This window comes from Dehalobacter sp. MCB1 (assembly GCF_003590275.1).
Lineage (GTDB): Bacteria > Bacillota > Desulfitobacteriia > Desulfitobacteriales > Syntrophobotulaceae > Dehalobacter.
In genome coordinates this window covers 1-57,671 of the sequence record NZ_LXPC01000019.1, presented here as the reverse complement: position 1 = coordinate 57,671, position 57,671 = coordinate 1, and the positions used below count along the sequence as shown (strand labels likewise).

Below are 57,671 nucleotides of genomic sequence, written 5' to 3'. Positions count from 1 at the left end.
TAATCACTTCCTCCAATATTTCTGGTTACAGTATTATTCTTAAACTTTAATTCGATCGTCTGTGCTTTAGGCCCGTTATAACCATACACCACAATCAACCTGTCATAACTCTTATCTGTGGCCGGCCCGAAGTCGTATACACCAAATTTGGTATTTATATCTGCTCTTCCTGTTATGTTACTCCCGCCTAGGAATACATATCGACTAGCAAGCAAAGTATGAGGCTCATAATATATCATTCCTAATTGACCAGAGGATTTGTTTTTAAAAAGAATGAACTGATCATTTCTATTTTCAATTATCTGAAGTATTTCAACGCCTGAACCTGCTTCTTTCTCAATGTTTTTAACAATATTCTCTTTATTTAAGTCAACTGTATTCAAATAGATGTATGTATAGACGATAAGTAAGCTAATAGCTAGCAAGGTAAATATTATAATTAATCTCCTTAGAATATTATTCACTTTGCCCCTCTTTTTCTATTTATTTCTTCTGACAAATCCGCGCATGAGTTATTACCTAAAATGTGATACTTCAAAATCTATTCTATCCTTGACGTTATCTTAAGCCATATTTCTTTGGTTAAAAAACTCTCTTCAACTTGCTCTTCTAACTCTAAGAAGCGTTTATATGGAATGCTGAATGAAAGAATGTCTTTGTCAATATAATTTCGTGCGGAAGGATCCGTTAATCCGATAATACACTTTGGATCCTCCTTCTCTGCTTGCTCTAGAGCATATAGTACAGACTGCTGACAGCCAGAACCAAAGTCTATTTTAACGTTGTCTTGAGTTGATTTATCGTAATTGGCGAACCACATCAGTGCTGAAAGTTGATCTGCATTGGCTAGGAAGATAATTATTTCTGGTGTTTCATCTTCAGCCAATCCCGATAACGGTTTAAAAATTATATACTTTGCGGGTACAACTTCAGGTAACCCAGCTGCGAATTTCGCTGCTAACTCCGGGTTCTTCTTATAAAATTCTCCTTCTCTACCACCGGGAACACCAGTTGATAAGAAATGTTCAATAAAACCTAATTGAAACCGATTGAAACCAAGTCCAACTTTACCACCCGGACAATTCGTAGTCTTATCTTCAAATACCGCCACTCGTCCTTTAGCTGCAGCATTTAACATAGAAATAACACAACCCCGTTTCCCTTCTTGGAACTGCATTGCATCCTCGGGTTTAACATTTGAACGGAATACTGCAACTGGCTGACTTTTTAACTTTATTGAATCAGCAATTTTACTTTTCATCATAACACTCCTACATTTTATTATTTTTTCCCGAAGCATCATATTAATTTCACATATTCAAAGTTTTGGGAACTGCCTGTTACACGATGTGGCAGCACAGCGGGAATGTGGTAAATGCTTTATCTTAAATAATTCCATTCTTCTAAGACAATACCAAGTATTATTCACAAATGTGACACTTGTTACTAAAATATTTATTCTTCATTATATTTACAAATTCCTTCCCATTATTTTACTTTAATTGGAATTGGCTTTAGCGGAATTGGCCAAATGTCCTGAGCCTAAGCGGCCAAGCCTTCACCACCCGAAGCCCATCTGCATATGCTGCAATTAGACTCATAATGAAAGGGCGGGCGGCATGGATAATCCGACCACCGAACGCACACCGCTTGTCATAGCGGCTGAAATAAATATGATAACCTGCCAAACCAAAAAAATAGTACTTGCCAGCGCCATTGAAATCGGCCGTCGTTTGCTGGAAGCCAAAGATCTGGTCAAACACGGGGAATGGGGTAAATGGTTGGCAGAGTCTGTGAGCTATTCCCAGAAAACTGCCGAAAGACTGATCAAGCTCTACAAAGAATACGGGCCTAAATTTCCTGACGGATCCGACAGGTCAAAATCGACACCAGTGTCGATTTTGACTTACACCCAGGCCCTCCTCCTGCTGGGTTTACCGGAAGAGGAGCGGGAGGAATTTATCGCGCACAATAACGTCGGCAGTATGACAAAACAGGAGCTGCAGCAGGCTCTTAAGGACAGAGATCAGGCCAATCAGGCGAAGGAACAGGCGCTTCAGGAGAATCAAGCACTTAAAAAAGGGCTGGAGACGATCGACAGCACCATCTCCGAATTAAGGAATGAGCACACTAAGGCTGCGTCAATGCCAACGAATCCGGAAAATGTCAATGCAGAAGTTCAATCTGCCAACAATGCCTCCCTTGCCGGTAACGACCCCTCTGCAACAACAGCCCCTTTTACCCACAACCTTAAAACCGAACATGACCCCGACGCTCACATCAAGTATGTAGAAAAATGCGACACTTGCTGCAAAACAATCGCCGATACCTTCTTTGATCTGACGACAGCGCTCACCAATCTGGCGCATCTCGATCCGAACCTGAAAGAAGAAAAAAGAAAAGAGGCCAACCGGCTGATTGAATACATGGCAGAGACGATTAAAGAGTGGCCGCCCCCCAAGAAACCGCTTAGATTTAATTCCTGATTTTTTTTGGGAACCTTTGGACAAGCCAAGCATAGTATGTACAAGACAGCCGTAAGCTGTCCAATAAAAGGGAAAGGAGATGATTGGAATGGCCGTTGTTTCAGCGCCATCCGGCGCCGCTCTGGTATTGGTTTATCAGACCGGAGTCAGCACCTCCGGTGCTCCGATAACCAAACAGCGAACCCTTAACAATATTGTTTACAATGCTTCGAATCAAGCTGTCTATGAGGCGGCTCACGCCATCTTCGGTCTGTCGGAATATACGCTGCTTGACGTTTACTTCAGAAGAACGGATGAATTGACAAACGAAGCGTAAAGCGGAGGGCAATTTCAGGCGTCAAGGAGGTGATTCAATTGGCTGTGACCACCAACCGAACAGCAAGATTAACTTTCGCTACCACCGGAGGGAACACGTTTTCCCTAACGGTTCCCCAACCGCGAGAGGATATCCTGCTAACTGAAGCCATGGACGTTATGAACTCGCTTATCGCAGGCGGGATATTCCTTACGACAAACGGTGCCCTTACAGGGGTAAAGGATATAAAGGTCATTGAAACCACGACCAATGACCTTTATGATCCTCCGCAAGCGTAAGCGAGCAGTACCGGCATAAAAGATGAAGAGCGGGGGCGGGCCGACGGCAATCAGGATTTGCCGGTGGTCTCGCCTCCTCTTCTTTTGCCTGATCACTGTTCATATTATTATATGAACCTTAGCTAAGTTTGAACTATAAAAGATAAGCGTATTTCAAAAGACGCATTCTTAAGTATATCGGACCGACCGATGATCTCATTTAAGCGGTCCGGTCATATATTATTGATATTTTAATAAAATAGTGATATATTTATGATAAAATAATGCAAAAGAGGTGACAAGGCGTGATCCATATCAGACCTGTTTCAGATTTAAGAAATAAATTTCCGGAAATTGAAAATTTAGTTGTTAAAGAAGGGGAGCCTGTTTATTTAACGAAAAACGGTTATGGCTCTATGGTGGTGCTAAGTCTTGAAAAATATGCGGAATTGACAGATAATACAGAACTGAAACTTGATGAAGCAGATAAGGAGGCGGATTCAACAGACATCCGCTACACTCATGAAGAGGTTTTCTCAAAGGTGAAAGCGAGAATTAATGATGGAAGGTAAGTATTCTTTAAGATATATTCCCAGATTCGGAGCCGACCTTAATGAAATTGTTGATTACCTTGTATTTAAGCTTCATAACCCCGATGCCGCAGTAAGGCTTATCAATAAAATCGAAAATTCAATTACTGAAAGATTAAATTGGCCATTATCTTTCGAACCTTTTCAATCAAATCGAAAAAGGAAAAATCCGTATTATCGGATTTATGTAGATAATTTTACTATCTTCTATGTAGTTATTGACAATGTGATGGAAGTCAGAAGAATACTATATAAAGGTAGGGACACACTAATCTGATAAATTAAGTGACTGACCCAGGCCTGTCCGCAAAAACGAAATCGCTTTCGTTTTTGCGGACAGGCCTTTTTATATGCGGTCATCACGCTTGTCATCACGGCCAAAATCAATACAATCAAATACCAAACTGAGAAAAATGGGGAATTGATTGAATGGACATGAAGGGTATTATAGAATTTGTTGGAGCACACTTTAAATAAAAAAATTGAAGCTGATTATGTAAAGAAAAGTGAAGCTTATGATTACGCCTTCTTGGTCAGAACTTTGTCTAATATAGCATCAATACGCTCCTGAGTACCTGGCTTACATAATACTTGTAAAGGTTGTACCTGCATAAATTGATCATGATCATCGGCAGATGTCACAAACACGATGCTGCATGTTGACATGGAAGCAGATTGCCGTATTTGTTTGGCGGTCTCGAGACCGGTCAGCTTTTTCATACTATTATCAAGAAAAAGAAGGTCAAAAATCATCCCAAGCTTATTAAGTTCTTCAAGAAGCTCTTCACCACTGCCAAATTGGTAAATATCAAATGAAACCCCCTTTTCTTTTTCATATAAATGAATGAATGCCTCCAATAACTGGCGACACAGCGGCCTGTCATCGCAAATGCCGATAGTAAGCAATACTTATCTCCTCCACATATTCCTCCACAATCACATAAGTGGCTTTCGTTGAATAATTTTAGGACAAATAGTCCAATATGTCAATAGGACTTATCGTCCTAAGATATACTTGCTTTGGTGATGATAATGCGCTTAAAAATACGTGATGTTCGTGAAGATCATGATCTAACCCAACAACAAATTGCAGAATACCTGATGTGTGATCAATCTTTATACTCCAAATATGAGCGAGGGGAACGTGATGTTCCACTGAACATCATGATTAAACTCGCACAGTTTTATAAAACCAGCGTTGACTATCTGGTCGGGCTTACAGAAAATAAACAACCTTATCGCTGAGCTGATAAAGTTAAACAGGGTGATAAGATTTGAAGATTGATTACAAAGAATTAGGTGAACGAATTGCAAAAAGGCGCAAGGTGTTGAACCTGACCCAGGATGACATCGCAGAAGCCACGGGACTAAGCAACAACCATATTTCCAATATAGAAAACAATCATTCTATTCCCAGCATTGAAACATTAATTAAAATATGTGAGGCCCTGGACATAACGCCGGATTACTTCCTGCTGGGTATTGTCAGGCACACAAATGACAGCCTGCTTTCTCAAATTAATCAAAAAATCAAGCTATGCGATGAGAAAAAGCTGGAACTGGTTGACCATTTCATAACGTGGGTAGTTGATGAAAAACTATAGTTTAAAAAAAGTGCGAACAGCACTTTTTTTAAACTATCAGAAGTATAAATCCTTTCCGATATATAAGTAGCCTTTTCCAGCAAAGGGCTGCTTTGTTATTTTTAGAATTAATTTCCACATATTTTAATTTTTTAGAAGGATAGCAGTGAAATTTCACGAATATCAAATTAAAAAGTAACCGGATTGATTCTTTACCAGATCCGTCAGGTTATAGCTGCGGAAGCCCCGATCAGTAAAAAGCTGTTACCAAATTAAGTGCATTCTGACGAACCAGATCAGTTTATCGAAGGAAGACTTGATGAAAGAAGTTTATAAGCTGCTTGGATTTATTGGTGGGCCGAAATGGAAGAACTAATTTTAATGTTCATAAAGATCCTGCAAAACAGGCTGCCAATTATTCTTATTTAATAAATCAATTAAGTTCAAGGGGAACAGTTTAAGGGCCTCCCATCCATGGTCGGCTCTGAAGCTGGGGGCATGGTCCATCGTCTAACAGCGAAGTTCCGTAACTTAGAATATATGAATGTGGTAAGACGCTACGGAACTTCGCGAAACGTTAAATGAAATTGGTCGTAAAGGCCGCGCCGTCCTGGCGCGGATTAAGTAAGTCAGTTTTTTGAGTCTTTTGAAAATAGATTAAGCTTTAGAAATTGAGGGATGTCCAAATGAGTTTAAATAAGCCTTATTTTAGAATTGTTAGACCTGGAAGCGAAGGATATTATGAAGACCCTAGATATGCGAATGATCGAATATCTTTATGTAGGGGTTATTATCTTATCATAAATGATTTGAAAAAAATATTTGAATATGTAGAACCAAGCGAAGAAAATTTAAATGTATATTCACATAGAATTTATGAATTATTCCTGAGAACTTCAACTGAATTTGAAGCTAACTGTAAAGGGATTTTGTTATCAAATGGCTATAACCAAAGAAATTTAAATATTATTGATTATTTTAATATAGAAAAGTGTTCAAAGCTTTCAGAATACAGTGTCAAGCTAGATATATGGAGGTCAGGTAAAAAGATTTTTGAACCATTTAAAGAATGGAAAAACGGATATTCATTAAAATGGTATCAGAAATACAACAATGTTAAACATGATCGACATAATAATTTCAAAGACGCTACTCTAGGAAATCTATTAGAATCTATGGCTGGTCTCCTGTGTATACTCTATTCTCAGTTTTCGTATAATGCATTTTTCACCTATAACGAGTGCATGATGTACCATTCAGATGATGAGGGTTATTCATTTGTAGATGACTCGCTATTTAGTATAAAAGAAGCTAATTCATGGGTGGATGATGAAAAGTACGATTTTAATTGGGTAGAGTTATCCAAGGAAGAAAACCCTTTTAACAAGTTCAATTTTAAATAAATTACCCATTGTTGAAATTGGGTCAATTTTTTGAATAATTGGTCGCAAGGGCCGCGCCGTCCGCGGACAGTTAAGGTTTATAGTAGCGTTTTAATCATTTTAGATAAGCTAGAATCATTAAAGAGGGTAGGATAGATGAGAGATAAAAAAATGTTAAAATCCCCTTGGACTATTAGTATAGGGACTTCTATTTTCAGTTTACTTCTTACAATCGGATATGACTATTTTAAAAACAGACCTATCTTTAGTACAATTTATCAAATTATTAAGGCAATTTGGAACTTCGTGCTTCATGTTTTGAATTTAGAGCTTAAAGTATGGTGGGTAATTCTAGGCATATTTTTTATATTTTTAGTTATCTACTTAATTGCTAAGTTTAGGCAGGAAGAATCTATTAAACCAGACTTTTGTAGCTATAGAGAAGGAAAATTTAAGAAATGGAAATGGACTTGGGACTGGAAGTGGCATTCTTATAAAAACGCTTGGGTTATATCAGAATTAACTGCTCTTTGTCCAAACTGTGATACACCAATGATACAATATTCAAATGTTTACGAGCTAGGCTTCGTGTGCCCAAGATGTGATTACAGAGCAAGGGACAGTGAGTGTGATGAACCAGTCAAGATTGAAAGAATAATACTTGACAATATTGATCGGGAAAGAAGAAATAAAAGCACGCAAAACAAAGTATGATTTTGGATGATTGTTAATAAAGGATTTGAGGGGCGGTCGTCCATGACCACTCTGAACAGAAAGGCGACCAACTTCATTTTAACAGAGTATTGCCAAAACTTTGCCAAAATGAAAGTAGTTGGGACGCTTCGGCAATACTCGGAACGTAGTTAATGAAATTGGTCACAAAGGCCGGGCCGTCCAGGCACGGGGTAAGAATTTAATTCTGAATTATAGAAATAAAAGTGAGGAATAGATTTGTGGATTCGAAAATTAGTGGTGATCTAATAAAGGAATTTTATCGGCTTACTAATATAGTTGTACGTGATGGAATTAATAAAGCATTAGAATATAAATTATCAAAGAAATATATAAGTACTTATTATAAATTTCCTAAGAAAAATACAGATTTCCCCAATGGTATGCCTCACTTTTCTAGCGCGATTTTTACAGAAGGCCCAGCAGACTATAAGTCGATCTTTACTTCATCCACTGACGATATAAATAAAATACAATATAACACATTATCAAATTACGAAGAACTAAAAATGTTTTTACTTAATAATACTGACATCGCTTTTAAAATAGATTTAACAATTAAAGATAAAGAAGAAAATGTTTTTCAGTTAAAAGATTATTTGTTTAATTCGTTTTTAGGAAGCTTAATAGATAGATATTTACATATGTATAATAATGAAATTTTTGATGAGAAAGAATTTGAAGAAATGTTCGTAGAAAAATGTATAAGATATTTCGAAGAAAAGCTAAGTGTAGATATAGCTGTTCCAATTCTAATGTTGAATTTTGAGATTGATAATTATCAAATAAACAAAAATGTTTCAATTGTTAAAATGAATGATGAATTTCAGTTAGCAAGAATAGATGTTAATTCCTATGGTTCTGGAGTACATGATACTGTTCTAGGTTGTGCAACTCATATGGTAGTATTTAAGAATTATGAAATTAAAAATGAGTCTTTTGAATCATTTTATAATACAATACACGAAGAAAGTGCTTATCCAAATGATTTAATTAATCACTTTTTTGCTTCGTTAAGGTTAGCAACGGGTTTTGATACAGGATATGCCCAATTACTTTGCATCCCCAAAAACTGGGCTGATAGATATACTGCATTTCTGCCTCCTGTTTATGGTACCTCTGTAAGGGCTTATCCTCAATATTTTGATAAATATGGTTGGCTGAAACAAACACATTGTTTAACAGCTGAACAATTAAAATTAATTGCTAATGCGTTTAATAAAATTTTAAGCAATGATAAAAATAAGCTTCAAATTGCAATCAATCGGTTTAATAGATGTTATTTGCGGGATAATCAAGAAGATTCAATTTTGGACGCAATAATTGCATTAGAAATATTATTATCAGATGATGATAAGGGCGAATTAACATATAAAATTACATCCCGTATGGCTGCAATAGTATCAATAGGTAATTATGGTGAATACACTCCATTGGACATACATAAATCTATGTCCAAAATATATAAATATCGATCCGATATTGTTCATGGTAGAGTACCGAAAAAGGCTAATGAATTAATTGCATTAGAAAAATCATCTATTCCAGTTATTGAACTAGCTATTGATTATCTAAGAATAGTGATTAAAACATTATTAGAACACACTGAGTATTTTGATATAAAACAAATTGATTATTACATAGTTCAGTCTTTAGGACAAAAATAAGAATAACTTGTGGGGATTTAGGAGTCGCCGTCCGTGGCGACTCCTGAATATGGGGGCGACCAACTTCACTTAAACAGAGTATTGCCAACACTTTGTAAAGATTCATGTGAATGGGACGCGTCGGCAATACTCAGGACGTTATATAAAATCGCGCGCACGACCGCCGCGTCCTGCGGCGAAAGAATTCTTTTTATAGGACTTATGAAAGGGAAAATACAGTGGGTTGTTTAGAATTAAAATGCATTAAAGACTATAAGATGAAATGCTTCGCAGTTTGTACTATACTATAAAGAAGATTACCAATAAGGCTCGTTCCAACTGAAAAGTATATGACTTTTATACTTGGGGGGTATATCCGCTGGATATCTACATGACCACACTTCTGGAAAAATTAAATGCATTTAATCCAAAACTCTATAAATCCGCCAATGGGCTATCTGCGATCCGGACCTTGAAACTCATAGAGACTGGAAAGCAGACCTTTGAACCCGATGTTCTGTATATGAGTACTAACGCTAACCTTGAAACTTTTGCCAACCATGGCGGAACTCATCTTATTTTGATAACGGATGAGGCTTTACCAGATTACTTCGAAAAGAATCCACCCTTTAACCTATTGAAAATTGAGGGAGAAATTAATTTTAATGCAGTGTTTAATACGATACAGGATATCTTCAACAATAAAACCAAACACTCCCTTGATTCCGAAATTTTACTAGATTCTCTCGCTCAGGGGCAGGGAATACAACATATCATCGATATGGCATTTCCATTAATAGGAAACCCGATGATGGTATTAGATAAAAGTTTTAAGCTGCTTGCTTATACAAAAAATATTACGGTTAATGATCCTATGTGGACTGAACTGACGACAAAAGGTTTTTTTTCTTACGAAACGGTTTCTTTGATGAGACACAAAAGAGCTTTGGAAAAAGTGAACAACAGCAAACTTCCGGTGTTGTTCTTATCTAAAGAAAAAATTAAGGATGACCATTCCAATGGTAATTATTCAGTATTTCCTTTACTATCGGAACCCTCTGTTTCCCAAGTACTGTCAAGTATCAATATTAAAGGAAAAACTGTCGGCAGAGTTGTAATCATGGAAGTATTACAACCGATTAAGGATGAAGATATCGATCTTCTTACACTTTTATGCAAAGTCATTTCCTCTGAAATGCAGAAAAACAAATTTCTGATTAACTCAAAAGGGATTATGTACGAATATTTTTTAGCTGACTTGCTAAGTAAAAAGATAAAGGACTCAAAAGTAATCAATGAAAGATTAATGTATCTAGATTGTAATTTCAAAAAAAACTTATGTATTCTTACGATAAGGCCCTCTCAATTTGACCTTGCAAATATTCCCCTTTCCTACATTAGAGATATGGTGGGAAGTCTGATTAGTTTCAGCAAACCGATCATTTATGAGGATAACGTCGTGATCCTGATTAGCAGGAGTATCGATACTCCCTTTCACGAAATTGATTTTGAGTATATGTTTGGGTTCCTTAATGAAAATAACCTGCATGCCGGGTTAAGTCGCACTTTTCAAGACCTCACTGAAACCTATAAGTTTTACCAACAATCCCTTACAGCAATGGATATCGGCGTAAAATCTTCTCAAGAAAAGGTTTTCTTTGAATATGAAAAATATTTAATAAATTATGTGATTGAGTTATGCTCATCTTACACCGACTTAAAAGATTTATGTCATCCATCCCTCCTAACCCTTATAGATTACGACCAGAAAAATAAAACTAATTTCACCCAAACACTCTATACTTTTATTGAAAATTCAAAGAAACTAATTGAAACCGCAAACATTTTACATATTCACCGTAACACAATGAGCCTTCGTATTGAAAAAATACAAGAAATCATGGAAGTGGATCTAGATGACATTAATTTTTTACTTCACCTGCAGTTTTCTTTTAAAGTTTTAGACTACATAAACAAATTGAATCTAAATAACGACTAAAATAAACAAAAGCGCTAGACAATATTGCTTGTCTAGCGCTTTGACGTACATAATTAATCTCCATTATCATTAATTCTTAGGGCTACATCCAGTAATGCCATACCCCCCAGAGGCTTAAACAACCAACTGCAGATCCTACAAAGAGAAGCATTGCCCCTCTTGCCCTTGCAACCTTGTGCTTTCCCACAGCATTAATGTAAACGAAGGACGTTCCCATTATGATGCAGGCATAAATCAAATAAACCAGCACCCAGCCGTACCAAGTCATAACCTTTCCGCTGGCAGAAGTGAGACTATTAACTCCGATTTCAATTAAAACTGATAAGGCCCCGACAAAAAAAGAGTAAATCATTCCGACCATACGCTCAGCTCCTTTGCTTTGTAATCTAGCGATCTAAACATTAAAATAGTTCCGGCCATTCTAGCCACCACTTATTTTCTTCTATGACTTCGGTACCGTAACCAAAGAAATCATCCATATTTTTTAATAGCCTTGCAGCTAATTGCGACTTCGAAGCAGCGGCTACTCCAACCGAGTGGAACCAGCTTTCTTCCTTATTGTTCCACGGACAAACTTTCATACAACGCCCGCACATCGCACCATTCTTATTACTAACCCGGAATGTCGTGCATTTTTGGACATTGGTATTCCATTTTTCATAGCCATTATGAATGATAGGTTGATCATCATGACTAATAGCTCCCGAAGGGCATTCATCTGCACATTTTTTACACGTGACACAGAATTCCCGGGCACCAAAAGATATGGGCTTATCGGGTTCCATAGGCATATCCGTCGTTACAGCGGCCGACTTGAAACGGAAACCCAGGCGCGGATGAGCAACACATTCACCGGTACGCGTCATTTCAGCCAGACCGCACGCTACCATTACCGGCGGTATTATCAGCTCATAATTTCCACAATGATGCGCTCTTGCTGAATATCCAAGATTACGAATATAAGCTGCAATACAACAAGCAATCATACCCGAATTCAAATATGCCATATAGCTTTGGGTTGAACTAATTCCGTCAAAGCCCGTTGAACTCGTTATGGTAGGCAAGCTCTGGTCTACGATGATGCCTATGGCGTATTTATGCGTATTTGTTATCGGAGTCGTTTTCGAAGCATCATAGGGTCCTTGGCCTACTTGAGGACCTTTCTCCGAATAGAAAGCGTGAGGCGGCATCAGCCCAACACCAACTTCTGACGCGCCAAGAAACATCCCGAGATCTTTAATATGGGTCGCCAGCAAATCCTTCGGCGGCAAAGGAAGTTTCTCCGCTCTTACCGGCCCGTCTACAAAATTGGGCGCACCGATGGCATGCGACATGGTGAATAGGGCAGCCATTAACGGATGCTTGCCACCAAGTTTAACTATAGCCTTTATTACCTGCTCACCATAAATACCGCGGGCAGCTTTATGAAACCCTTGATCCGTTTCACTGATCCTTTCAATGGGCCCAACAATTTTTGTTGAACTTAACTGTGTCGCATTTTCAGGGTTATACGCATGCCGTTTGACAAAGACAGCACCGTGGTCTGAGGCCTTGAGAACTGTTTTTTTATTGGATTTCTGAAGGGCGGCTTTGCTATACCTTACGTTCGTGACCGACGGCTTTAAGGTTTTATCTGCCGTATTGGGTGCAGTTTTGCTTTTCTGAATCTCCTGTTGATCTTGTCTTTTTTGGTTTTCTTCATTCATTTCTTTTCACCTCGTATATAATTTGATTATTAATGATTTTGAATTGTAATTGATGAAATTTGTTTTAAATTAATAAATGACCACCCCCAACTAAGAATTACAGTTTTTGTACAATTGATTGAATATGATTGGGGACAAAATACAACTACAAATAGCTAATAAAATAATTGTTCCGCTTAAACTGGCGTCAATCAGTCCATAGTTTAAACCAACTGCACTAATGGCAATGACTAAACTTAATCTTGAAGAGAGGAGAGCTTCTGCTGCTAGGGCTTTTCTCCATGAGAAAACTTTTTGTAAAATTACGGCTGGAATAAAACGTACTAAATAGACCGACAATAATAAAATGGGCAGAAGGTATATATTTTCAGGTTTACGGATAATGTCAGTAATATTTAAGTTAATACCAACAACGACGAAAAAAAATGGTGTAAAAATTCCATACCCTATAGAATCTAATTTGGAATATATCGGTGAAGTTTCCCGGTCATTAAGAAGAGAAACTATCAAGCCGGCCATAAAAGCAGCTAGGATGATTTCTGTTTTTAAGGTCTGCGCTAGCAAAATGAATAAAATTAAAAGGGCAAAGGCTCCTCTGATTTTAATTTGAGCGTTTTTTCCGGCAAGCTTTTCAACAGCAGGAAAATTCATCGCTTTTTGTCCCAACTTCCAGAGGACAAAGAAGGCGGGGACTAACAGGATAATTAAAAATATTTCTGAAACCGAGTCTGAGGTTATCGATGTTATATATAACGACAATAGAACCATGGTTATAATATCAGCAAACATTGCCCCTAGAAGTATGACCTGTCCGTAAGCTGAAGATAATAGATCGCGTTCTTTTAATATTGGAACGACAACTCCTACTGATGTGGTGGAAAGGACGAGACCGATAATGATATAATTGGATATTAAACCTGCTTGTTTGAGCACAAAAGCCAATCCAAATGATAGGACCATTGTGCTAAGAGCCACAGTTAAAGCTAAAATTGCAGGTCTCTCATAAGTTCTTGAACTTTGATGCCGAGTAGATGATATTAAGTTAAGGTTTATTTCCACACCTGCCAGGAACATAAGAAACACAAAACCCAGATTATAAAGAAAATTAATATTGTCCGTAGTATCAAATAAGTTAAATCCGCTTTTTCCAAGAATCATGCCTGCAATAATTTCTCCGACAACGATCGGAATGGTGATTATTTTTACTTTGTTTAAAATCAGAGGAACGATGACCGCGGTAATAGCGATAATTAACAGCGGTAAATAACTGATTTCATTTGACATATCTTACTAAGCATTCCCTCCTTGTTCTAAATTTTGATTATTCTAAGGGCTAACGAATGAATACTACTAATTAAATTCAAGGGCGGTTTTGATACTATTTTCCTGGTTCTTCACAGATCATAGCCTTCATTTATCAGGGTTTCCGGCGTAATACAGGCAGGTGCAAGTATATTTGCAGTAACCCCTCAATGATAATGGCATAAATTGATTTTCTCAGATACGGCAGATAAAAGAGACGCTAGACTTACATAAATCGCCTAGTGTACTAAACCATCGATATTCTTCAATAATTTTGCTGAAGCTTACGCAGGCATAAATAAAATGCAGCACCAGCTGAACCAGGCTACGATCTTTCCGCTTATATAAACTTTTTCATTGATAATTTAATCATAAAATATCAAGTTAAGATATATGCGCGATGCTATTAATCCTCATTTATTTTAGTGCATCAAGCACTATATATATTTTTTTAATCGATAGAAATTTTAGTATTTTAAACAAAAAAAGACACCAACTACAATTAAATAATCGGTGTCAGAGATTTTTGTTTTTTAAAGGTTTATATTATTTACAAACCTTCACCGTAAATTTCTATGAAACGCACACAATTTTTCTTGTCGAAATTCACTGCCATCATAGATTTTGGGGTTTTTACCGTTAAATGATAACACTCATCATACATTCTAAATTCCAATTTCGCATAGGACATTTCCATATGATCCCCGCCATAGATATTTTGATAAGCCCATTTACGCAACGTTTTATCATTTCCAGGGAATTTATTCAGCACATCTTCAATCTTATCTCCGACCTTGATTCCTCTAGGAAAGACTTCCTTCGAAGATACAGACAAGTTTAGATTCTTCAAGCGGTAGACACCGTCACTTTCATAAAAGCCGTAAAGGACACCGTTCTTTTTAAAAGATTTCACTCCAGGGGCGTTATCAAAAAACTCATCATAGCCACCAAGAATTCCGAGTACCTCTTCATAGCTCATCTCTAGACGAACACCTCCGGTAAATACTAATTCGTCATCAGTAAAGTATTTACTTGGGTCATAAGGAACGGTCGCTATATCCTCACTAGGAGCCGACGAGCTATTTGAATGCAAATTATTTTGAGGACTTTCAACAGCATTTGTCCTCGGCGTTTGTGGAGTTTCCGAAAGTGATTCCTGTTGTGTCAGCGCAGACGACGTTTCAGATGCATTATTACTACATCCCGTCTGCATAACTACCAAAAAAACTGCCATACAGATAATTACTATCAATTTTTGCATATCTGTACTCCTCTTGAAATTTTATACAAAGAAGCTATCCTCCAGAATAATCCGCGCATGGAGGCGCGGCCATGCGTACGGTTTCGTATAACGTCCCGCCATTCCCGCCGCGCCCTTATACATACATCATCTTCCAAGTGGCGGGAACCGGCTGTTCTACGACGTATCGTGCCCCCAGACTCAGCAGCGACACGGACCGCGCTGCCTTAAATGTTTATAAACAGTTAGACAAAAAAATATGAGTATTATTATTTTCTAAGAGGGCTTACCTCATCTATGAAAAAAATAGCATCTGCTTGCTTGGTTATTGCTGTTCTATATTCAGCGTTATATATACCAACTATATCTAAACTTTTTTCAAACAAACGCGGCCCTGCCGTAGGTATAAGAAAATTTGACCCTATTTTCGCCAGAATAGCATTCAAAGTGTCAGGCCTGCTCACATACTTGCTATTCAGATTAACATATGGCTGTGAACTACTTCCTTGATTAAACAATTGCCATATGGAAAAGACCTGGCCCGGCAGCAATTGGTTAATATAGGTGCCGACAGACGGAACATGCCCGCCACCCGGAGGTGCTGCCCCTCCATTTTTTATGGCAGAAATGTCTTTGGAAAGATGTCTGTTGTGCCCCATTAATACAAGTTTGTCACTGGGTTTCATCATGGATAAAACAAATTTTACATGGCGATGTATTGCTTTTTCACGTGCTGCCATTGCTAAATTAAGTTGTTTATAAGTATCTGCCGAGTTTGCGATAAGATTAAATTTAAAGCTGTCAAGCAAAGTTAAAACATGTTCATAAAGCAGGTTATATTGTTTTTCGTCTAGAAATTTTTTTAAATTTAATTCTAGTTCTTTTATTGTAGCTAATACCATCTTCAAACGGCTTATCTCATCATTAATTGTTTCACCCGGTATCCGGTTAAGCATTTCTAATATTTTCACCACAGCTGTTTTATGTTTATAAGGGCTTAACAGTATTTCTGCATCTTCATATCCACCGCCTGCAACTGCGTCAATATCAAAGCCAAAAAAGTGGATTCTATCCGAATCTTTTTCTTTTTAAAGTTAATTTCTTTTAATGTTTTCGTTAGGAATAATTGCTCACTTTTAAACTCTGCTAAAGGGTAATTGTCGCTAGAACTTTTGAGTATGCCTTGGGGCTTATCTTCACGGTCCGTCCTAAGTGCTCCCGTATATCCGTAAGTTGCAATTTTTTCAAGATATGATTCTTGTCCATTATCTATATACTTACCAATCCGAATGCCATCAGACCAGCCGATTTCTTCCCCTATATAATTCCATCCTCGGGAAATTAGATAACGGAGCATAATTATTCGATAAACAGTTTTTTCATGAATCCAGTGATCTTCCTCCCCTAAATATACCACCCTTTTATTTTCTAACAGTTTATCAAGCTTATTGAGTTTATTTATATCATAATTAATACTGTCTAATGGTTCAATGATATTGGCATTCTGCTTTGACCATGATAAAAGTTCCAAAATTTGCTTTTGACTTGGTTTATTTCGCAGTTGTAATAAGCGATTTATAATACTCATTTACAGTTCAATCCTCTAAAATAAATTTGCTTCTTATATTTTAAAGTAATTTACTCTTCTCTAATTATAATTTACTATTTCCTCGAAAAATTTTCTTAAATTGTTCTGCCGCACCAGGACGGCGCGGTCTTTGCACGATATGTCGTAGAACTACGGTATTCCCGAACTAGGTTCGGAAATACTTTGAAATTAGTTCTTCCATTTCAGCCCCCCAACAAATCCAAACAGCCTTATAAACTTCTTTCATCAAGTCTTCCTTCGATAAACTGATCTGGTTCGTCAGAAATGCACTTAATTTGGTAACAGTTACTTTTTAATTTGATATTCGTGAAATTTCACTGCTATCCTTCTAAAAAATTAAAATATGTGGAAATTAATTCTAAAAATAACAAAGCAGCCCTTTGCTGGAAGAGGCTGCTTATATTGAAGCGCAAGAAATTTAAAAACAGTTAATTCCTGAAACTGTGGATCGGTGCCGGGATTCTGCCGCCCCGGTTAATGAACTCTTCCGCGCTGTATGGATTGACCGCCATGATCGGTGCATAGCCCAGCAAACCGCCGAACTCGGCAGTATCGCCGACCCCTTTGCCATATACCGGAATCACGCGAACTGCGGTGGTTTTGTTATTGATGACGCCGATAGCGGCTTCGTCTGCGATCATGGCCGAGATCGTCGATTCCTTCGTATCTCCGGGTATCGCAATCATATCGAGTCCCACGGAGCAGACACTGGTCATCGCTTCGAGCTTGTCAAAGGTCAGTGCGCCGCATTTGGCCGCATTGATCATTCCTTCATCTTCGCTGACCGGGATAAACGCCCCGCTTAGTCCCCCTACGGAGGAGGAGGCCATGATGCCGCCTTTTTTGACAGCGTCATTCAACATGGCCAGCGCTGCCGTCGTGCCATGGGCCCCGCAGGCCTCTAGGCCCATTTCTTCCAGAATCCTGGCCACACTGTCTCCGATTTCCGGTGTTGGGGCTAGGGAAAGATCCAAAATACCAAACGGTACACCCAGTCTTTTGGATACTTCATTGCCGACGAGCTGGCCGGCCCGGGTAATTTTAAAGGCAGTCTTCTTGATATTCTCAGCTACTGCATGCAATGGTTCTCCCTTGACTTTTTCCATCGCACATTTAACGACGCCGGGACCGCTGACGCCGACATTGACAACGACTTCAGGTTCGCCAACCCCGTGGAAGGCACCTGCCATAAACGGATTGTCATCAACCGCATTCGCAAATACCACCAGCTTGGCACAACCCAGCGAATCTCTGTCCCTGGTCAAATAAGCCGTATCTTTAATGACTCTTCCCATCATCTTGACTGCATCCATGTTGATACCGGCTTTGGAATTGGCCACATTCACAGATGAACACACCCGTTCCGTTTCATTCAGAGCCTCAGGAATTGATTCGATTAAAATTCTGTCGCCTTTCGTAAAGCCTTTCTGCACCAGCGCAGAGAAGCCTCCGATAAAGTTAACGCCGACCTCCCGGGCTGCTTTGTCCAGCGTTCTCGCAAACTCGACATAGCTTTCGTCTTCACTCCCGGAAGCAATGATTGCCATTGGCGTAACGGAAATTCGTTTATTGATAATGGGAATGCCATATTCAGTTTCGATTTCATTGCCCACTTTGACAAGATTTTGTGCCAACCTGGTAATTTTATCATAAATTCTTTGGCGGGCCTTTTCTCCTGAGGAATCAATGCAATCGAGTAAAGAGATTCCCATCGTGATGGTCCGGATATCCAATTTTTCTTTCTCGATCATGCGGGTGGTTTCAAAAATATTTTTATAGAGATTCATTATTTACCTCCAAAAGACTTCCCCTGATTCTGGCTGGCAACTTGTTAACCCTTGTTAACTGTAAGTTAAATATGTTAAATGTTGTGCATGTAGTCAAAGATCTCTTCTCTTTGAATCTTCACCGACAATCCGATCTCTTTGCCGAAGGCATCAAGTTCTTCCTTCAAAACACTGAAATCGCATTTTATGTTGGAGAGATTGACCAGCATCATCATCGTGAAATAATCCTGCATGATGGTCTGACTGATATCCTCTACATTCACATTTCTCTCCATCAAGATCTTGGTAACGCCATAGATGATTCCGACTTTATCTTTCCCTATTACAGTGACAATTCCTTTCATTGTAACACCTCCGTTTGTTTCATTTTATTCTATCATTTCCTGATAACCAAAAGCAAAATAGCGCAGTCCTTCTCAAAGACCGGGCGCCTTCAATAAATAATAAAGAAATGGCCGAATAATAAGCGGGACCGACCATTTCTTAATCACCGTTTCTTAATCACCTTCAGATGTAAAAAGAATTATTCCCCGCCGCTTTCTCCTAACATGTTAAGAAGCGTCATCTGTTCTTCTTTTATTTTTGCCAATTCATCTGCAAAATTAAGCGCTGCCAGGATAGCTACCTGATGTGCCGGTAACCTCGGGAATTTCAACGCAATTTCTTCCATTCTTTTATCGACATCATGGGCGAGTTTTTTAATATATTGTTCAGATCCCTTGCCGCGAATAACATGAAGTTCTCCGAATATTAGAACCGATACTTTTTGTTCTTCCGGATTCACTGTCTTCACCCGCTCTCCTGTCTAGTACCTTGTTAACTTGCATCATGATTGTTTATTTTCGCCATTTTGCCCCAAATTCCTGCTGTATTCCCGAAAGGATGTCGGAATTAAAGGCGTTCACTTCTTCATCTTTCAAGGTTCGTTCTGCAGACTGGTAACGCATTGTAAAGGCAAGGCTTTTATGTCCCGCCGGAACGGGCTGTCCCTGATACACATCGAACAGATCGACTTCTTTCAGAAATTCCCCGCCTAAAGCTATTACCTTTTTCTTAATATCTTCTGCGGATACCTCTTCCGGAACGACAACGGCCAAATCACGCTGAATGGCCGGATAACGCGGGTACGATTTGGCAACAACCGTGAGATTGGCATTCTTGAACAGCACTCCAAAATCAAGCTCAAACAGCACCGGGCGCTGTAGGTCCCATTTCTGATCGAGCTGCGGATAGATTTCCCCGAGAATACCGAGGGATTCCCCCTTGCAGTAAATACTTGCAGACCTTCCCGGATGAAGCAGACTGCTGTACTTGCCTTCCTCAATTCTCCGATATTCAAATTCCATTCCGCATTCTTCCGCGATTTGTGTCAGGATCCCTTTAACATAGAAGAAGTCAAATTTCACCTGCGAATTCAGCCAATGGCGCTTGCTTTCTCCCTGTGCCAAGCCGGCAATCCGCGATACCTCATCAGGCTGCTGCTTTAACGGCAGCTCTTTTGGCAAATAGACATTGCCGATTTCAAACAACAGCAGATCGGTGTTGCGTCTGGCCGTATTTCTGGACGCAATCTCCAATAGCCCGGGCAAGAGTGACGTCCTCATCGTTCCTAATTCTTCCCTTAATGGATTTAAGAGCGGGATATTCCGGCCTTCTGACCCCCATTGATCATCCATTTCTTTATTGCTGAAAGAGTAGGATACAACCTCGTTCATCCCGGCTTTGATCAGGATCTTGCGTAGCTTGCGCCGGAAAGCCTGTTCAGGTGTTCTGCGCCCCTGCGTCTGGCTGCCCTGCGGCAGGGTGGTAGGAATCTTATCATAGCCTATGATCCGGGCAATCTCCTCAATCAGATCCACTTCAATTTTAAGATCCTGCCTGTAGGAAGGAATGTCAACACTGTACCGGCAGTCAGGCAATTTCAGATATTCAAAGTCGAGGACTTCAAACACCTTTTCAATTTCCTGATCCGTATATTCCACACCCAGAACCTGGTTGACCGCGGAAACCGCTATTTCAATCTGGACCTTGGGCGGAAGCGCGCAGACTTTTTCCGTAAAGGACATCGGTACGCCTGCCTCGAGCTCCAGCAGCAATTCTGCCACTCTGCCCAGGGTAGGGACTGTCCAGTAAGGATTAACCCCTTTTTCAAAACGGCTGGAAGATTCCGAACGGAGACCCAGCTTTCTGCTGGTGCGCCGGACACTCGAACCGAGGAAATGTGCTGATTCAAACAGGATCCTGCAGGTCTTGCCGGTCACTTCACTTTCCAGGCCGCCCATGACCCCGGCAATGGCCTGCGGCCCGTTATCATCGGCGATCACCAGCATATCCGGCTCCAGTTTTCTTTCGATGCCGTCCAGGCTGACCATGGTTTCACCTTGTTTAGCTTTGCGGACCCTGACCGTACCCTGAAGTTTATCGCGGTCGAACGCATGAAGCGGCTGTCCCATTTCCAGCATGCAGTAATTGGTAATATCGACAATATTATTGATCGGCCGGACTCCGGCAGCCCGAAGCCGGTTCTGCATCCAAAGCGGCGAGGGTTGAATGACGACATCATCCACCAACAGGGCCGAATAACGCCAGGAAAGCTCCGGGTCTTCAATTTCAACCTTCTGCCTGACATCTTCCGGCCAGGAAGGCATTTCCTCCCGGGCCCATTCCGGCAAAACAGGCTTTCTCCCGAGCAAAGTTCCGGCCTCTCTCGCAACATTGACCATCGCCAGACAATCCGGCCGGTTAGGGTAAAGTTCCAGTTCCAGGACGCTGTCCTGCAGACCAAGATAGGTTTCCAGGCTTTCACCGACCGGCGCGTCAGGAGACAGGATCAGGATCCCGCCTTTGCTGCGTTCCTGACCGACAGCTTCAATCTCAAGTTCCTTGTCGGAACAAAGCATTCCATATGATTTTACGCCTCTCATCTCTACCGGCTGAATCTCTTTACCTCCCGGAAGCACCGCTCCCGGAACAGCTACCGGCACTTTATCCCCTACAAGGACATTCGAGGCACCCGTAACAATGGTCAGTTCTTCCCTGCCGGTATTCAAACGGCATACCTGCAGTTTTTGGGCATCGGGATGAGCCTGGATATCCAGAATTTCACCGATATAGACTTCCGTAAAACCTTTATTTAACGATTCTACTCCTCCGACTTCGATCCCGCCTCTTGTCAGCACCTCTGCCAGCTCCTCAGGGCTTAAGTCTATATCCAGATATTGTTTTAGCCATTCCATACTTACTCTCATCAGAGCATCCTCCAGTACATCAACATGTTATTAACTGATTATATTTGTCAAATTATTTAAAGATCAATGTCCTAGAACTGCTCCAGGAAGCGGATATCATTATCAAAAAGCAGCCGCATATCTTCTATCCCGTATTTCAGCATGGCAATCCGTTCTACTCCCATGCCGAAAGCAAAGCCTGTTACTTCTTTAGGATTATATCCACCCATCTCCAACACATGCGGATGGACCATCCCGGCCCCCAGGATTTCAATCCAGCCGGTCCCTTTGCACAGCCTGCAGCCTGCACCCCCGCAAAGCATGCAGGATACATCGACTTCAGCACTGGGCTCCGTGAACGGGAAGAAGCTTGGCCTCAAGCGGATTTCGCGGGATTCGCCGAACATTTGTCTGGAGAAGTACAGAAGCAGTCCTTTAAGATCAGACATTCTGACTCCCTTATCAACCAGCAGCCCCTCTACTTGATGGAACATCGGTGAGTGGGTTGCATCATCATCGTTGCGGAAAACTTTGCCGGGAGCAATGATCTTGACCGGAAGCTGGGGTCTTAGTTTTTCCATGGTTCTGATCTGGACCGGCGAGGTCTGCGTCCGAAGCAGAATATCCTCGGTGATAAAAAACGTATCCTGCATATCCCTGGCCGGATGGTCTTTCGGCAGGTTCAGGGCTTCAAAGTTATAGTAATCCGTTTCTATCTCAGGTCCCTCAGCGATCGTAAAACCCATACCCATAAAAATATCTTCAATTTCCTCGATCACTTTGCTTAGAGGATGCTGGTGCCCTTGAGGCAGAGAATACCCCGGCAGACTGATATCGATCCGTTCTTCCCTAAGTCTGCTTTCCAAAGCGTTCTTTTCGAATTCCTTCCATTTTTTGTCCCAGGCATCTTCGAGCTGGCTGCGTAGTTCATTGACGATCTGCCCCATTTGGGGACGCTCTTCCGCGCTGAGCTGACCCATCTGCTTCAGCAAGGATGTGAGTGATCCCTTTTTGCCCATCACCCGAACTTTTAGCTCCTGAAGCTCTTCCGACGAAGTCAGCTTCGTCAGTTGCTCCAGTGTATCTTCCTTAATCTTCTTTATTTCTTCTCGCATTGTGGTCACCCTTTCAGCAATGAATTGATGTAAAAAAACAATAAACTCTCGTCCTCTAGGGACGAGAGTTAGGTTTCCCGTGGTACCACCCTTTTTTGACCATGCGTCAAATCACAGTTCACACTTAATAAGCTGGTAACGGCTGCCAACCGGTTAACTCCCGGAATGAACTTCAACCTCAAGACTCCCATGTTGAGGTAGCTGCCTGCCTGGCCGACTTTCAGTCTGGGTCGGCCCTCCCTTTAGAGGCCTGCCTGCCTTTTGTTCCGTTCATTGTCACTTGTCAATTTGTCGTTGTTCTTGTACAAAAGATATAATTGGGGAGAACCGGTTGCCTCGAAGGCTTTCCAAAAATAATCAGGCGCTGACATTTTGAGCCCACCTTTCCTCGGCTTAGGTCCGGAAAGCAAAGTTATTGTTTTCTTTGCCTGATCAGAATTATATCATTTTCAATCATGGTTTACAAGAATTGTCCCTGTCTTCGCATTTCATAAAGGAATATTCCGGCAGCCATCGATGCATTCAGCGATTCAACGTTGTTAAACATTGGAATAGAATAATGCTTAGCGGCCTTTTCCATAAAAAAAGCTGACGGTCCTGTTGCTTCATTCCCCATAATTAATGCCAAAGGATAGTCTTCACGAATGTTCGTCTTAAATATGGAAGTGCCACCCATGGTGGATACGACCATCGAGCACTCTTTTTCTTTGCAATAAATTGCTATGTCTTCAGGTGTTTTATCCGTTAGGATCACTTCGGAAAAAACGGAGCCCATACTGCTGCGCAGAACTTTGGGATTATAAAGATCCACGGTTTTTTTGGTCAAAATGATTTGCTTGACATCTGCGGCCAGGGCGGTTCTTAAAATCGTACCCAAATTACCCGGATCCTGGATTCCGTCGACGACAAGAAGAATGGTATCTTTCTCAATCAAGATATCCTGCCAGTCAAACTCAGTTCTCCGGATGATTCCAAGGATGCCCTGTGGCTCTTCTGTAGCGCTCATTTTGCGCATGACCGCTTCAGACACCTCTTCCGCTTCTATTCCCAGCGTACGTATCTCCGTCACGAGTCCGGAAATACTTAAAGGATGCGGCGGATCTGATGGTTCCATCGCCGCGTCCTGGGCCGTATAATAAACCTTCTTAAGCTGCGCTTGCCTGAGAATGGCTTCCTGTACAAAACGTTTGCCTTCTACAAGGAATTCCCTATATTCTTTACGGCCTTTTTTATCATGCAGGGATACCACATGCTTGACTTGTTCATTCTGCAAAGAAACGATCATGATGATCCTCCCGGATTACCTGAAATCGCCGCTCCTTCCTTTCATGGCGTCGCGGCATTAGGCCAGTCGAACACTTTTTTATCCTGACGTACTTGACACGAATACAACATTCTTAAATTCATTACTCAAATAATTTCTTTCAAGCCTGAGCCTGATTACCCCATATTAGGTCTGCGTGCCACAGTTCCAGCGTGAGCGGAGCATGGATGCGGAGCGCGGCAGTTTGACGGCCACGGATGGCCTAATGTCGCGATGCCATGGATGGCAAAGAGCGACTCGCCATGGAGGGCATAATCTGCCGGAAGCGGAATGTGGCATGCAGACCAGACCCAAATAATTATATTTGTCAAATTATTCAAAGACCAATGTACTAGGCGCATTCTATGCCGTCGTCCTTGACGCACATAGAGCAAGAGTCCGGTCCTAAAAAGACCGAACTCCAAAGATTCGTAGGTATTCTTGACTTAAGCATTTGCCTGAGCTTTTGTATTGGTATCTTCAAGTTTGCTTTGGGCAACTTCTACAAGCTTGGTAAAAGCCGCAGCATCATTGATGGCCAAATCGGCCAGCATTTTGCGGTTAATATTGACATTAGCCAGCTTCAGACCGTACATCAAGCGATTATACGTGATGTTATTCATCCGGGCAGCTGCATTAATCCTGGTAATCCACAATTTACGAAAGTCACGTCTTCTCTGTTTGCGGTGAACAAAAGCATACGCCATCGATTTGACGACTTGCTGTTTGGCCATTCTGAAAAGTTTGCTCTTACGTCCTCTATATCCTCTGGCTAATTTTAATATTTTTTTATGGCGTTCATGTGCTCTGACGCCTCTTTTGACACGGGCCATTTTTAAAGACCTCCTTTAAGTGATATTCTTATTTAACATAAGCGATCAAACGAGCAATACGCTTCGCATCGGTACTATGCATAACCGCTGCCTTGCGAAGATTCCGTTTACGCTTTGGCGACTTTTTCTCCAAGATATGGCTTTTATATGCATGATAACAAACAATTTTGCCGGTAGCAGTTTTCTTAATACGTTTGGCAGCTCCACGATGTGTTTTCATTTTAGGCATTTATGATAACCCCCTTTTCATTTTAATCGTGTTTGTGTGCGGCAGGAGCTAAAATCATAACCATATTGCGGCCTTCGACTTTGGGTTCACGCTCGACAAGAGCTTCTTGACGAAGAAATTCAGCCATTCGTAAACACAATACCTTACCATGGTCTGGGTGTGTTATCTCCCGTCCTCGAAACATGATGGTAACTTTAACTTTATCGCCATCGCCTAAAAAGCGTTGGGCATTGCGAGCCTTGGTCATAAAATCATGGTCTTCAATATTCGGGCGGAGCTTGACTTCTTTAATTTCAACAACCTTCTGCTTCTTACGGGCTTCTTTATCACGCTTCGCCTGCTCATATTTATATTTCCCATAATCCATCACCTTACAAACCGGTGGTTTGGCAGCAGGAGCAATCTCCACTAAATCAAGCGCTTTTTCAGCAGCGACGCTCAAGGCATCTTTAATAGGAATGATCCCGAGTTGTTCTCCATCTTCACCTACTAATCGAACTTCCCGAGCCCGGATTTCTTCATTAATCCGTAAATCTTTGTTAATAGCGAATCACCTCCATTTTTTTGCTTACAACGAGCCAAAGAGTATAAAAAAATAAAGACGGTATTCCACCCGTCTTCATCATACAAAATGAGCATAATCCTGCTGGAAAACTCACTAGGACCTCATCAGCATTCTGCCATGAGGTGAGAAGCGGATGGCTTCTACTTGGCATAAATATTATACATAGTCCAGCGTTCAATGTCAATCATCTAATATGTGATTTTAAATGTAGCATTTTCGTTAGCCGGAACCGTGATCTTTCCGTCAATCATTTTTTGCTTATATTCATTTATTTTGGTATAGGTTTCTTCCGAAACCATAGATTCAGTTGTCTCTGCCAAACCGACGGCATTCTCTGCTAAGCCATACGATACATTTTTACCGGACGCCAAGGTATTCTCTTCAATTTGTTTGATGATGCTGTAAGCGACCTCGCCGTTTTCTTTGATGACTGAAGTAAGGACAGTTTCAGGTGCCAGACTATTTTGATCGATGTCAGCGCCTATGGCATACTTGCCTTTTTCCTCCATAACTTCGATCATTGCTTTTCCTGCCAGACCTGCGTCATGAAAAATAACATCGGCATCAGAGTTGACCATGGCCTCCGCCATTTCTTCGACCCTGACCTTATTGGTGAAAGTGGCGGCATTTCCTTTCAAAAGCTCACAGTTGGGATTGACGAACCGTACTCCGCTCTTAAAACCATAAAAGTAAGGCTGTGCTTCTTCTTTATTGTCCCCTGAGATAAAACCAACGACATTTGTTTCCGTCCTTTTTGCCGCCAGATACCCTGCCAGAAAAGCAGCTTCCTCTACTCTATAAGACACGGCCAGAACATTGTCAGGTATGGTTTCCTTGATCGTGCTGTCCAGACAGACATAGGTGATTTTAGGGTTCTTTTCTGCCGCTTTCAAAACTGCTGGAACAGCAGCAGAACCTATGGTAAATATGACCTGACAGTCCTGGGATTTAAGTTCGGCAAGTCCCGACGGATAGTCTTTATCATTTTTGATCTTAACATAGCCGATCCTAGCGTTTAGTTCCTGTTGTGCCTTTTGCAGTCCTTCCCAGGCTTTTTCAGAATAAATATCCTCGATTCCGTCCTGGCCGGTTATCAGTCCGACCTTGATCGCGTAGTTTCCCGAGTTATCCGATGGCGTGTCCTGGCCGCCTCCGCCCAGAATCCCGCAGCCAGTCAGCAACAGTAAGGCTATAACAAGCAAACAAAGCATCTTTCCCCATATTTTTACTGCATTTCTTTTTGACATTTTTTCACCTCTTGTATAGCCTTCTGTTGTTCAGTGTCCAAAGTTTATCGGAAAAATTCCCGGGCTCGGTTTCATTGAGGGCTTTTTGCATATCAAACATCCTGGCGTCAATGATATCCAGATAATGAAGGATTTCTGCCTCCGGAAACATGGGTCTCTTGGGACTGCCATATTCCGGCTCATAATGATGCGAAAGCAGCATATGCTGAAGAAGGAGACTGGTCTCTTCATCGAGACCCGCCTTGTCTGCAGCCTTTTCAATTTTCTTGATTCCTTGAACAATATGGCCTAGCAGCTGCCCCTCAACTGTATATTCCGTAGCAATCCCCAGGGCATTGGCATCAATTTCATCAAGCTTGGCAACATCGTGCAGCATGATCCCGGCATAAAGAAGATCTTTATCCAGGAAAGTATAGACATCCGCTAGTTTTTCTCCAGCTTTAAGCATTGTCAGCGTATGATACAGCAGTCCCGACCTTAAGGCATGATGATTCTGCACAGCAGCCGGATGAATCAGCAGTTTCTCTCCGGCTTCTGTCAGGAGAAGCTGGACTGTTTCTCTTATTTTGACATTCTCCATCCTGCCAAGGTATTGCAGAAGCTCAGCATACATTGCTTCCGGACTATACGGTGCCACAGGTATAAACGCTTGAATGTCAACCTGATCATCCGCTACAGCTGCACGGATTTTATCGATCTTAACTTGTTTCTTGCCTTGCCATTCCGCCATACTGCCTTTGATTTTTACAAGCATATTGCTCTGATACAGTGCTTCATCTTCCTGCTTGCAGTCCCACATCCTTGCGGTTATTTCCCCGCCGGCGTCACCTAAGACGATATCAAGATACCGGTTTCCGCCAGCCGTAGTCTTCGTTTCAACCCTGCGAATCAGAAAAAATGCGACCAAAGACTCTCCTGGCTTTAACTCATTCCAATTCTTTTTCTCAGTCAAGTTACCCACCACTCTCCGGAATTTGTATTGTTTTCCGCCGGTCAATCCGATTTAGGTCTGATTCCCTGCAGGAATTTTTTTGGTATTTATTTCGTCCAGAATCAAGCAAATAAAATCTTCCAATTCCATGACGCTGGTCTTCTGCTCTCCATAACGGCGGACGGATACCGTACCCTCTTCAGCCTCTTTATCGCCGACGACCAAAGCAAAAGGTATTTTATCGGTCTGTACTTCCCTGATCTTATAGTTGATTTTCTCCCGGCGTTCATCAAGCGAGGCGCGGATATCCCGGTTCATAAGCCGTCCTTTAACTTTTTCAGCATAGGCGCTGTGCTTGTCACTGATCGGCAGAATGCGCACCTGCTCAGGCGAAAGCCAGACAGGGAAAGCACCGGCGTACTGCTCGGTCAGAAGTGCAATAAAACGCTCGATACTTCCATAAACAACCCTGTGGATCATAACAGGACGGTGCTTATCCCCGTCTTCCCCAATGTAGGTCAGGTCGAACCGCTCCGGCATCTGGAAATCCAACTGGATGGTTCCGCACTGCCAGGTTCTGTCGAGACAATCCTTCAGGTGAAAATCAATTTTCGGTCCGTAGAAGGCTCCATCACCGGGATTAATTTTATAATCCATTCCTTTGGCCTCTAAAGCCTCTTGCAACGCATTCGTTGCCATCTCCCAATCCTGGTCCGAACCCATGGAATCCTCCGGACGGGTGGAAAGCTCCACATGGTACGTAAAACCAAATATTTTATAAAAATAATCAACTAAATTAATGACGCCAATGATCTCATCTTTGATCTGGGACGGCAGCATAAAAATATGGGCATCATCCTGCGTAAAGTTTCTTACTCTCAACAAGCCATGCAGAGCACCCGATAGTTCATGCCTGTGCACCAGACCAAGTTCTCCACAGCGGATCGGCAGATCCCGGTAGCTGCGTAGTTTCGTCTTGTACATAATCATACCGCCGGGACAGTTCATCGGTTTAACGGCATAGTCCTCATTGTCTATTTTCGTAAAATACATGTTTTCCTTATAATGATCCCAGTGCCCGGACTGCTGCCAGAGAGCTGTATTCAAAATGATAGGCGTTCTGATCTCGACATAGCCTCTTTTTTGGTGCTCTCTGCGCCAGAAATCTTCCAGCGTATTCCTTAAAACCATACCTTTCGGATGAAAGAACGGAAAGCCAGGACCTTCATCGTGCAGACTGAAAAGGTCAAGCTCCATCCCAAGCTTCCGGTGGTCACGCCTTTTGGCTTCTTCAAGCTTAAATAAATAATCATCAAGATCAGAGGTTTTGGCAAAAGCTAAACCGTAAATTCTCTGAAGCATTTTGTTTTTCTCACTGCCGCGCCAGTATGCACCAGCCAGGCTCTGCAATTTGAAGGCCTTCAATACCTTTGTTCCGGGAACATGCGGTCCGGCACAGAGGTCTGTAAAATCCCCCTGCGTGTACATGGATATTCTGGCATCTTCGGGGAGATCGTTGATCAATTCTACTTTATATTTTTCCCCTTTATTTTGGAAATAGTCAATCGCTTCTTCACGGCTAACCTCACGACGTTCAAACTGATAATCGTTCTTGGCCAGTTTTCGCATCTCCTCTTCAATCTTGGCTAAATCCTCAGGTGTGAAAGTGTATTCAGAGTCAAAGTCGTAGTAAAACCCATTCGCAATGGCAGGACCGATACCCAGAATGGTTCCCGGGAAAAGATTCTTCACAGCCTGAGCCAAAAGGTGAGAAGCTGAATGGCGCATTACTTCCAGTCCCTCTTCACTGTCAAGCGTAAGTATTTCTACGTTAGCGTCATTCTCTATCGGAAACGAGAGGTCTTTGACCTCCCCGCCCACCTTACCTGCAACCGCAGCCCTGGCCAGACCCTGAGAAATAGCAGCAGCCAATTCCAGAACAGTTGAACCCTGTTCCACTTGACGGACCGAACCATCCTTTAAGGTTACATTTAACATGATCCTATCACTCCTTGTTTTTATTCATGATTTATCCATTTAAACTTCTTTGGTATTAATACTAAAAAGCTCCCGTCCTTCTTATGGGACGAGAGCGATAGAAACCCGTGGTTCCACCCAAATTCAAAAATACGACCGCCTACTACACCGGCAGCTGATTTTCCTTGGAATCCTTAACGCGGATAAACGTCCAGCCTACGCAAATCATGTTCGGCGAGGAACTCGGAGGCGGTCTTTTCCCAAATATCGCAAAAATGCTCACAGCCTAAGGCATTTCTCTCTAAATGCGAACGATTAGGATACTGTCCTCTTCATCGTGCCTTCATTATTCCTTTCTATAGTCTTAGATTATACCACTTAAAGTATGTTGTCAATTAGTTCTCTTTACACAGGCTGCATCCCCGGCAATAGGTCATCTTATCACCAAAAACTTCCTGAACGATCCGGGCAATTCCGGACTGTTTTTCTGCTGCAACATGAACAATCAGGCGATTCGGAGAGCGTTTCAGCAAAACACCGATGGGGTGATCTTCGCTTTCAGCACCGTAATTTATTAGAACGGAATGCTTGTCATCGTAAAATGCCACTTCATCTTTGTGATTAATGACCATATGCATCGTATTTTTGTTTTCCCGCTGGGATTCAAAAAATCTTTTCAGGAGTCGTACAAAGCTTTCATGCTCCCGCTGAAGGGCATAAGCATTCACAGCACGCTCAATCTGTTTCTTTAATTCTCTCTTATATTGACCCGATCTGAAATTCATAAATCCTTCCAGATCAATTCTTTGATGGTCATTCAAAAATTCCAGAATGGACTTTACCAGAATTCTGTTTCTGAGCCGGAGAGAACCGGTCTCTGCTTGGTCATTCAGATATCTGGCAACCTTTGGGTAAGCCTCGTCAATTTCGCTCCCGAACATGTTGTAGTCATTTTTTAATTTTTTTCTGATATAACGTTCTTCCCATCCTTGGAGAACAACGCTTCCCAGCGCATGGGCAATATAGTACTGAACGATTTTAACAGTAAGCTCATTCTGGACATTTTTTCCCTTCAAATTGGCATATGTGAAGCTCACCAGATAGTTTGCTTCACGGCAGAATTCAGATATTTCAATCGGCAGTCCGTCTTTATGGTACAAATCATATACTGCTTGAGAAAGCTCCTCTTTATAATCAGAAGTTCCAACTTCTAAATAATAATCATTCAAAAGAAAAATCCCCCCCTGGAAATATATGCATCATCCTTCCTAATATTTCCGGTAAGGAATTTTCTTATTCTTATCTATTCTTATATATTCTTATATTGGTTAGGATTACATTGTTTCTTTAATTGATATTTTTTCTGCCGCTTAAATAAACGATAAGGCCAATCAGCAGCAAACTAACCGCCATGATCCCCAATTGTACATATCTGGTTAGGTACAGGAATTCTGTCACATTCTTAACATCGATATCCCCTGCCAGAACAGCATACGTCTTTCCGCCGGCATCCTTTATTTCCTGGTAGCTCGATACGAACGTCCCCAGTGAAGTCGTGTGATATTCTCCCTGGACAACTTTGCCTTTCAGCGTGTTCTCTACTGCGGACGAGGCGTTGTTCTCCAATTGTCCCAAAGACAAATGTGCCGGGTCATCCTCGGCCCTCGCATCAACAACGTAAAACCAGGCCTTATTCTGCTCATCCTTGTACAACATGTAAATATTCCCGAGCTGGTGTTCTGTCTTTAACTGCATCAGCTTCGTCCGAAGTTCTCCGTAATAAGTATTCTGCTGATTCTGCGTTTGAATAAGCTCCTGAAGTTTTTCGTTATCAAAACCAGCCTCGGCCAGAGCAAGTGTATTGCTGACCCGCTGGCCTGCCAAATCTACTGCGAGCTGTTTAGCTCGGAAATTTCCTATCCCTGTGACTATAATCAGGCAGAAAACAGCAATGATGATAACAGCATATCGTTTTTTCTTTTCCGGTGACATTTTTACCCCCCATAAGCATTCAAACTCATTCCCTTGTGCCTATATTATTCTACACCATTATTACCTATTCTGCATGCGTTGAAGTTCATTTCCAGAGAAATTTAACATAATAATCTTTAAGGATATTGTTCCTAGGACCCTAGGTTCAGAGGGAAAGCAGGTGAAGTATGAAAAATACAAAACAGTTTTCCATAGTTTCAATTGCAGCCGCCTTCATCGGAACAATCGTCGGAGCAGGGTTTGCAACCGGACAGGAGGTTCTCCAATTCTTTACTGTATTTGGAACAAAAGGTTTTGCCGGTATCGCCGTATGTACGATCCTATTTTGTTATTTTGGGATTCTCATCATGCGGATATCCAGAGAACAAAATGCCGATTCGCACCTGGAACTGGTCAGATTCACATTTGGGAAGCCTCTTGGAATTTTGATGGATTGGTTTATTACCTTGAGCTTCTTGGGTGTCCTGATCGTCATGGCGGCAGGATCCGGAGCTGTCGTTGAAGAGCAGCTTGGCTTTTCCCCGCTTCTAGGCAGTATTACCGTTATTCTGCTTTCGTTTCTCACCGTCATTTCCGGGGTCAGAAACGTTATACGAGCCATTGGTTTTGTTGTACCTTTTCTGCTCCTTGCCGTCTTCAGTGTTGCCATAATCTCGATTGTCCTCGATCCAATCACACCATCCAAAATTGCACTGCTTGGATCGTTAGAATCTCCGACAGCATCTCATTGGTCCACGGCAGCCATACTCTATGTTTCTTATAATATTGTACTTTCTGTAGCTATCCTGTCTCCCTTAGGTGTGGAAGGCCGGAATGAAAAGAGTCTTGTTTGGGGTGGCCTGCTGGGTGGTCTTGGGTTGGGTGCCGGGATTCTGGCAATCAATCTGGCAATCATCTGCGGGTCTCCGGAAATTCTTCCTTTTCAGGTTCCCATGGTATTTCTCGCTACCAGACTGAATCCACTGGTAGGCTATGCTTATGGACTCATTTTGCTTTTGGAAATCTATACGACTGCCGTAAGCATTCTCTACGGCTTTACAGCCAGGATTGCCTACGACAACAAGCAGAGGATTCTTGGTGCTACCCTTGCTTCCATCGGTGCAATTATCGCTGCCCGGTACGGTTTTTCCGCGGCAGTCTCTGCCATATATCCTTTGATCGGAGTTGCTGGGTTGATCTTCCTCGGAGGGCTGTTGTTTGCGCAGTTCAGGGATAGCTTCAGCAGTTTATTCAAACCTGGAAAATTTAAATGACTTTTGGGGTTCGTATTGACAGCCCCCAACAATACTTAGTATTATAAATACGTACATATGCATATATGCGCATATGTACAGTCCTGATTACACTTTTTCTTTAGGAGGCCGTTAAAATGTCGGTATTTCATGCCCCTGCCCCAGAACAGCCCCAAAAACATATTCCAGGTATAGAATTATCCCTGGAACTGGCTGACTTCTATAAAGTATTTGCGGATTTCTCCAGAATACGTATCCTTTTTGCATTATTGGATCATGAGCTCTATGTAAATGAACTGGCAGAAATTTTAGGTATGAGCCAATCTGCCGTCTCCCATCAATTGAGGATTCTCCGTCAATACAAATTAGTGAAGGTGCGCCGGGCCGGCAAAACAAGTGTTTATTCTTTGAGTGACGATCATGTTTATCGGATACTGACCCAGGGACTCGAACATCTTTCCCCCTGATTGATTGGTTATAGATTCATTCCTTCAATTAAAACCGCTCTTACGGGACTGCCGTCGCAGTCTCTTATTTTTAGAGGCAGTGCAACGAGAAAGTAATCTCCCTCATTGACTTCCGATAAGTCTAGTCCTTCTAATACTGCACTGTTTCCGGAAAGCAGAATGGTATGACTTGAATAAGCGCTGCTCGTAGAATCATCAATGGACAAGTAATCGATCCCAACCAATTGTACTTTTTTGGCTGCAAGGTATTCAGCGGCTTCGGAAGAAAGATAAGTATACTCCGGTTGAAACGCATTGTCCTTTAAAAGGTCTGAGTTCCGGGTTTTAAACAAGATCCTTTCCCCTTCGCGGATTCCTTTGGGGATCAGATGGTCAGGCAGGATACTCCCCGCAGCCGCCACTTCGATTACCCTGGCCGCTCCGATAAGCAACTCCAGAGGAATCCTGTCAACAGATTCTCCTCCTGTCAGGCAATGAGACGGCGCATCAAGATGGGTTCCACAATGGGAGCCCATCGAAAGCATCGAAAGACCATATCCGTCCTTGTCTATGGAATACACAGGTTCTGATTGAAACGGCGGATCCCCGGGATAAGAAACCATTCCCGGAAAAAGCGGGATCGTTATATCATGGATTACCATTACAAACTCCCATATCTTCAACTAATTCGCTTCCTACGACAATTCTGTTCCGGCCTGTGTTTTTAGCCTCATAAAGTGCATCATCCGCTCTTTTAAAGATATCATCAACACTCAGGTCCAGTTCTTTCTTTTCAGCAATTCCGATGCTGACAGAAACCTGGATCTTCTTGGTATTTTCCATTTCTATGACGACATCAAGGACTTTCTGCTGAATTCTCTCTGCCACAGTTTGGGCGATCATAAGGTCGGATTCTACTGGAATCACTGCAAATTCCTCTCCCCCGATCCGGGCTAGGATATCCATCTCACGCAAAACCAGCTTAAAAGCCTTGACGACCTCTTTTAGCACCCGATCACCGACCAGGTGACCATACTGATCGTTCACACTTTTAAATTTATCAATGTCAATCAAAAGCATCGTAAAATCCCGCTTGTATCTCTCCGAGCGCGAAAATTCTTCCTGCGCTTTTTGCATAAAAGCAAGCCTGTTGTCAATGCCCGTCAGGAAGTCTGTGGTCGCCTGGTGAAGCAATTCCTTTTCTAATTTTTTCCTGACCGTTATATCCAGAACAATCATGATTAGATGAATGACATTGTCCCCGCTGTCGCGAACTGTGGATAAATTGATTTCCGCCCATAAAGATTGTCCATCTTTGCATTGGAATTGTTTCTCACATTTCTTCCACGCCTCTTTGCCTTCCCATACTTCCCTGCAATGTATGATGCTCTCCTGCCGATCCTCTGGCACGATCGAATCAAAAATGGTTAACCTTATTAACTCTTCCTGTGAGAAACCAATCATCCGGCACAGGGTCGCATTTGCGTAATGATAATGTCCATCGTGGTTCAGCAAAGCAATTCCTGCGGCCGCATTATTTATTACCCCACGGTACAACGCTTCACTTTGCTTCAGGGTATTTTCTATCATTCGTTTTTTATGAATCTCCCTATGCATCCCTACATTTAAGGTAAAGGAGAGTATAAACAAAATAATAATGATTGGCAGACAAAAAAACAGCTTATCATTATCCCCAATAAACAAATAGACAATAACAAAAGCTCCGATTATACAGGCATTAAACAGAAAAAGTTTTCGTCTCCAATTATCCTTATACCGATTGATCGCGTTCATGATTCCTTATTTTCCCATTTTTTATTTTTTGTGGAAATCTTTAATTGATTAATTCTTGAAAATAATTTAATATCCTTTATTTTTTTTTGATCGTTTCTGGAATATTTTAGGTAAAATTTGTCGTGATTGTGTTAAAAATACAAAACATTTAATAACCGATCTGGCTCGATCCTGCAAACCATTCGGACTAATAGGACTAATGGTCTATTTATCCGGGACTTTTATACTATTCCATTTACATCATAACTTAAATGCTTATTAATTAAAACCAGAAAATTTTAAAGGATGGTTAGTTCTTGTACCTTACTTTTCCAACCGATATAATTGATCTATCATTGATAAGTAAAGGAGGAAGATTAATCAATGGCTAATTACATGATCCGAGGAGCAATCGAACCCCAGGAAATTTTCTTCCGGGCAGATAATATTGACCCTGCCCAGCTCACAATGGTCCGCAGGGGTCTGAGAAAACTGCATACTTTTGAGATCATGGCCGTCAATATTTATAAATTCCAGATCGCCGGCGCTCCAAACGATCTAAACAGACTGATCATTCAGGCTATGGCCAATGAGATGACCCATGTCCAGGATTATCAGATCAAACTTTATGAATATGGCTGGAGCCCAAGCCCTTTACGGTGGTTATTCTGGCTTGTCGGAATGTTCATTGGTCTTTTCAGCCGCCTGCGGGGAGAAAAATCCATGCTGAATGCCGGGATCTGGACAGAACAAAAAGCCGTGACCGACTATCAGAAAATCATCAATTCAGCGAAATGGGAGCCCGAAACACTCGCCGTGATCCAAAAGAATTTAAGCGATGAGTATCACCATATTGAAACTTTACAGAAGCATTTAAATGCCTAGCAGACCGATTTCTATATCCCGTTAAGAACAATGATAGTTTTGCTCGGGCTAGTCTCCGTAATGGATGGCCGTTTTCGGCTCTTGTGCCCTCCCTGGCACAAAGAGCCGCGCTACGCAATCCATGCTCCGCTTGACGCTGGCCATCCATTACGGAGACCTAATCTGGAGTTTATGAAAGGTTTTTTTGAAGTTAACCTTGTCTTGGAATCGCTGTCTAGTAAAAGTTCTTAAAGTTACTACACAAATAACGAGCTGCATTCTGGCATACAGACCTGCTTGAATAACCCTATGATCAGTCTGCGTGCCACAGTTCCGCGACGAGCGGAGCCTGGATGGCGAAGCGCGGCCTTTTCTTCGGATTGTGCCATCCATGGCACGCGGATATTGTGGCACGCAGACAGGCCCAAAAATATTAGTATCAATCTTTATAGCATAATGACTATGAAATAATAATCGCCCTGAAGTCTTTTGAGGCCCCAGAGCGATTTTTTATGCGATATGTCATTACTCCAGTGTATCGTACAGATGGCATTCTGCTTTTACTCCACGGTATCTGTCAAGAGGTCCTTCACATAAGTCGGAAGCGCAAAGCTTCCTTTGTGGATATCCGTATTATAATACCTTGTTTTGATCCCGAGTTGATTCCAGGTTTCTTCTTTGACATCCATTACAGGGTCATATTTTTTGGAAGCAAAACCAAATAACCAGTGGCCTGAAGGATAGGTCGGAATATGAGCCTGGTATACTTTACAAATCGGGAAGTATTCCCGAATGCGTTTATGGGCCCTTTGCATGGCCTGCGCATACTCATCATAGTAAGGGCTTTCATGCTGATTGACCAGAATGCCGTCTTCTTTTAACGCTTTAAAGCAGTTGCCATAAAACTCTCTGGTAAAGAGCCCTTCCCCCGGCCCGAATGGATCGGTAGAATCAACAATCACAAGGTCATAGGTGTTCTCCCTGGAACGGACAAATCTAAGTCCGTCCTCAAAATAAAGATGCACCCTGGGGTCATCTAGCTTGCTGGCTGTCTGAGGCAGATATTCCCGGCACACGTCGACCACCATCTTGTCAATTTCCACCATATCGATGTTTTCAATCCCGTCATAGCGGGTAAGCTCTCTGACAGTGCCGCCATCTCCGGCGCCAATCACCATGACGTTCTTAATCCCTGGATTCGTTGCCATAGGGACATGCACAATCATATCATGATAAATAAATTCGTCTTTTTCTGTAACCATCATCAGCCCGTCCAGCGTTAAGAACGTGCCGAACTCTTTGGACTTAAAGACGTCAATTCGTTGGTATTCGCTCTGTCCGTTATAGAGCTGTTCATCGACCTTGATGGTAAAACGGACATTTTGGGTATGCTGTTCCGTATACCATAATTCCATATTTCATTCCCCCACAACCCTGATATTTTCAATAAACATATCTTCCGTCCCGGTAAGAAAGCTTCCTTTACTCTTGGCATAGACAATGTAATCAATGATTTCCTCAGTGATCCGCTCTCCAGGCGCGAGTATTGGAATCCCCGGAGGATAGGCCATCACAAACTCCCCGCTGATCTGTCCGGCGCTGTCTCGGATAGGCACGGAATGCTGTTCTGAATAAAACGCGCGCTGCGGAGCCATGACGACATCAGGCGTAATGTACTCATGATCAAACATACCTGTCTTATCACGCATATAAAGCCTTTTGATCTCCGACAGGGACGAGACCAGACGCTCCAAGGCCAGCGCCCTGTCGCCAACAGAGATAATCGCCAGAATATTTCCAATATCGCCGAATTCGATCTGGATATCGTAATTATCCCGAAGTATATCGTAGACCTCCACTCCCGCCAGCCCTATATCCCGGGTATGTACGACAAGCTTGGTCGTATCAAAATCAAAAATCGAATCTCCATTGATCAGTTCTTTCGAGAATGCATAATATCCGCCAATTTTGTTAATTTCGTCGCGTCCATAGTTGGCAAGGGAAGTTACTTTGGCAAAGATATTTTTCCCGTCAAGTGCAAGGTTGCGTCTGGAAATATCCAAAGAAGACAAAAGTAGGTAAGAAGCGCTGGTCGTCTGGGTCAGATTGATGATCTGCCGGACATGTCCAATATTTAGACGGCTGCCAATTAACAAAAAAGAGCTTTGGCTTAAGCTTCCTCCAGTTTTATGCATACTGACCGCCGCCATATCTGCCCCTGCGGCCATGGCATTCAGCGGTTGGTTTTCACCGAAGTAAAAGTGGGTGCCATGGGCTTCATCGGCCAGTACAAACATACCTTTTTGGTGAGCAAGTTCGGTAATGGTCTTTAAGTCTGAACATATCCCGTAGTAGGTAGGATTATTAATAAAAATGGCCTTTGCATCGGGATGCTGCTCCATCGCTTTTTTTACTTCGCTGATCGACATTCCCAAAGGTATGCCGAGCACATTATTGACTCCCGGATTCACATATACCGGGATGGCCCCACTGATAATCAGTGCATTAATGGCACTTTTATGAACATTGCGCGGCATAATGATCTTATCGCCCTGTTTGCATACGCTCATGATCATCGCCTGGACTGCCGAGGTCGTTCCATTGACCATGAAAAACGCATGGTAGGCGCCAAAGGCATCCGCAGCCAGTTCCTCTGCCTCTTTGATGACCGAAACAGGATGTCCAAGATTATCTAAAGGTTTCATGGCATTGACATCAACAGAAAGACACCTTTCCCCGAGAAACTCCCTGAGCTCCGGGTTGCCTCTCCCTTGTTTGTGCCCAGGCACATCAAACGGTACGATCCGCATTGCTTTATATTTTTGAAGGGCTTCATAAATAGGCGCTCTGTCCTGGGAAGCTAGCTGCATGAAAATCTCCACCCTCTGCTATGGTCTGTGTCTTTATAAACTATCAACGTTACTATAGTGGACAATCTGGACAATGTCAATAAAATAGCTTAAATCAACGAGCAAGAGATCTGCTGCAAGCTGTATGGTATAATGATTAAACAAAAGGCGCTTTTACTCCGGGTAAGATAGACTATGATTATCCTATAACTTCTATAGATTTCTAATAAACGTGCCGTATTTCTTAAGGATGAAAGAAGTTATCACACCGAAGATAGTCAAAATTATCAGAGCAAACAGATTGGTAAGAGGTTGGAATTGTATTTGAGGGGCAATATTCAATAAGGGCATAAATAACCCCATGGAAGCAAACCCGACCATGTTGGCTATGATAACCCCTTTTAAAATGGCAAAATCTTTTCCGGTCATTTTCATGACGATAACTAATAATATCGTTGTGCCAATGCTCAAAGCCATTGTCCCGACGATTCCTAAGAATATCCCGATAGGGGAATTGACTAGGCTCCAACTTAGGAAAACATCTGCGGCTATATTCCATGGAGATGTCATCGGGATTCCTAAAACAATAAGGATATAAGATAAGAAGTCCATAACAGTTGCGCCAATAATACCCGCAATGGTAGCAGCACAAATTGGGTCTTTCATTTTTTGGATACCCCCATAGTTTTAAATTTTGATATTTTAATGTCTCTCAGTTTTAATGCTTTTATGTATAAAAATATGGGGCTAGAATTGAATGGTATTTATACCGATGGCAATGGCTGTTCCCTTTCAATTTAGGAAAGTGAGGTTTTTTATTTATTTGGAGTTTGCATAACGGTTCCCAAAGGCGCATTTTATGGTAAAATAATGCATAGTAAAGCAGTATTTTTTCTAAAAAAGCGTGCACTTTAGGAGTATACGGATATGTATAAACTCTTTGGCTCAAATTTGGGGTGGCCATTTCTGGAAACTATTTAGATTAAATTGGTCTGTCTGATAGAAATTTATTATTCGTTATGCGAACCCTAATTATTTTTTTATGAGGATATTTATTTTATGTTTAGAGAAAAAGTATTTGCAATTGCATTAACATGTACACTTTTTTTAACAGTAATTGCTCATTCCAGTTTATCTACCCGTCCGAGCAATATCTCAAAGGAACAATTCTCCGAGAAGCTGCCGGCCTTATTAAGATTAGAGGATGTAGGTCCCGGGGAAGAATACACAAGCCAGGAAAACCTCGATAAACTGATTGTACTGGCAGATTATCTTAAACAAGAGGGGATACCGTTTGAAGTCTCTTTGATTCCCAGGATGGTTGTACCCGGCAGGAACTATGATGTTGCCATTACCGATCATACGGAATATGCTCGGAAATTTGTCTCTACCATTAAAAGCCTTGAAGAAAAAGGCGGTATCATCGGGGTCCACGGCTATACCCACCAGAGCGGGAACAGCAATAGCGTGTCAGGATATGAATTCTACAGCTCGGCAAAAAATCCCGACGTGCCCAATACATACGCCTATGCCAAAGAGCGGGCTGAAAAAGCGATTGCGCTGTTTGATCAAGCAGGGATTCGTCCGGCCTACTGGGAAACGCCGCATTACAGCGCTTCACCCCAGCAACTTGTCGCTTTTCAAGAACAGATCGGTTTGATCTATGAAAACAATTATTACTATCCTGAGGCCTGGAAAAGCAATAGCGTCGTAAATCAGCATCAAGAATATTATTGCGGCCTCGATGTTGTGCCTGCTCCTTTAGGGCATTTAAATTCCCCGGAGCGGCTTGCCGCTATGCTGGCTGTCTTGGATGATCCGGCAAAAAACGGAACACTGGCGTCCCTATACGTCCATCCTACCTATGAGTTTCAGTTTATAAAGAAAGTCCAGCAAAAAAACGGAGAAGTTCAGTATATTTATGATGAAAATTCCCTTTTGCACCAGCTTGTAAAGGAACTAAAAAACAGAAGATACGCTTTTGTCTCGATCTATTCACTCGTAGGTTTTGTACCTGCCCAAAGGGCGGAAAATATTCAGTTTGACCCGAGGGATGAAGTCTTTACCGGTCAGTTTGTGACGGGTGCATCTGGAAAAAACGTGCTGATCTGGAACAAGAAAACGAATCAATGGCATATGTTCAGATATTCGGCCTCCTGGTATGCACCCAGGAAAGATATAAATGCATTTCAAGACTTGGGTGTATGGCTTAAAGACTTATCTCTGGACAGTGGAACGATACCGATCGTCGGGTATTTTAAAAATAAGGACAAACAAGATTTGTTGCTCCTAAACACTGTTTCGGGGAGTATGATTTTAGCGGAAAACAACGGAAATAAATTCATTCCCAATTATCTGAAATGGCAGGCTTTGAATGATTTTCAAAACGTTGATCCCGTGGCTGGCGAGCTTAACGGGGACGGATTAACGGACCTGCTCCTTTATGACCGGGACAATGGCAGGATTGGCAGAGCTATCAATCAAGGCGGCTGTTTTTCGGATATAACATGGCAATCCTTTAATCTGCTTAAAGCAAAATCTTTGAAACTATTAACAGGAGATTTTAATGGCGATGGCACAAGTGATATTTTAGGAATTAATTTTGACACAGATACATGGCAGGTATTGGTCGGGGTAAAAGCACACGGTTTTTCTCTTTCCCCTAAACGCTGGAACAGTCAATTTAGCATCAGTAGAGATTTTAAGCTATTTGCGGCCGACATTAATGGTGACAATAAAGATGATGTGATGGTTCACAGTCCAGATGGTCTTTGGAAAAGTTTCACCATGGATGGAAGAGAATTTGTATCTGGCGGAAGCTTTGGGCCATGGGGATCAGGAAATACAGAGGTAGCTCTTGCGGATATTAATGGTGACCAAAAAGCGGATCTGATCATGATCAATCATAGTACGGGTACTTACAACCTTAATAGCGCTATTTCAGTTTTAGGCAAATAAAAATGGATTTAGCTGTTATTTAGCAAACCCTAATTAGATCCCGCCTTATTAATAAACGATAGAACTTCAGAACCAATTTGTAAGTTGTTGTTTCGCAACTGTTGCAAGCTTGTTTGAAGTTGCTGCTTAGCCGTGAGCTTTTGCGGATCATTGTTCGATAAATCTAAATATACTAAAGCCTGTAGTCCCGCTTGCCCTTCTTCGCTCAGTTTTATTGCCCATGGGCTAATTTCTGCTAAAAGCTGTTGGTTGGTTATCGTCTTCTTAAGATTATCGGGCAAATCACTCAGTAATTGTAATTCTTTACGAAGTTCTAATTCACTGGGTCCATGCTGCCCTGATTGGTATTCTTGCCAAAAAGCGTCGGCTAATTTGGAAAACCCAGTATTGTCACTCGTATCAAGTGTACTTTGGCTTGAATATTGACAAAATTTACGGAAGGCCAATGCATCGCCTATGCCAGACATGCTCTGGAACGCCTCGTCCCAGGCTTGAAGCGGCTGGTATGTGCTGGGATTGTATAGATATTGAGAAATAGTATAAAGTGCGATTTTTGACGCTTCGGGTTGGAGCATGGGATTTGCTAACATGCCACTCGTGTATGCCGACAAATCCTTCGAACGATTGATCAATGGTCCCATAAATAGTTGTGGCGCTTTCTTTACCGCATAGGTATAGTCGTTGACCGGATAATTGTCCCAGATAAGAGGTTTCCTACCCAAAAGCCGCCGTACTTGGTCAGCTTCACTACTTGTAATGGATTGGTTTAAGACCCAAGACCCTGTCCAGATCACCTGTATAGAGGGATCTAGATGTGACCGTATTGTAGTCCAATAGGCGCTGTCCTTAAGACCGTAGTAGTCTGTGGGAGCAAGCCAAAGCCTGAAACTTGAATCTTTTACAGTCTCATCCTCAAGCAATTTATTTGCTAAATCGATATGAGCCTTAGGATAATCAGAACCATACACTTGTTGGTCAGAACTCTTCAAGTAGTGTTGAACATCATCAAATGAAAGCATAAAAGTGTGAACTCCAATCGAACGCAACTGATCAATTTTGCTTTCAAGCAGTTGTACATCGGCTTTAGATGTAAAGGTAATGGAGTTGGCAACCATTGCTGAGGTCAATGTTTCACCAGGCAGCGGTGACGGGATACCAGGAGAAATAGAATAAACAAAATTAACTCCATTCGCTTTTGCACTTTGCACCAAATTCTTCATCTGCTGTAGTTGTCCAATTGGGTAAAGGTCTGACCAATTGGTCCGCTGATAAGGGTCATCCTTGGGAGCATAGACATACGTGTTTAAATGGTGTTGGCCAATAAAGGTAAGCATGTTGGTTCTTTGCGCCATGGTCCAGGGGGTTCCGTAGAACCCTTCAATAACTCCGCGGATAGCAAAACTGTCTGTAGGTAGAGTTTGTTCATTGTCCGCTCCTGCCTGTGGCTGTTGATAAGGTACCGTGGTATCATTCCGGGGGCTTTGTGTTTGATCCTGACCATTGGTTTGGGTTTGTGAGTGTGTTGTCCAACCAAATAGGTAATCTTTAATAGGCGTATTATAATAGGCAATGGCTGTAATGCCTAACCCAAATAGAAGTACTGTTAAAGAAAGCAAGACAATTTTCTTCTTCATGGCCAGTCCATCCTTTAATATTCCCTTACAAGTAAACCTTCCACGTATTGTTTATTCTATATTTTATCCCAATTCAAGAACCTTATAACGATACACCTATTTTATACGATTATCCCAAATAAAAAATAACCTCTCTTTATAGTTAATTGTTTTATAAATTAACTATAAAGGAGGCTATTTTTCAAAGTTGGGAATGTAATGTTTTGTATTTTGAGTGTATTCTTTGTATTATAATTTAATTACTTGGAATATATTTGATTAATTTAATTAAAAGCCGGACCGACAAAATCATGAATCGGGGCCTGCCTGACGGAAGCCAAGGCAGTGATTCCATATGGGGAGTGAATCTACAAGGAATTCGGACAGCCTCTCCCCGCGGGAACTTGCCAGATTCGAATCTGGATTCGAATCTTAGTTTTTCCCAAGCGGTCATCCAAGCTTAGCGCCTATAATGAACTACTAAAAATACTCGTTACCCAAAGCAGAGTAGCTACGGCGCGAAAAGAAGTCAACCGGAAAAAAGCCTTGGAGATTGCGGCGAACATGGTTAAGACGCTGCAAAAATATTCGCCCGCGATTAGAACGAATTTGGATATTAAAACGGACAACCCGGCAAACTGAATGCCCGCTATATCCCGGTTTTGATGTACGGCACAACCCTCAATCAATTACAGGAGTATCCTTCTTCCGAAACTCCTTACAATGTTTTCAAACTTCTCAAACGCCAAACCAAAAAGAAAGTAAGTATATTCCAATTTATACCATTAAGGAAACTATATCAATCTTGGGAAAAGTTAAAATTTTGTGTTACTAGCTTTGGAAAATAAAACTCATTACCTTAATTCTAACAATTGCTGCAAAAGCACTATATCATATTTTTCACTGTCAATATTCCCTAACTCAATTTCCTTTTCAGTATTAATGATACTATTTAAAATAATTAGAGCTATTTTGCTTTCCTCGTTTCCAACAGTTATTTCGTCTTTCCACCAATCAATTACCGGTTGAAGATCAAGATCCTCCTCCTTAAGATGCTGATAAGATATCTTACACTGATCATATCCTGAGTTCTTCGTTTCAAGATAATACAAAATAAAATTCATATGTTTAAAGGCATTTTTATCATCTATAGGATTAAGTAATTCAAAAACTGTTGGACTAATTAAAGAAGATTCTTTTCTTCTTATCATATATGCTAAATTATTTCGAGCCAAATCACTAATTTCTTTTGATGAACAAGTAACCAAATTAGAGAATATTTGTTCCGCAGTACTATAGTCATTATTATGATATTCTTGATAGCCTTTTGATAATTCATCAATGTCTTTTACATTTTCAAAATCTTTTTTTATTCCCATTTCTATTAGATCTTGTTCATTTATAATCTCTGATACTTTTCTTATTGTATTATTTAATATTAGAAGAATATCTGTATTATTATTTGATAATGCTCTAAGTTTTTGAAAATAATTAGCCTTTAAATCTTTAGTAATTTCTGTTGCAGAACAAAGAACTAAATTTGATAAAGTCTTACTAAGATTGTAATTATAATACTTACATTCACATGGCATTTTTGTTTCAAATTGCAAGATCATTTCCCCAAGCTTTACAATTATCTTATTTTTTTTATTATCTTTGTATAATTCTAAATAGTAATTAGCTATTTCAGTAAATTGCAAAATTATTTCACAATCCACAAATAGGTATCCTTTATCATATATAGCCTCTATAAATTTTGTAATTTTCTCATTAAGATAATTTGATAAAATAATTGATTTATGCGATAACAATATTGACATGACTTGAATATAAGTTTTTAAATTGTCTTCGATCTTATATAAAAACACTCCATCCAATGCAGAAATTAACCACTTACTTTTTAATTCTGTATCTTCTATTTTTGATCCTATTTTTGCTTTAGCTTCTAATAATTGAATCTTCAATATTGAGGAATTTAATTTGGACAATATTTCATCTGCTTGCATCCAAAGATCACATGATTCCTGAATATTTTTCACTAAGAGAGATTTATGGGATAATGCGATACATCTTATATACGAAATAGCTTTTTCATTTTCATACCCTATGGACATATCAAGCAGTTGACTTAAAAAGTTAAGAGATTCATTTTCATCGTCTATTAACGAAGATTTTACACCAAGTGCTGTGATACTAATCTCTAATAATTCTTTATAATCCTTTGAGAATTCATAAATATCGTCAATTATAATAATCCGTTCTTTGTAGTTCCTCTTGAGTAACTTATTGAACATAACATCATGTAAAGCATCAATCGTACAGTTATTAGAATCTAACTCCGGTTTATGGTTCTTTATAAATAATATAAATGATTGGCATAATTTAATTGCATCCTCTATCTCTGTAAATATATTTTCATCTGATAGTATCTGTTTAATAATTGACTTATATATATATTCACAATCAGCATGTATCAAAGAATCATTCACCAAGTTGGTCATACATGAAGTAATTTGTTTACCATCCTTCCTGTTTGATGCTAATTGAAGACCTTGGATTTTACTTTCAGTCAAAGAGATATTTTGTTCAAGATACCGCATTCTTTCAGCCCAACGTTTAAGATATAATACATCTTCATTTTCTGGTAATATTTTTTGGAGCATTTCAGAATAGTATAGATAGGGGTTAACAAAAATTGTTGGTGTATCAATTTTCATCTTTGCGATAATACTTGCAATGAATGTTGATGCTGCAATTGTTAATGCATCTGATTCGTTTTGATTATATGGGCTAAATTTATCACTTGCTTCTTTATCATTACATTTATTACTATTCTCATATTCACTTATGAATTTAATATTTGGGCATTCTTTTAACCATCCTGGTAATTTATAGTAGTCATTGATTGAGTGACACACCCAGATGTAGTTATATGGTATAGGATAAGTAATTCTTTCTTGAAGACAATTCATAATTGCATCGTTTTCCCATCCACTATAACCTATAATAATTGGGGCCTTAAATTGAAGAAAGCTTCGTAATGCCTGAGCCACACTTGTTAGTCCATTCTGCCCTGTCACTTCACTTACTTCATAATCAAGATTAGCACAATCATAAAATTGATAAGACCCATGTACATGGGCTATTTGAATATCAGGACTGCTTACATCTATAGATAAGTTATCTAAATGGTTATCTGCTACAAAAACATCAGACACTCCCATTAAATCAAGTGCCTGCTTAAGTTTGTTATCAAAATTTGTTGTAAAAACAGTAGTAGCAACTTTTTTTGACTGTATAAGCTGTGCAAGTAAAATATTCGCTGCTGAAATTTTCGAATCCTTAATTATGCTTTTAAAATAGTTGCTACGGTTTATTCTGTTTGGATAAGCTTGCTCAATCCAGTACGAATATTTTTTACTGCTTAAATTTTTCTCCGGTGCATTTTTATGTATCTCTTCAAAGCGGTTAATGTTTTGACTATATCGATTTTTTACCTTCTCAATACATGCAGTAATTATCTCTTCAGCTCCTGGAATTTCAGGAATAGATATACCTGCACCAACAATAAAAAAATATGGTAACGTTTCCTTGTTTTCTGATTCAATTTCCAATGTAGAATAAATTAAGTCCATAGCATAATTTATATCGTAAAATTCGTTCCCTCTCATAAACCGTCCTCCGATTGTAACTATATATAAATCCATATTTGGTCTATAATACCTTAATTAACAATATCCATTTATTCTTCTATTTTCAATAATTCAACATAATCCATTATATTCCTCTATTATTCTGTTAATCATATAGGCAAAAAAAGAAACTCCATTATTTAAATAATAATGAAATTTCGGTTTGACATTTAAGATCATTTTGAATGATAAAATATGGTCGGACTGACAAGACTTGAACAAATTACCTTAATCCTTTTTTTCTTCTTCACCCTTTGCAATTATCAAAATTGGTCTTTCCCCTTCAATATAACCCCTTTCCCCTTGCTGCTGTGCTTCTATAAGTATATTGATGGCATCAACGACTTTCGCAGCTAGTTGGAAATATATTCTCTCGTAATCCAGCATTGTCTTCCCTCTCCTTGGTATATTAACTATATATAGTTAATATACCAAAAAATATTAAGCTGTCAACCATATATAGTTAATTATTTTAGTTATTAGTGTATAAACTTAATATTAACTATTTATAGTTAGGATGATTTTATGACTATAGGAAAAGTGGTAGCCGATAGAATAAGGGAATTATGCACTCAAAAAGGAATTACGCTCAACAAATTAGGAACCATCTCCGGCGTTACTCAGTCAACACTGAATAACATTATTAGCGGTATAAGCGAGAATCCAACCATATCAACTATTAAGAAAATCTGTGATGGCTTGAATATTAATATCGTGGAGTTTTTTGACACTCCTGCATTTCGTAATTTGGAGCAAGAAATAAAGTAGATAGAATAAATACATTTCAAATAACAGCGATCATACGGATAATAAAAAATAACCCTAGATAATTCTAGAGTTATTATTTCTTGACCGGATACTTTGAGATATTTAGATGTTTTTACAAGCATTAAGCTACGATTATCGTTCAGCCTCACATGTTATTTATCTCATTTAGAATCATTTCAATTTTGGTGGGTTTGAGAGGACTCGAACCTCCGACCCCTGCGATGTCAACGCAGTACTCTAACCAGCTGAGCTACAAACCCAAAATTGGTGCCGAAGACCGGAATCGAACCGGTACGAGGGGTAAACCTCGCGGGATTTTAAGTCCCGTGCGTCTGCCAGTTCCGCCACTTCGGCGTTTGGAGGCGGCACCCAGATTTGAACTGGGGGATAAAGGTTTTGCAGACCTCTGCCTTACCACTTGGCTATGCCGCCTTAAGTTTACTACTGGAGCGGGTGACGAGATTCGAACTCGCGACTTTCACCTTGGCAAGGTGACACTCTACCACTGAGTTACACCCGCATGATCATGGTGCCTCAGGACGGAATCGAACCGCCGACACGAGGATTTTCAGTCCTCTGCTCTACCGACTGAGCTACCGAGGCATATTTCGATGTCTGCGGTACGATGTCAGATGCTCGATTCTGGCGAATCATCACACATCCTACCTAACATCTTTTTATCCAAGCCAGTGCCCTCTCCCTTTCGGACCTCGGGCTTCTGGCCTCGGACTTCTGTTATGGCGACCCCGATCGGATTTGAACCGACGATCTCCTGCGTGACAGGCAGGCGCTTTAAACCACTAAGCTACGGGGCCATATTTGGTGGGCGATGACAGGATCGAACTGCCGACATCCTGCTTGTAAGGCAGGCGCTCTCCCAGCTGAGCTAATCGCCCAGGCTTGCTGTGACGAATTATAGTATACACAAATATCGATGGTGTGTCAAAGGATTTTTTGCGTAAAAACAAGACATTTTTTGGGACATTTTTTGTGGATTGTTATTCTGCAGCACGCTAAAAGACCCGGGTAAAACCGGGTCTTCATTTACCTTGAGACTGTCAGCTGGTCGATACTTTTTCTTCCGCACGAATTTCCTCATAATTGATCGAGCGGGTATGTAGCGTATGCGACCACTCTTTCTTGTTGCGGTGAATGAACCCGGCAATAATGATCGGTATCCAGCTGTACATAAAGATCGGATACAGAATCAAGCCAAAATAGGCCTTGGTAGGCTTTTTGTCCAAGTACAGGGACAATATGGCAAAAACAATAACACTTCCGGAAAGAACCTGCCAGACTCCTGCAGGAATATAGTCAATAAACAAGTTGACATAATAAGGGCGCAGAAAGAATAACACCTGCATCAAAATAAACGAAGCCGAAATAATCAGGAAGAACGGCTGAAAGAGATGCATCGCTGCATCGAAATACAGCCACTTTTTCTCGCGGAATCCTTTTACAAGAAGAATAGGCAAATATCTGCAGGCAACGTCAACCTGCCCCTGAGCCCAGCGTTTCCTCTGATGACAGGACTGTACAAAACTTAGCGGCTTCTCGTCATAAACGACCGCGTCATGCGCCCAGCTGGTTTTTATCCCATATACCAAGGCTTTCATCGTAAACTCAAGATCTTCAACCAAAGAGTGAGCTCCCCAGCCAAATTTCTTAAGTACATCGTAGGAAATACACATCCCCGTACCAGCCAGGGTATTGGAAACTCCGAAATTAAACCTGGCCAGCTGGACCAGCCTATTCATCATCCAAAATGCAATTGAAAATGAAGTGGTGACCCAGGTATCATAAGGGTTCTTAGAATCCACATAGCCCTGAATGATTTGATCTCCCTGGCAGAGCTTTTTATTCATCTCTCTGAGGAAGTTACCCTTGACGAGATTATCGGCATCAAACAAAACAAAAGCATCATACGTATGGTCTAAAGCAAAAATCTTCGCAAATAAGTATTCCAAGGCATAGCCTTTCCCGCGTTTTGTCTCATCAAAACGCTTGTACACATAGGCTCCAGCTTTTTTTGCCAGGTAAGCAGTGTTATCGGTGCAATTATCGGCCACAACAAAGATGTCAAAAAGTTCTCTCGGATAATCCAGATTTTTAAGGTTGTTAATCAGTGGCGCGATTACCCTTTGCTCATTATGGGCGGCAACGACAATCGCAAATCTATTCTTGGGTTCAAATTCATCATCTTCAGGTTTCCGATGCATCCCCAGAATCGATAAAATAAAATAATACAAAGTCACAAAAATAATGATGACTTGTAAAGAAATCATAATAATGTTAAAAATTTCTTGCACAATATTGGAAAAACTATCCAAAAATCTTACCCCCCCTCAATTTATCAATTTTAGCAGATATTACTGCTGCCTGCAATAAGACTTGTACAATATCTTAAGAATCTATTTTATTATTCTTTTAAGGCAACAAACATACACAAATGTTTATATTCAAACATTTTTTTCTTGGAAGTCAATTATCGACGGAACTCTTCATTTTTTACGTCCGAATAATTTATAGATGATGATGCCGGCAAAACCAATCATCATCACGATTAACAGCAGGCTGATCTTTAACGCCAAAAAAACGGAAGACCAGTAGGTACCGGCAACCTGTGTTCCGCTTACGAAAGGTATCATATTACGGAACAGTGCCCCAATACCCTGCCCGATGATCACCATCAGAATAATTCCGACGGTTATTAACAGTATTCCCAGAAGACCAATTGGACTATCCGAACGTCTTTTATTTAATTTTTGCCTTTTCCACCAATAGTATTCCACTAAAAGTTCACGACGAATACGTTCCCACATTTGTCGTCACCTCAGTATATCCTATGAAAAAGACAAAGCCTCAAGTACGAATTCGACGGATTTTTCCATCTGGTCAATTTCGACATATTCTTCGCGCGTATGCGGTTTATGATTGCCGAGGCCCAGTGCCAGACATGGTATGCCGCGGGAATTTAAGATATTGGCATCAAGTCCTCCGCCGGTTGAAGTTAACTCCGTGTGAATGCCGAGTGTCTTCCCTGCCTTCAGTAAATTTTGAACAGCTGGATGTGCAGGGTCTATGCAAAACGCTTCATAGGCGAGTTCTTTCGTATAGCTGAAATTTGCCTGGTTCTTAGCTGCAACAGTTTCAAATTTTTCAAGAATTTTATCGGTTTCAATTTCAAGTTTCGCTTGATCATGACTTCGTACCTCTGCTGTGATTTGTACCTTTTCGGCAACCACATTGCGTGCTGTTCCACCGGTAATGATCCCGAAATTACTCGTTGTTTCCTGGTCTATCCTTCCTGATTTCAAGTCCGCAATGGCTTTGGACGCAACGACAATTGCATTCACGCCCGTTTCAGGTGCCAGGCCCGCATGTGCAGCTTTACCCTGAATAACCAGATCAAGCGTGATATGAGAAGGTGCTGCGTGAACCACCGTACCCACAGGGCCGTCACCATCCAAGACATAGCCGAAGTCAGCTTTAAGGGCATAATCGAGATTTTTTATACCATAAAGACCAATTTCTTCCTGGACTGTCAGGACAACTTCAACCGGACTATGCAGGATATGCTTGTCTTCCTGAAGCCTGCTCAGTACTGCAAGTATCACGGCTATTCCGGCTTTATCATCCGCCCCTAGGATGCTTTGTCCATCGCTGTGGATGACCCCTTCCTCAATCCGGGGTGTCATTCCTTCGGTCGATGCTACTGTATCCATATGAGCTGCAAGCATGATCACAGGTGCACCCTCACAGTTGCCCGGCAGTACTGCAATCAGGTTACCTGTATCACTTCCGGTTCTGACGGCGGAATGGTCCTCATAGACATCAGCACCGAGCTCCTTCAGCCTTCGTTTTAGATAGCCTGCGAGTTTCCCTTCTTTTTTGGACGGACTGTCAATGGAAACAAGCTTAAGAAATTCATCCGTAACATTGATTGACATAGTTACCTCCGATTACTCTCCGATCACTCATGCTTTCACTCATAGAATAAACAACCGCCCTATTATTTAGACGGATTTTCTTGGGATAATTCGTCAAACATATAAATAATATTTTCCAGTACCTCATTAACTATTAAAATATCATCTGACTTTATCATGAAACAAACACTATGATCCTATGTGTATGGCTCAAAAATATTTTTCACGGCAAACCAGATACTAACCCGGTATAGTACTATACCGGGTTGCAAGTCATCCCTATTCCAGTTCGTGAATAAGCAGTCCGCTTCTCAGTTTGGGTTCAAACCAGGTAGATTTGGGCGGCATAAGCTTATCTGCATCAGATACCGCAAAAAGTTCATCAATCGATGTCGGATACATCGAAAAGGCAAGTTTCATATCACTGGCCACCCGCTTTTCCAGTTCCTTAAGGCCACGTATACCACCGACAAAATCGATTCGTTTATCCGTTCTGACATCTTTGATATCCAGGATCGGTGTTAAGAGATGATTTTGCAGCAGTGAAACGTCCAAGCCTTCCACAGGATCATCGCAAAGAATCTCATCCCTAGCCTCCAGTTTATACCATGATTCTTCCAAATACATGCCAAAGACCGCTTTTTTCTGAGGTTTATAGGGTTCAGCCTCCATTTTGGTTACAATAAATGCTTTTTCTATTTCATTCAGCAGGGCATCTTTCTGATAAGCATTAAGATCTTTGACCACTCTATTGTAATCCAGGATCATCAGTTGATCGTGCGGGAAAAGGACAGAAAGAAAATAATTGAATTCTTCCTCTCCGGTAAAACCGGGATGGGCGTCTCTTCTGCGCAAGCCTACTTTTACCGCCGAAGCCGCTCTGTGGTGTCCATCCGCAATATAGATGCTCCGGGTATTTTGAAATCCGGAATAGACCGCAGCCAAATCATGATCCCCGTCTATTTTCCAAACGGTATGTCTGATTCCGTCCAGAGCAATGAAATCATAGAGGGGGCTTTCTTGTTTAATTCGGCTGACAACCTCATTAATTCCCTGTTGAGACCGATAAGCCAAAAAGATCGGGCCGGTCTGGGCCTTGCAAATGTCGACATGATTGATTCTGTCAATTTCCTTATCTTCTCTGGTTTTTTCATGTTTTTTGATAACATTGTTCAGGTAATCATCAATCGCGGCACAACCGACCAAGCCCGTCTGGGAACGGCCATTCATCACCAGTTCATACACATAATAGCAGGGTCTATCCTCCCTGACAAAAACGCCGTTTTGGATCATTTCCTGCAGACTGTCTCTCGCTCTCTCATAGACCCGGGTATCATAAGGACTGACCTCAGAAGCGAACTGGGTCTCTGCCCGGTCAATGTGCAAAAATGACAACGGTTCTTTTCTTACTTCAGCCAATGCTTCTTCGCGGTTATAGACATCATAAGGAAGTGCTGCGACTTTCGCGGCAAGCTCTTCCCTCGGCCGCAGCGCTTTAAACGGTCTGATCGTAGCCAAATCCAACCCTCCTCATTACCAACCATATCAATTTTCATTACTTTACGATTCTGACTCTGTAGACTCCTTCAATTGCTTCAATTTTCTGCTTTATTTCCGGTGTGGATGGTGTCTCAATATCAACCAAGGTATAGGCATACTGGCCTTTGCTTTTATTAATCATATCAGAGATATTAATATTCTCCTGAGCCAGGGCCGAAGTGAACTGACCAATCATATTCGGGATATTTTTGTGATGAATCCCGAGGCGGCCGGCATTATCAGGATAACCGTTGTCGCAGTCCGGATAGTTCACGGAATTTCTGATCGTGCCGTTTTCAAGATAATCCATAAGCTGGCTGACAGCCATCACCGCACAGTTATCCTCTGACTCACAGGTGGAGGCCCCCAAGTGAGGAATAGCAATGACTTCATTCAGAGACGCCATCTTAGGAGTAGGAAAGTCGGTAACATATTTGCATACCTTGCCAACTTTTAGTGCTGCAATCATATCTTCTTCGTTGACTAAAGAATCGCGCGAGAAATTTAGAATGCGGACGCCGTTCTTCATCATCTTGAAGGCTTCTTCATTCAGCATGCCTTGAGTTGCATCGGACAAAGGTACATGGATGCTGATAAAATCACATTCTTTATAAATCTCCGCCAAGGATTTGCTCGGCTTGATATATTTAGACAAATGCCATGCCGAGCGGACAGAAATGAACGGATCATACCCGTATACTTCCATGCCAAGTTTCATCGCCGCATTCGCTACGAGAACCCCAATCGCTCCAAGCCCGATCACACCCAGTTTCTTACCGCTGATTTCAATACCTGCATACTTGGCCTTATTTTTCTCAACAAGTTTAGCAATATCCGGATCATCTTTAACAGTATTTACCCAGTTTACGCCGTCGATAATGTCACGGGATGCCAGAAACAGTCCGGCAAGTACTAATTCCTTAACACCATTGGCATTAGCCCCCGGCGTATTGAAAACAACAATCCCTTTTTCAGCGCATTTATCAAGCGGTATATTGTTCACTCCTGCTCCGGCCCGGGCAATTGCCTGCAGAGAATCCGGCAGGTCCAGTTCATGAACACTGGCACTTCTGACCAGAACGGCATCCGCCTCTTCATAGTTATCCGTAATAGCATATTCTTCCGAGAAATTGTCCAGCCCAATCCTGGCAATCGGATTTAAACAATTGATTTTAAACATATGATACTCCTTTACTCTGATGGTATGAAGATTACTTTCTAGATGTTTCCTTCTTCAAATTTTTTCATAAATGCGACTAACGCTTTCACGCCTTCCATGGGCATCGCATTGTAAATGCTCGCTCTCATTCCACCGACTGAGCGATGACCTTCTAAATTTACCAAGCCGGCCTCTTTGGCTTCTTTAGTAAATTTCTTATCCAGTTCTTCCGATCCGGTTACAAACGGCACATTCATAAGTGAACGGTCTTTCTTAACGACTGTTCCTTTAAACATTTTGCTGGAATCAAGATAGTCATATAGAATTGCGGCTTTTTCCTCATTGATTTTTTTCATGACTTCGAGTCCGCCAAGTTTTTTCAGCCATTTAAATACTTTGCCGCAAATATAAATGCCATAGGCCGGCGGTGTGTTATAGAGTGACTTGTTGTCTGCCTGTGTTTTGTATTTTAACATGGTAGGCGTTCCCGGCAGCACATCATCCGTAATCAGGTCCTCCCGAATAATGACAACGACAACGCCGGCCGGTCCGACATTTTTTTGAGCACCGGCAAAGATCAAACCATATTTGCTTACATCTACAGGTTCAGACAGAAAATCCGAGGACATGTCCGCAACCAGGATTTTGTCACCGGTTTCAGGAAGTTCTGTAAACTTCGTTCCGTAGATGGTGTTATTATGGCAAATGTACACATAGTCAGCGTCCCCGGAGATCTTCAGGTCTTTCAGATCCGGAATATACGTATATGTTTTGTCTTCTGAGGAAGCAATGACATTAATTTTACCGTAGATCTTTCCTTCCTGGATCGCTTTTTTAGCCCACTGTCCGGTGTTAAGGTAATCGGCAACCCTATTCTTCATCAAATTCATCGGGACCATGGCAAACTGTTGTGATGCGCCGCCTTGCAGGAATAGTACCTTATAATTATCTGGGATATTTAGCAAATCTCTAAGATCCTGCTCCGCATCACCAATAATTTTTTCAAAAGCTTTGGAGCGATGGCTCATTTCCATCACGGACATCCCCGTGACATCATAATCCAGCATTTCCTCAGCAGCTTCTTTGAGAACTTCTTCAGGCAATACTGCCGGTCCGGCAGAAAAATTAAATACTCTTGTCATTGTAAATTCCCCCTCCATTATCATATTAGTATTCTTTCAATTTTGTATAGCCCTATGAAAAAAAGCAAAACCCACCCCAGTGTTGGGGCGGATATTCCGCGGTGCCACCCAAGTTTCAGCCATTTCTTCATAAAGTGACAACGTCTTTCATCTGCAGAAATATATAAATAAAACCTCTAATCCCAAAATCAGGGACGAGAGGTATTCCCGCGTTGCCACCCATGTTGCCAAATCGGCCAACTTATGTCCGCGATATCGGGCGGAACCCGCACAATTCATCATCGGCCACTCCAGGATGGAATCTCATTACATGTTGGCTGACTTGCACCGGCCATCAGCTCTCTGAACAACATTTAAATCAGACTTTCCTCTCATCGTGTTTGAGCATATAGGTTATTTTCAATATAGTAATGTATCCGGGATGATTTGTCAAGTGGATAGAATCCTTATCCTATCCATCATCCGATTGTGTTGAAAAAACGCCCTTTGTACATAAGAAACAGAGCACCAATCGATGCTCTATCCTCATTTCTTAATTAACCTTTGCCACCGGTAAATCGCGTCTGTTGATATTGCTCTGTTTGTCGGCATTGTACTGTCTTTTGCCAATAAGGAACATTACAACAGGGCATAACCGGCAAGCAAATTACTGGATAATAACATGTGCATGCAAATGGATAAACGTTTTTCCCAAAAAGGTGCATTTTTGCTTCCTCCTTATTTTTTAGGCGAAGTAGAATTTAATTTTATAATTCCATTATATTCCACATTGTATATTTTGAAATTAGTCCAATTTTTTTATTGAATATTTAACCAAATAAAGACCTGGCTAATAATATAAACTGAGGTGATTAACATGTATTCAATAATACTTTCTTTAAATAAACGGCAGCTCTATGTCTCCAAAGACAGTCAAATCATCAGAACCTATCCGGTTGGTATCGGAAAAACAGCGACACCTACTCCAATCGGATCTTATGAAATCATTAGTAAAGTACCAAATCCCGGAGGCGTATTTGGTGTGATGTGGCTTGGACTCAGCATCCCTGGATATGGAATTCATGGTACAAATAATCCTCAGTCAATTGGCAGACAGGTTTCTAAAGGCTGTATCCGCATGCTTAATAAAGATGTCTTAGACCTCGCTAGAATTATCCCCACTGGCACCTCAGTCACTATCCGTTCTTAATTAATAATACCCCTATTGTCCGCCAATCGGCCAGATTTGTATCTGCCTAGACCTATTTTCCGTATCGTCGCTCCAGGAAGATACTTAAACTTTCTAGGCAAACACCCTCACTCCATTAATGTAAAAAGACTACATCATTTGATGTAGTCTCTTTACATTACCTGGCAACGTGCTATTTTCCCATGAAGTATCATCGCCCCAGGAAGTTCCTCAAACATCCTAATTGAACACCCTCTGTACATAAGAAACAGAGCACCATAATAGATGCTCTGTCCTTCATTACCTGGCAACGTCTTATCTTCCCTTGCAGTATTTTCAGCCCAGGAGGTCTTAACTTCCGTGTTCGGGATGGGAACGGGTGGTACCCCTCCGGTATAGTCACCAGATCTTTTCGAGGTTCGAAGTTCGAAGCTCGAGGTTCGATCTTGTTGGAATCGGCTTCCCGATTCCTTCTTTAATCTTTC

At 41.2% G+C, this 57,671-nt stretch carries 55 protein-coding genes, 7 tRNA genes, 1 rRNA gene and 2 other annotated features (1 of these 65 running past the window's edge); of the genes, 18 read left to right on the top strand and 45 right to left on the bottom strand.

Annotated features, from left to right (window positions below):
- Window positions 1-464 carry the 5' portion of a hypothetical protein gene (locus tag A7K50_RS13905; protein WP_119776972.1) on the bottom strand. The gene continues 100 nt to the left of window position 1, outside the view, so 464 of the gene's 564 nt are visible here — the first part of the coding sequence; it begins with the start codon at window positions 462-464; the stop codon falls past the left edge of the window.
- 77 nt (window positions 465-541) lie between these two features.
- Window positions 542-1,261 carry a DUF169 domain-containing protein gene (locus A7K50_RS13900; RefSeq protein WP_119776970.1) on the bottom strand — a complete coding sequence of 240 codons (720 nt, stop codon included), beginning with the start codon at window positions 1,259-1,261 and terminating at the stop codon, window positions 542-544.
- Window positions 1,262-1,619: 358 nt separating this feature from the next.
- On the opposite strand from A7K50_RS13900, the gene A7K50_RS13895 reads away from it, so the two are divergent.
- From A7K50_RS13895 to A7K50_RS13875, 5 genes are all read left to right on the top strand, one after another.
- Window positions 1,620-2,486, top strand: coding sequence for a DUF3102 domain-containing protein (locus A7K50_RS13895; protein ID WP_119776969.1), 867 nt, complete (start codon window positions 1,620-1,622; stop codon window positions 2,484-2,486).
- 88 nt (window positions 2,487-2,574) lie between these two features.
- Window positions 2,575-2,802, top strand: coding sequence for a DUF1659 domain-containing protein (locus A7K50_RS13890; RefSeq protein WP_019226592.1), 228 nt, complete (start codon window positions 2,575-2,577; stop codon window positions 2,800-2,802).
- 38 nt (window positions 2,803-2,840) lie between these two features.
- Window positions 2,841-3,080, top strand: a complete 240-nt coding sequence (locus A7K50_RS13885; protein ID WP_026156604.1) for a DUF2922 domain-containing protein — start codon at window positions 2,841-2,843, stop codon at window positions 3,078-3,080.
- A 284-nt stretch (window positions 3,081-3,364) separates the two neighbouring features.
- Window positions 3,365-3,631 (top strand): type II toxin-antitoxin system Phd/YefM family antitoxin, encoded by a 267-nt coding sequence (locus A7K50_RS13880; protein ID WP_119776967.1) that lies wholly within the window; start codon window positions 3,365-3,367, stop codon window positions 3,629-3,631.
- A complete protein-coding gene (locus tag A7K50_RS13875; RefSeq protein ID WP_199698310.1) occupies window positions 3,618-3,926 on the top strand; it encodes a type II toxin-antitoxin system RelE/ParE family toxin in 309 nt (102 codons plus the stop codon). The genes A7K50_RS13880 and A7K50_RS13875 overlap by 14 nt, the downstream gene beginning before the upstream one ends.
- A gap of 242 nt (window positions 3,927-4,168) precedes the next feature.
- Here the strand turns inward: A7K50_RS13875 and A7K50_RS13870 are convergent, their stop codons facing one another.
- The gene (locus A7K50_RS13870; RefSeq protein ID WP_119776966.1) at window positions 4,169-4,555 is read right to left on the bottom strand and encodes a response regulator; all 387 of its coding nucleotides are present in this window, start codon (window positions 4,553-4,555) and stop codon (window positions 4,169-4,171) included.
- 126 nt (window positions 4,556-4,681) lie between these two features.
- On the opposite strand from A7K50_RS13870, the gene A7K50_RS13865 reads away from it, so the two are divergent.
- The 6 genes from A7K50_RS13865 to A7K50_RS13835 all read left to right on the top strand — a co-directional run bounded on the left by A7K50_RS13865 (window position 4,682) and on the right by A7K50_RS13835 (window position 10,991).
- Window positions 4,682-4,894, top strand: a complete 213-nt coding sequence (locus A7K50_RS13865; RefSeq protein WP_015044008.1) for a helix-turn-helix transcriptional regulator — start codon at window positions 4,682-4,684, stop codon at window positions 4,892-4,894.
- Between the two features lie 29 nt (window positions 4,895-4,923).
- Window positions 4,924-5,253 carry a helix-turn-helix transcriptional regulator gene (locus A7K50_RS13860; RefSeq protein ID WP_119776964.1) on the top strand — a complete coding sequence of 110 codons (330 nt, stop codon included), beginning with the start codon at window positions 4,924-4,926 and terminating at the stop codon, window positions 5,251-5,253.
- 665 nt (window positions 5,254-5,918) lie between these two features.
- Window positions 5,919-6,635, top strand: a complete 717-nt coding sequence (locus A7K50_RS13855) for a hypothetical protein (protein WP_119776962.1) — start codon at window positions 5,919-5,921, stop codon at window positions 6,633-6,635.
- A 135-nt stretch (window positions 6,636-6,770) separates the two neighbouring features.
- Window positions 6,771-7,328, top strand: coding sequence for a hypothetical protein (locus A7K50_RS13850; protein WP_119776961.1), 558 nt, complete (start codon window positions 6,771-6,773; stop codon window positions 7,326-7,328).
- Window positions 7,329-7,567: 239 nt separating this feature from the next.
- Window positions 7,568-9,013 (top strand): HEPN domain-containing protein, encoded by a 1,446-nt coding sequence (locus A7K50_RS13845; RefSeq protein ID WP_119776959.1) that lies wholly within the window; start codon window positions 7,568-7,570, stop codon window positions 9,011-9,013.
- 370 nt (window positions 9,014-9,383) lie between these two features.
- The gene (locus A7K50_RS13835) at window positions 9,384-10,991 is read left to right on the top strand and encodes a helix-turn-helix domain-containing protein (RefSeq protein WP_119776956.1); all 1,608 of its coding nucleotides are present in this window, start codon (window positions 9,384-9,386) and stop codon (window positions 10,989-10,991) included.
- A gap of 82 nt (window positions 10,992-11,073) precedes the next feature.
- Here the strand turns inward: A7K50_RS13835 and A7K50_RS13830 are convergent, their stop codons facing one another.
- The 4 genes from A7K50_RS13830 to A7K50_RS13815 form a co-directional block, all read right to left on the bottom strand.
- A complete protein-coding gene (locus A7K50_RS13830) occupies window positions 11,074-11,352 on the bottom strand; it encodes a dehalogenase (RefSeq protein WP_119776954.1) in 279 nt (92 codons plus the stop codon).
- 40 nt (window positions 11,353-11,392) lie between these two features.
- Complete coding sequence (locus A7K50_RS13825) at window positions 11,393-12,697, bottom strand: reductive dehalogenase (protein WP_119776953.1); 1,305 nt, start codon at window positions 12,695-12,697, stop codon at window positions 11,393-11,395.
- 90 nt (window positions 12,698-12,787) lie between these two features.
- Window positions 12,788-13,981 (bottom strand): cation:proton antiporter, encoded by a 1,194-nt coding sequence (locus tag A7K50_RS13820; protein WP_119776951.1) that lies wholly within the window; start codon window positions 13,979-13,981, stop codon window positions 12,788-12,790.
- Between the two features lie 568 nt (window positions 13,982-14,549).
- Window positions 14,550-15,260 carry a hypothetical protein gene (locus A7K50_RS13815; RefSeq protein ID WP_119776950.1) on the bottom strand — a complete coding sequence of 237 codons (711 nt, stop codon included), beginning with the start codon at window positions 15,258-15,260 and terminating at the stop codon, window positions 14,550-14,552.
- Window positions 15,261-15,331: 71 nt separating this feature from the next.
- Between A7K50_RS13815 and A7K50_RS14105 the strand changes: the two genes are divergently transcribed.
- Entirely contained in the window at window positions 15,332-15,502 is a 171-nt protein-coding gene (locus tag A7K50_RS14105) for a hypothetical protein (RefSeq protein WP_158582071.1), read from the top strand.
- Between the two features lie 6 nt (window positions 15,503-15,508).
- On the opposite strand, the gene A7K50_RS13810 is transcribed toward A7K50_RS14105, so the two are convergent.
- The 16 genes from A7K50_RS13810 to A7K50_RS13735 form a co-directional block, all read right to left on the bottom strand.
- Window positions 15,509-16,213 carry an erythromycin esterase family protein gene (locus A7K50_RS13810; RefSeq protein ID WP_348980877.1) on the bottom strand — a complete coding sequence of 235 codons (705 nt, stop codon included), beginning with the start codon at window positions 16,211-16,213 and terminating at the stop codon, window positions 15,509-15,511.
- Window positions 16,214-16,236: 23 nt separating this feature from the next.
- Window positions 16,237-16,827 (bottom strand): hypothetical protein, encoded by a 591-nt coding sequence (locus tag A7K50_RS13805; protein WP_119776946.1) that lies wholly within the window; start codon window positions 16,825-16,827, stop codon window positions 16,237-16,239.
- Between the two features lie 449 nt (window positions 16,828-17,276).
- A complete protein-coding gene (locus A7K50_RS13800) occupies window positions 17,277-18,635 on the bottom strand; it encodes a PFL family protein (protein ID WP_119776945.1) in 1,359 nt (452 codons plus the stop codon).
- A gap of 74 nt (window positions 18,636-18,709) precedes the next feature.
- Entirely contained in the window at window positions 18,710-18,979 is a 270-nt protein-coding gene (locus tag A7K50_RS13795; RefSeq protein WP_020492886.1) for an ACT domain-containing protein, read from the bottom strand.
- A 179-nt stretch (window positions 18,980-19,158) separates the two neighbouring features.
- Window positions 19,159-19,428 (bottom strand): cell division protein ZapA, encoded by a 270-nt coding sequence (locus A7K50_RS13790; protein WP_119776943.1) that lies wholly within the window; start codon window positions 19,426-19,428, stop codon window positions 19,159-19,161.
- Window positions 19,429-19,471: 43 nt separating this feature from the next.
- Entirely contained in the window at window positions 19,472-21,883 is a 2,412-nt protein-coding gene (gene pheT / locus A7K50_RS13785; RefSeq protein WP_119776941.1) for a phenylalanine--tRNA ligase subunit beta, read from the bottom strand.
- Between the two features lie 71 nt (window positions 21,884-21,954).
- The gene (gene pheS / locus A7K50_RS13780; protein ID WP_020492883.1) at window positions 21,955-22,977 is read right to left on the bottom strand and encodes a phenylalanine--tRNA ligase subunit alpha; all 1,023 of its coding nucleotides are present in this window, start codon (window positions 22,975-22,977) and stop codon (window positions 21,955-21,957) included.
- Window positions 22,978-23,437: 460 nt separating this feature from the next.
- Window positions 23,438-24,262 (bottom strand): RNA methyltransferase, encoded by an 825-nt coding sequence (locus A7K50_RS13775; protein WP_119776939.1) that lies wholly within the window; start codon window positions 24,260-24,262, stop codon window positions 23,438-23,440.
- Between the two features lie 464 nt (window positions 24,263-24,726).
- Window positions 24,727-25,113, bottom strand: a complete 387-nt coding sequence (gene rplT / locus A7K50_RS13770; RefSeq protein WP_119776937.1) for a 50S ribosomal protein L20 — start codon at window positions 25,111-25,113, stop codon at window positions 24,727-24,729.
- A 28-nt stretch (window positions 25,114-25,141) separates the two neighbouring features.
- On the bottom strand, window positions 25,142-25,342 hold the full coding sequence (gene rpmI / locus A7K50_RS13765; RefSeq protein WP_119776936.1) for a 50S ribosomal protein L35: 201 nt from the start codon (window positions 25,340-25,342) through the stop codon (window positions 25,142-25,144).
- A 22-nt stretch (window positions 25,343-25,364) separates the two neighbouring features.
- Complete coding sequence (infC, locus tag A7K50_RS13760) at window positions 25,365-25,886, bottom strand: translation initiation factor IF-3 (protein ID WP_119776935.1); 522 nt, start codon at window positions 25,884-25,886, stop codon at window positions 25,365-25,367.
- A gap of 43 nt (window positions 25,887-25,929) precedes the next feature.
- Window positions 25,930-26,059, bottom strand: a sequence feature (ribosomal protein L20 leader region).
- 36 nt (window positions 26,060-26,095) lie between these two features.
- Window positions 26,096-27,154 carry a BMP family ABC transporter substrate-binding protein gene (locus A7K50_RS13755; RefSeq protein WP_119776933.1) on the bottom strand — a complete coding sequence of 353 codons (1,059 nt, stop codon included), beginning with the start codon at window positions 27,152-27,154 and terminating at the stop codon, window positions 26,096-26,098.
- Between the two features lie 4 nt (window positions 27,155-27,158).
- On the bottom strand, window positions 27,159-28,061 hold the full coding sequence (locus A7K50_RS13750) for an HD domain-containing protein (RefSeq protein ID WP_051073272.1): 903 nt from the start codon (window positions 28,059-28,061) through the stop codon (window positions 27,159-27,161).
- A 96-nt stretch (window positions 28,062-28,157) separates the two neighbouring features.
- A complete protein-coding gene (gene thrS, locus A7K50_RS13745) occupies window positions 28,158-30,083 on the bottom strand; it encodes a threonine--tRNA ligase (RefSeq protein WP_119776931.1) in 1,926 nt (641 codons plus the stop codon).
- A gap of 81 nt (window positions 30,084-30,164) precedes the next feature.
- Window positions 30,165-30,407: a binding site (T-box leader), on the bottom strand.
- Window positions 30,408-30,457: 50 nt separating this feature from the next.
- Entirely contained in the window at window positions 30,458-31,291 is an 834-nt protein-coding gene (locus A7K50_RS13740) for a putative sporulation protein YtxC (protein ID WP_119776930.1), read from the bottom strand.
- 118 nt (window positions 31,292-31,409) lie between these two features.
- Complete coding sequence (locus tag A7K50_RS13735; protein WP_119776928.1) at window positions 31,410-32,054, bottom strand: hypothetical protein; 645 nt, start codon at window positions 32,052-32,054, stop codon at window positions 31,410-31,412.
- 167 nt (window positions 32,055-32,221) lie between these two features.
- Here A7K50_RS13735 and A7K50_RS13730 point away from each other — a divergent pair, with 167 nt between their 5' ends.
- A complete protein-coding gene (locus tag A7K50_RS13730; protein WP_119776927.1) occupies window positions 32,222-33,307 on the top strand; it encodes a hypothetical protein in 1,086 nt (361 codons plus the stop codon).
- Window positions 33,308-33,423: 116 nt separating this feature from the next.
- Window positions 33,424-33,753 carry a metalloregulator ArsR/SmtB family transcription factor gene (locus A7K50_RS13725; protein WP_119776925.1) on the top strand — a complete coding sequence of 110 codons (330 nt, stop codon included), beginning with the start codon at window positions 33,424-33,426 and terminating at the stop codon, window positions 33,751-33,753.
- Window positions 33,754-33,761: 8 nt separating this feature from the next.
- On the opposite strand, the gene A7K50_RS13720 is transcribed toward A7K50_RS13725, so the two are convergent.
- Together A7K50_RS13720 and A7K50_RS13715 are read right to left on the bottom strand one after the other, a co-directional pair.
- The gene (locus A7K50_RS13720; protein ID WP_119776924.1) at window positions 33,762-34,394 is read right to left on the bottom strand and encodes a cyclase family protein; all 633 of its coding nucleotides are present in this window, start codon (window positions 34,392-34,394) and stop codon (window positions 33,762-33,764) included.
- A complete protein-coding gene (locus tag A7K50_RS13715; protein WP_243103769.1) occupies window positions 34,381-35,526 on the bottom strand; it encodes a sensor domain-containing diguanylate cyclase in 1,146 nt (381 codons plus the stop codon). Before A7K50_RS13715 ends, A7K50_RS13720 begins: the two co-directional genes overlap by 14 nt.
- Window positions 35,527-35,889: 363 nt before the next feature.
- Here A7K50_RS13715 and A7K50_RS13710 point away from each other — a divergent pair, with 363 nt between their 5' ends.
- Window positions 35,890-36,390, top strand: a complete 501-nt coding sequence (locus A7K50_RS13710) for a demethoxyubiquinone hydroxylase family protein (protein ID WP_119776922.1) — start codon at window positions 35,890-35,892, stop codon at window positions 36,388-36,390.
- 539 nt (window positions 36,391-36,929) lie between these two features.
- Here the strand turns inward: A7K50_RS13710 and speE are convergent.
- The 3 genes from speE to A7K50_RS13695 all read right to left on the bottom strand — a co-directional run bounded on the left by speE (window position 36,930) and on the right by A7K50_RS13695 (window position 39,884).
- Window positions 36,930-37,784: a polyamine aminopropyltransferase gene (speE, locus tag A7K50_RS13705; RefSeq protein ID WP_020492869.1), complete on the bottom strand. Its 855-nt coding sequence runs from the start codon at window positions 37,782-37,784 to the stop codon at window positions 36,930-36,932.
- Window positions 37,785-37,787: 3 nt separating this feature from the next.
- Window positions 37,788-39,239: an aminotransferase class I/II-fold pyridoxal phosphate-dependent enzyme gene (locus A7K50_RS13700; RefSeq protein ID WP_020492868.1), complete on the bottom strand. Its 1,452-nt coding sequence runs from the start codon at window positions 39,237-39,239 to the stop codon at window positions 37,788-37,790.
- Between the two features lie 192 nt (window positions 39,240-39,431).
- On the bottom strand, window positions 39,432-39,884 hold the full coding sequence (locus tag A7K50_RS13695) for a hypothetical protein (RefSeq protein ID WP_020492867.1): 453 nt from the start codon (window positions 39,882-39,884) through the stop codon (window positions 39,432-39,434).
- A gap of 393 nt (window positions 39,885-40,277) precedes the next feature.
- Between A7K50_RS13695 and A7K50_RS13690 the strand changes: the two genes are divergently transcribed.
- The gene (locus A7K50_RS13690; protein ID WP_119776920.1) at window positions 40,278-42,176 is read left to right on the top strand and encodes a DUF2334 domain-containing protein; all 1,899 of its coding nucleotides are present in this window, start codon (window positions 40,278-40,280) and stop codon (window positions 42,174-42,176) included.
- A 29-nt stretch (window positions 42,177-42,205) separates the two neighbouring features.
- On the opposite strand, the gene A7K50_RS13685 is transcribed toward A7K50_RS13690, so the two are convergent.
- The 3 genes from A7K50_RS13685 to A7K50_RS14245 all read right to left on the bottom strand — a co-directional run bounded on the left by A7K50_RS13685 (window position 42,206) and on the right by A7K50_RS14245 (window position 47,868).
- Window positions 42,206-43,810, bottom strand: a complete 1,605-nt coding sequence (locus A7K50_RS13685) for a protein O-GlcNAcase (RefSeq protein WP_119776919.1) — start codon at window positions 43,808-43,810, stop codon at window positions 42,206-42,208.
- Window positions 43,811-44,643: 833 nt separating this feature from the next.
- A complete protein-coding gene (locus A7K50_RS13675) occupies window positions 44,644-47,460 on the bottom strand; it encodes an SIR2 family protein (RefSeq protein WP_158582070.1) in 2,817 nt (938 codons plus the stop codon).
- 249 nt (window positions 47,461-47,709) lie between these two features.
- Entirely contained in the window at window positions 47,710-47,868 is a 159-nt protein-coding gene (locus tag A7K50_RS14245) for a hypothetical protein (RefSeq protein WP_165904937.1), read from the bottom strand.
- Between the two features lie 138 nt (window positions 47,869-48,006).
- Between A7K50_RS14245 and A7K50_RS13670 the strand changes: the two genes are divergently transcribed.
- Complete coding sequence (locus tag A7K50_RS13670; RefSeq protein WP_119776915.1) at window positions 48,007-48,249, top strand: helix-turn-helix transcriptional regulator; 243 nt, start codon at window positions 48,007-48,009, stop codon at window positions 48,247-48,249.
- A 183-nt stretch (window positions 48,250-48,432) separates the two neighbouring features.
- Here the strand turns inward: A7K50_RS13670 and A7K50_RS13665 are convergent.
- The 13 genes from A7K50_RS13665 to serC form a co-directional block, all read right to left on the bottom strand.
- Window positions 48,433-48,509 (bottom strand) — tRNA-Val (locus tag A7K50_RS13665).
- A gap of 5 nt (window positions 48,510-48,514) precedes the next feature.
- A tRNA-Leu gene (locus tag A7K50_RS13660) sits at window positions 48,515-48,603 on the bottom strand.
- A gap of 3 nt (window positions 48,604-48,606) precedes the next feature.
- Window positions 48,607-48,681, bottom strand: a tRNA-Cys gene (locus tag A7K50_RS13655).
- A gap of 13 nt (window positions 48,682-48,694) precedes the next feature.
- Window positions 48,695-48,769: transfer RNA gene (locus A7K50_RS13650), tRNA-Gly, on the bottom strand.
- A 7-nt stretch (window positions 48,770-48,776) separates the two neighbouring features.
- Window positions 48,777-48,852, bottom strand: a tRNA-Phe gene (locus tag A7K50_RS13645).
- Between the two features lie 135 nt (window positions 48,853-48,987).
- Window positions 48,988-49,064, bottom strand: a tRNA-Asp gene (locus A7K50_RS13640).
- A 5-nt stretch (window positions 49,065-49,069) separates the two neighbouring features.
- A tRNA-Val gene (locus A7K50_RS13635) sits at window positions 49,070-49,145 on the bottom strand.
- Between the two features lie 162 nt (window positions 49,146-49,307).
- Window positions 49,308-50,579 carry a glycosyltransferase family 2 protein gene (locus A7K50_RS13630; RefSeq protein ID WP_026156679.1) on the bottom strand — a complete coding sequence of 424 codons (1,272 nt, stop codon included), beginning with the start codon at window positions 50,577-50,579 and terminating at the stop codon, window positions 49,308-49,310.
- A gap of 171 nt (window positions 50,580-50,750) precedes the next feature.
- Window positions 50,751-51,071, bottom strand: coding sequence for a hypothetical protein (locus A7K50_RS13625; RefSeq protein WP_119776914.1), 321 nt, complete (start codon window positions 51,069-51,071; stop codon window positions 50,751-50,753).
- A 21-nt stretch (window positions 51,072-51,092) separates the two neighbouring features.
- The gene (locus A7K50_RS13620) at window positions 51,093-52,199 is read right to left on the bottom strand and encodes a M20/M25/M40 family metallo-hydrolase (protein ID WP_119776912.1); all 1,107 of its coding nucleotides are present in this window, start codon (window positions 52,197-52,199) and stop codon (window positions 51,093-51,095) included.
- A gap of 258 nt (window positions 52,200-52,457) precedes the next feature.
- Window positions 52,458-53,696 (bottom strand): DUF1015 family protein, encoded by a 1,239-nt coding sequence (locus A7K50_RS13615; protein ID WP_119776910.1) that lies wholly within the window; start codon window positions 53,694-53,696, stop codon window positions 52,458-52,460.
- Between the two features lie 37 nt (window positions 53,697-53,733).
- Complete coding sequence (locus A7K50_RS13610) at window positions 53,734-54,897, bottom strand: phosphoglycerate dehydrogenase (protein WP_119776909.1); 1,164 nt, start codon at window positions 54,895-54,897, stop codon at window positions 53,734-53,736.
- Window positions 54,898-54,935: 38 nt separating this feature from the next.
- Entirely contained in the window at window positions 54,936-56,018 is a 1,083-nt protein-coding gene (gene serC, locus A7K50_RS13605) for a 3-phosphoserine/phosphohydroxythreonine transaminase (RefSeq protein WP_026156681.1), read from the bottom strand.
- Window positions 56,019-56,874: 856 nt separating this feature from the next.
- On the opposite strand from serC, the gene A7K50_RS13600 reads away from it, so the two are divergent.
- Window positions 56,875-57,207 carry a L,D-transpeptidase gene (locus A7K50_RS13600; protein WP_119776907.1) on the top strand — a complete coding sequence of 111 codons (333 nt, stop codon included), beginning with the start codon at window positions 56,875-56,877 and terminating at the stop codon, window positions 57,205-57,207.
- 281 nt (window positions 57,208-57,488) lie between these two features.
- Here A7K50_RS13600 and rrf read toward each other — a convergent pair.
- Window positions 57,489-57,593, bottom strand: a 5S ribosomal RNA gene (rrf, locus tag A7K50_RS13595).
- Window positions 57,594-57,671: the final 78 nt, after the last annotated feature.

Coding starts and splice junctions, on each gene's coding strand:
- A7K50_RS13900 (WP_119776970.1), bottom strand. CDS start 1,261: ATGAAAAGTAAAATTGCTGATTCAATAAAGTTAAAAAGTCAGCCAGTT.
- A7K50_RS13895 (WP_119776969.1), top strand. CDS start 1,620: ATGGATAATCCGACCACCGAACGCACACCGCTTGTCATAGCGGCTGAA.
- A7K50_RS13890 (WP_019226592.1), top strand. CDS start 2,575: ATGGCCGTTGTTTCAGCGCCATCCGGCGCCGCTCTGGTATTGGTTTAT.
- A7K50_RS13875 (WP_199698310.1), top strand. CDS start 3,618: ATGATGGAAGGTAAGTATTCTTTAAGATATATTCCCAGATTCGGAGCC.
- A7K50_RS13865 (WP_015044008.1), top strand. CDS start 4,682: ATGCGCTTAAAAATACGTGATGTTCGTGAAGATCATGATCTAACCCAA.
- A7K50_RS13855 (WP_119776962.1), top strand. CDS start 5,919: ATGAGTTTAAATAAGCCTTATTTTAGAATTGTTAGACCTGGAAGCGAA.
- A7K50_RS13850 (WP_119776961.1), top strand. CDS start 6,771: ATGAGAGATAAAAAAATGTTAAAATCCCCTTGGACTATTAGTATAGGG.
- A7K50_RS13835 (WP_119776956.1), top strand. CDS start 9,384: ATGACCACACTTCTGGAAAAATTAAATGCATTTAATCCAAAACTCTAT.
- A7K50_RS13830 (WP_119776954.1), bottom strand. CDS start 11,352: ATGGTCGGAATGATTTACTCTTTTTTTGTCGGGGCCTTATCAGTTTTA.
- A7K50_RS13825 (WP_119776953.1), bottom strand. CDS start 12,697: ATGAATGAAGAAAACCAAAAAAGACAAGATCAACAGGAGATTCAGAAA.
- A7K50_RS13820 (WP_119776951.1), bottom strand. CDS start 13,981: ATGTCAAATGAAATCAGTTATTTACCGCTGTTAATTATCGCTATTACC.
- A7K50_RS13815 (WP_119776950.1), bottom strand. CDS start 15,260: ATGCAAAAATTGATAGTAATTATCTGTATGGCAGTTTTTTTGGTAGTT.
- A7K50_RS14105 (WP_158582071.1), top strand. CDS start 15,332: ATGCGTACGGTTTCGTATAACGTCCCGCCATTCCCGCCGCGCCCTTAT.
- A7K50_RS13805 (WP_119776946.1), bottom strand. CDS start 16,827: ATGAGTATTATAAATCGCTTATTACAACTGCGAAATAAACCAAGTCAA.
- A7K50_RS13800 (WP_119776945.1), bottom strand. CDS start 18,635: ATGAATCTCTATAAAAATATTTTTGAAACCACCCGCATGATCGAGAAA.
- A7K50_RS13795 (WP_020492886.1), bottom strand. CDS start 18,979: ATGAAAGGAATTGTCACTGTAATAGGGAAAGATAAAGTCGGAATCATC.
- pheT (WP_119776941.1), bottom strand. CDS start 21,883: ATGAGAGTAAGTATGGAATGGCTAAAACAATATCTGGATATAGACTTA.
- pheS (WP_020492883.1), bottom strand. CDS start 22,977: ATGCGAGAAGAAATAAAGAAGATTAAGGAAGATACACTGGAGCAACTG.
- A7K50_RS13775 (WP_119776939.1), bottom strand. CDS start 24,262: ATGATCGTTTCTTTGCAGAATGAACAAGTCAAGCATGTGGTATCCCTG.
- rplT (WP_119776937.1), bottom strand. CDS start 25,113: ATGGCCCGTGTCAAAAGAGGCGTCAGAGCACATGAACGCCATAAAAAA.
- rpmI (WP_119776936.1), bottom strand. CDS start 25,342: ATGCCTAAAATGAAAACACATCGTGGAGCTGCCAAACGTATTAAGAAA.
- A7K50_RS13755 (WP_119776933.1), bottom strand. CDS start 27,154: ATGTCAAAAAGAAATGCAGTAAAAATATGGGGAAAGATGCTTTGTTTG.
- thrS (WP_119776931.1), bottom strand. CDS start 30,083: ATGTTAAATGTAACCTTAAAGGATGGTTCGGTCCGTCAAGTGGAACAG.
- A7K50_RS13735 (WP_119776928.1), bottom strand. CDS start 32,054: ATGTCACCGGAAAAGAAAAAACGATATGCTGTTATCATCATTGCTGTT.
- A7K50_RS13730 (WP_119776927.1), top strand. CDS start 32,222: ATGAAAAATACAAAACAGTTTTCCATAGTTTCAATTGCAGCCGCCTTC.
- A7K50_RS13725 (WP_119776925.1), top strand. CDS start 33,424: ATGTCGGTATTTCATGCCCCTGCCCCAGAACAGCCCCAAAAACATATT.
- A7K50_RS13720 (WP_119776924.1), bottom strand. CDS start 34,394: ATGGTAATCCATGATATAACGATCCCGCTTTTTCCGGGAATGGTTTCT.
- A7K50_RS13715 (WP_243103769.1), bottom strand. CDS start 35,526: ATGAACGCGATCAATCGGTATAAGGATAATTGGAGACGAAAACTTTTT.
- A7K50_RS13710 (WP_119776922.1), top strand. CDS start 35,890: ATGGCTAATTACATGATCCGAGGAGCAATCGAACCCCAGGAAATTTTC.
- speE (WP_020492869.1), bottom strand. CDS start 37,784: ATGGAATTATGGTATACGGAACAGCATACCCAAAATGTCCGTTTTACC.
- A7K50_RS13700 (WP_020492868.1), bottom strand. CDS start 39,239: ATGCAGCTAGCTTCCCAGGACAGAGCGCCTATTTATGAAGCCCTTCAA.
- A7K50_RS13695 (WP_020492867.1), bottom strand. CDS start 39,884: ATGAAAGACCCAATTTGTGCTGCTACCATTGCGGGTATTATTGGCGCA.
- A7K50_RS13690 (WP_119776920.1), top strand. CDS start 40,278: ATGTTTAGAGAAAAAGTATTTGCAATTGCATTAACATGTACACTTTTT.
- A7K50_RS13685 (WP_119776919.1), bottom strand. CDS start 43,810: ATGAAGAAGAAAATTGTCTTGCTTTCTTTAACAGTACTTCTATTTGGG.
- A7K50_RS13675 (WP_158582070.1), bottom strand. CDS start 47,460: ATGAGAGGGAACGAATTTTACGATATAAATTATGCTATGGACTTAATT.
- A7K50_RS14245 (WP_165904937.1), bottom strand. CDS start 47,868: ATGCTGGATTACGAGAGAATATATTTCCAACTAGCTGCGAAAGTCGTT.
- A7K50_RS13670 (WP_119776915.1), top strand. CDS start 48,007: ATGACTATAGGAAAAGTGGTAGCCGATAGAATAAGGGAATTATGCACT.
- A7K50_RS13625 (WP_119776914.1), bottom strand. CDS start 51,071: ATGTGGGAACGTATTCGTCGTGAACTTTTAGTGGAATACTATTGGTGG.
- A7K50_RS13620 (WP_119776912.1), bottom strand. CDS start 52,199: ATGTCAATCAATGTTACGGATGAATTTCTTAAGCTTGTTTCCATTGAC.
- A7K50_RS13610 (WP_119776909.1), bottom strand. CDS start 54,897: ATGTTTAAAATCAATTGTTTAAATCCGATTGCCAGGATTGGGCTGGAC.
- serC (WP_026156681.1), bottom strand. CDS start 56,018: ATGACAAGAGTATTTAATTTTTCTGCCGGACCGGCAGTATTGCCTGAA.
- A7K50_RS13600 (WP_119776907.1), top strand. CDS start 56,875: ATGTATTCAATAATACTTTCTTTAAATAAACGGCAGCTCTATGTCTCC.